We start from the raw sequence: 57,671 nt of genomic DNA on the forward strand, positions 1-57,671 counted from the left end.
ATCGCACCCTCACCGGCCGCCTGGTCGTGCTCGACGACGACGAGACACCCGGTGATGCCCATCCGTTCGTGGCCGCCTACGCCGAGGCGCTGAGCCTGCCCGTCGGCGTGCACTCCGGCGACCTGCACCACTCGCCGGTCCTCGAGGCTTGGGGTGTGGACCTGTACGACACGGTCGCCGACGACTTGCGTCCCGTGGTGCTGCAGCTGGCCCTCGCGGCGGCGTGCGCCCGCCCGAAGCGGGACGCGTGGTGGCGACTGACTGACTGGCTCGGGCGCGTCGAGCTGGCCGACTGGTACACCTCGACCGGCTTCCCCGAAGTAGCTGCGCTCATCAGTGGGCGGCAGCCGATCACCGACCAGGACAGTTACCTCGACTGGTGGCCGTGTGGCGTCGGCTCGCACGAGTTCTGGCAGGACTTCGACGCCGCCGCGGCGCAGGCCGTCGCCGGCGCCGGGCTCGGCCCGTCCGAGCACAATGACGCGGTCTCGTGGCTCACCGAGTCGGCCCTGACGGACAACATCGCGATCGCCGGGCGCCGTGAGAGCCTGCGCAACCGGCTCGACAAGCTGGCCGGTAGCACCACCGACCACGAGCAGATTCCCACCATCCCTGACCGCAGCGACCTGTGGAGCCTGCGCGGTATGTATCCCGAGCCGGCCTGGGCCATCGCCCGTCCCCACGCCCGGCGCACCGCGCAGAGCATCTGCGCCATCGTTGGCTGGGATCCCGAGAGCCCGGCACCGCCCGACGGACACCCGCTGCGCGAGATCGGCTACCGGGCCTGCCTGCACGCCAGCGAGGCCGCTCTCGTCCCTTACGTGCACGACGCCCACCTGCGCGAGATCGACGCCTTCCGTCGCGTCGCCTTCGGCAAGCCATGGCACCTCATCACGACATGAGGAGGCTGCGACGGTGGGTGTCTCGGTCAGCCACAGGGAGAGCAGCACGCCGCAGTGCAATCCATCGGTTTCGCGGTGCCGCTGATCGAGATCCGGGCTTAGCCACGTCAGGGGGTGTGAGTCCAGTCCCGTCCATGGTTGGTGTCTCTGTCGGCTATCCGCCACGCGCTGGCGAGCAGTGCCTTCTCGTAGTGCGATGACCATGTGGGGCGGGCACTAAGGGAGTACCGTCGCGAGTCCGGTGCCCTGCTGGGCACGATCGCCGTCGGCCTGGCTATCAACGTCGTGACGGCGCGCACGGACAGCTGGCGTGGGCCGTGGCGGTTTGTCCTTGACTACGCCTACCTCTGGCTCCCACTCTGCGTCGTCCTGTGGCTCAGCTGGCGCTTCTTCGTCCATCGCCGCACAGCGGTCACGTGGCGCGGCACGGAAAGCCCATACCCCGGCCTCGCCCCGTTCACGGCGGAGCGCGCGGGCGTCTTCTTTGGGCGCGACCGCGAGGCAAGGGACGTACTGAACCGACTGGAGCGCTCGGGGCCGGCGCCGGCGACCCGGATAGTTACGGTCGTCGGCCCGTCGGGAGTGGGTAAATCCTCGCTGATCCGCGCGGGTGTCCTCGCTCGACTACCACGGCGTTGGACCGTAGTGGGTCCGCTACGTCCGGCCACCGACCCGTTCATGAGCCTCGCCGCGGCTCTAGAGGATGGCCCAAAGGCTGTACTGGAGACGGCGCGACTGCTGCGGGAAGAAGCAGCCTCTCCGGAAGCCCCACTCGGGGTTGTGCCAAGCTTCCTCGCCGCCGCCCGCGGCCCTGTACTGCTCGTTGTCGACCAGGCCGAAGACCTGTACACGATGACCGGCGAGCATGACCGGGCCCAGTGGTGGAGCCTGCTGACCCGAACGCTGACGGTGCTGCCGGAACTGCGCCTGCTGGTGGCGATCCGGCCCGAGTTCCGCCGCCGGCTCACCGATCAGCAGGCTGGCTTCATCACCCGACCGGTGGCCATCGGTCTGCTGGATCCGGCCCGCATCCGACAGGCCATCGCGGGGCCTGCCCGGGCTGCCGGACTCACGTTCGAGGACGACCTCATCGACCGCATGACCGCCGATGCCACGGTCGGTGACGCGCTTCCCCTGCTCAGCCACCTGCTGCAACGTCTGCACCTACAGTCCGACCGCCAACACATCACGGTGGCCCAATACGAACAGGCGGGGGAGGTGGGTGGTGCCATCGCAGCTCACGCCGAGCAGATCTACGAATCCCTCACCGAGCGGTACCCCCAGCGCGCCGTCGACTCTGCTCTGCTGCGCGGCATCGCTATGGAAGGTAAGGAAACCGTACGAAAGACGATCGAACGATCTGACCTCGATACCACCGCAGCGAGCATCCTTGAGGAGTTCAGGGCAGCCCGTCTGATCATCGACGTCGAGGACGGCACCTGCCTCGAATTGACCCACGACGCCCTGTTCCGCCAGTGGCGACGACTCGCCTCTCTGATCAGCGCCAACGAGGAGCGACTGCACCGCATCACCAGGCTTGAGCACCGCGCGGCAGCATGGCAAGCGGACCCACACACAGACGACCTCTTGCGCGGCCGAACGCTCGCCGATGCCCTCGCGCTCGCAGCCGAGGCACCCCTCTCCAGCGCAGCCCGACGCCTGCTCGACGCCTCCCAAGAGTTCGATCACCACGACCGTGTCCGACAGTCCGAGCGGATTGCCGAGTTGGCACAACAGGTGCGCCGGCAGGACCCCGAACTGGCCGTGGCACTGGCCCACACCGCGCTACACGAGTTACCACCCACCCCGGCAGCGACGACGACGCGCTGGGCCCTAACCGCCACGTCACGAACACGGCACCTCACCATCGGGCACACCACCGGCATCACCTCCGCAGTCTGGCTGCCCGACAGGGAGGCCCTGCGCACCGCCGACAAGACGGGGCGCGTCTGCACCTGGGACGACGCCGGTCGCCTTGCCGAGGTCACCTTTGCCGCTGACGGGGATGGGTACGGGCACACACTGCTGAGTGCCAGCGGCACCCTCGCCCTCACCCAGCACGATCGAGGTGCCACGCTCTGGCGCGTCGCGGATGGCTACACCCTGGGCAGCCGAAGGGGGAGTTTTGCAGCATCGCTCGACTCATTCTCGTGGCGCGACGATGTCTGTTTCGCGGGCCAGTTCGACTACCGGACCGTTGACGTCTGCCGTTTGGACGACGACGTCCCACAGTTGGTCACCAGCATCCCGGCCGCACACGTTCGCGCCACAGCATGGTCCCCGCAGGGTGACCGGCTGGCCATCGCCTCAGACGACCTGCTGCTCGTGGTCAGCATCGGCGAGCAGGCGTCGGAAGTCCTGCGACAGCAGGTAGCGTGGTCAGACCCGGTTTTGTGCTGGGCACCCGACGGAATCCGACTCGCCGTCTCAGCCGCTCCGGCATTCACAATGCGCCGCACTGAGATCGTCGCATCGACGCGCCGCACGCTGTGGATTTACAACACCGACACGGGCCAGGCCGCCGAAAGCGCACCGCCGGGCATGACCGAAACCATGGCATGGTCACCTGTCGAGGATGTCATCGCCTACGCCTTGCGTCGAACGCGAGACCATGATCGTGTGGCTCTGTTCGACGTCGGAAGCGGCAGGACCGTTGAGCGGCGGGCGCGCCCTCACCAGATCAGCACGATTGCCTGGTCCTCCGATGGTAAACGAGTCGGCTTGGGAACCTCATTTCACAATGTCGAGATGTGGGACGTCATCGGCCGAAGCTTCCGCCGCCTGCCCACCGGAAGCCTACGAGAGATTTCTTGGTCGCCGGACCTCAGGCGCGTCACTGTAAAGCGGCTCGGAACGACGCCAGAGATCATCGAAGTGGACGAGGTGACGCCGCCGCTGCGGCTCGGGGACGACGATTGCCTGTCGATCGCGTTTTCACCACTAGGTGACCTGGTTGCCACCGCGATGCAAGAGCAGGTCACCGTGTGGGACGCGCGGTCCGGTGTCTCGCGGATGCAGTGGGGCGCGCAACCGCGACAAACTCCGAGACACGTAGCGACATCGACGCCACTTCCATGGGTTTATGGACTCGCCTGGTCCGGCGACGGCTCACGGCTGGCTGTCCATACTCATTGCTTCTTCGGCAGAACACCACCCGCTCTCTCGGTCTGGGACGTGGCGAAAGCGCAGCGCCTAGCAGTTCTCGACGGAGGCGAAGACAGCACAGGAACGATTGCCTGGTCCCCGGATTCAAGCCTCATAGCTGCAGTCGCCGGCAAGCACAACGTGAGCTTGTGGCGAGGAGACGACTACACCCTCGTCCACCAATGGCGAACCGAAGGGCCCGACGAGGTAGCAGCCCTGGCCTGGTCGGATGACTCCACCAGACTCGCCGCCGCCGTCGGCAACCACGTCGAAATCTGGAACGTAGCGCAGAAGCAAGTCGGCTCACGCTGTCTCGGCCATACGGGCAACGTCGAAACCCTTACCTGGGCAACCGACGGGCACCGTCTCGCGACCATCAGCGATGACTACATGCTCTACATCTGGCGCGCTCAAGAGGGACGGCCTCTCGGCGTACTTGACATACCTCGTGGGGTAGTGCGAAGCCTGTCGTGGCAAGACGCCCTCATCATCGCCTACGACGACGGCACGATCATGAGCTGGGACGTATGCAATAACCCTGCGCAGGTTCCGGCTGAAGGCAGTGACCCCCGTGCGCTTAACAGTGAAGAACGCGAACGATATGGCTTGCCACGGAAGCCAGTCGACTGAGAGTTCACCAGCGTGCAAAACGGCTCTCGTGGTGGCCCGCCGATCTCAGACACAGAGGCCGTGGCGGACTGAGTCCAACTCGTCGGCTGTACACTTACACATGGTTATGGCGCCCAGTATTGAGCTAGTCCTGGCCGTACCGTAACCTATGAGCATGTGCACCCCAGAATGGTGCACATATGATGCGTACAAGAGTTCGAATCCCCCCTCGGACACGAACCGAATCCCAACGGTGCGTGGCAAGATCGACATTTGCCCGCACCGTTTGTGATTCCGGGTCGTAGGTCAGGTGCAACCCGAGGCTGCGGTAGACCTCCAGCTTGTGTTCCGGCTCGGCGTCCCGCAGGGCGTCCACGAGGTCTCCGAGCTCCTCGACAATGGCGATGATCTGATCCTCGTTGAGGCGAGCGGGTATGCGGGGTTCTTCTTCGGCTGGCGCTTGGTGGCGTTGCTCGGCGCGTTGCCGTTCTGCCTGGGTTTCTCGCCGCGCTCGCCAAGGCCAGCCAAGATCCCGATCACTGCCACTGGATCCCGATCGCACTATTTGCGGCCGCCAACCAGGACCACAACGCCGGCGCCTGGGTTGCCTCTGCCGACATGGCCACCATCGCTGGTCTCGCCCATCTCGCCTACGCGCCACGACCCGAAGCCCTCGAGGAGCACAGCTACCTCATCGAGGCGGCAAGACCCGCTGTTCGCGGGCGTACAGCTTCACGAGGTCGTGCGGGTGCCGTCCGCTGCGTCACGCCGAGCAACGTGCTACTTGGTGCCACCCACAGGCACTTGTTGGGCGGCCGCCGCAGGCGCTGCCAGATCGCTCAGGGTGACTGCTCGGTCTCCGGCTGACGGTCGGTGTCGCCGCGAGGACGCTCGTCGCCCGCGACGAGGTAGCGACTTGCGCCGTCGCTTAGGAGCACGCCGAGCATCCACGACAGACCCGCGACGAACGCGAGATCAAAGGTCGCAACTCGTGTGAAGTGGCCGAGGGCCCAGCTGATCGCAGCAATTATTCCTGCTGGCCATGTCAGCCAGAACGATCGCACCGGAGTAGTCGTGAAGCCCACGGAACCTCCTGAGTTGTAGGTGTCGTTCATGACGACCATCCGCGCCCATCAGCTCCCCCGGTAGGTCGAGTAGCCGAACGGCCCGAGCAGCAGTGGTACGTGATGGTGCGCCCCTTTGTTGACGACCTGGAAGGTGACCACGATCTCGGGGTAGAAGGTATGGACGCCGCGATCGACGAAGTACCGCCCAGTGTCGAACCGGAGTCGGTGTACGCCCGCTTGGGGTGCGTACAGCTCGCGGACGCGCCCGTCGGCGTCGGTACAAGCCCGGGCGAGGTGCTGCCACGCGTCGCCATGACAGCGCTCGACGACGACCGCGAGTTCCGGCGCGGGGAGGCCGGTGGTGATGTCCAATACGTGAGTCGAGAGACTCATCAGCCCTCCGATCGCAGGAGTTTGCCCAGCCGGAGGCGGTTGATCGCGGCCAGGTCTGTGAGCGCTACCCGGCGCTCGGTCGCCGGGTCGTTCGCTAACCGGGAGCGGCAGATGGCGAGCAGCTCCGCCGCTGATCGTCCGTTCGCGTAAACCAGGTACAGGTGCCCGAAGCGCTCTTCGTAGGCCGCGTTGGCCTGGCCGAGACTCGTCAGCAGCTCCTCGTCCGCGGTGCCGACTCCTGCCTGCTCTCGCCGCGACCACTGTCCACCGCTGCCGCTCGTTGGCTTGCCGATCTGTGGGTGACCGGCCAACGCCTCGGCAAAGCCGGCCTCGTCGAGCATGGCGGTGCCGGCGTCGGAGGCCGCACAGAGCTCGTCCTCATTGGCGTAGGGCCGCCCGACGATGACCTCGGTCACCCATGCCTCTGCCGAGCAGCACCGGCGTAGGGCCGACCGGAGGCGCTCGTCTTCGGGCGCGGTGTTTAACCGATCCAGACTCCAGGTCGTCATCGGCTCACGCCACCGTCGGTGCCGGCTCGACTGCGATGACGCGTCCGCTCGTCGCTGTCGGTGCGCTGGGCTGCCTTGTTCGCCGCAAAAATGGTCAGGTTGCCGACGGGGCGAGGGCGTAGGGTGCGAGCGTCGATGGCTTTGGCCCTGACCGGTGCTCCGTCTATCCACACCTGCCCCAGGTCGTCCGCCGTGGCCAGCGCAAATACCTTCGCAAGTGCATCCTCTGGTCCGTTCGAGTGGCGTATGCCAATCTCCAGGACCGTGCCCGGACGGGGTCGTATCCAGATCGCGTCGAACCGCCTGCCGGCGCTCAGGTCGCCGATTTGGTCCCGCAGGCCCAGGGCCTGTGCCCCCGCCGCCGTGGCCATGTGCAACAGATGGGCAGCAGTGAGTGGCACGCCGTCCGCGCCGCGCAAACGTTGCAGGAGGTACGTCTGCAGCCCTTCTTTGAGAAGCGAGAAGCCGGTGCCCGCACCCACGTCGCAGCCGAGTGCCACAAGGACGCCGTGGGCGAGGTGGCGGTTGAGCGGGAACATGCCGCTGCCCAGCGCCGCGTTGCTCGTCGGGCAGTGCGCCACGCTGGCCTGGGCCTCGGCCAGCCGGGTCAGCTCGGTGTCAGTCGAATGCACGTTGTGTGCGAAGACGCTCTGTCGGCCGACCAGTCCGTGCCGGTCGTAGCAGTCCAGGTAGTTGGTGGTGCCGGACAGTCGCCGGACCGTGGCGACCTCGTCGAGGTTCTCGTTCAGGTGCGACGTGAACCAGCTGCCCACCACATCCCGGTGCAACTCCCCGCATGACGCGAGCAGTTCGTCGCTGCACGACAACGCGAACCGGGGGGTCACCGCGTACCGACTGCGTCCGACGCCGTGCCAGCGCCGTGCCAGCTCGCGGCCTTCGTCGTAACTGCGCTCTGCGGACGTGTGCAGCTCCGGCCGCAGCATCCGGTCACCGACGACCAGGCCGCTGGTGATCCGTAGGCCGTGCCCCGCGGCCGCCTGGAACAGTGCGTCCACCGCCGGCGCGAAGTGCGAGCCGAAAACCAGAGCGGTGGTCGTGCCTGCCGAGGTGAGGGCCGAGACGAACTCGCCGGCTAGCACGCGCGCGTAGTCGATCTCGGCGATCCGTGCCTCCTCGGGCAGCGCGCAGCGTTCCAACCATTCCAGCAACGGCATCCCGAGCGCACCGATGACGCGGACCTGCGGGAAGTGCACATGGGCGTCCACCAGGCCGGGTAGCAGGACTCCATCGGAGAGCTCGACCAGCTGTGCCTCCGGGTGTCGGGAGCGCAGCGTGGCAAAGGCATCCCGCTCGACGATCCGCCCGTCCTCGACGAGCAGCCCCGCATCGCCGTCACAGCGGAGCGCGCCGCCGCGGAACGGGTCGTCGGGAGTGTCGACGACCTGAGCGCGGTAGAGGGTCATGGCCGGGCCGCCGAGGGAGCGCGGTCGTCGGCCATCGCCTGGTGATGTTCCATCCTGCCCAGGAGATCGGCGGCGACGCTGACGGCGATCGTCGCGGGCTCCTTGCCGTGGATGTCGGCGAGCCCGATGGGCGTGGTGATGCGGGCGATGGCCGTGGCGTCGTGGCCCTGTGCGGCGAGTTCGGTGCGGAACCGGGCCCACTTGCCCGCCGAACCGATGAGGCCGATGGTGCCGAATTCACCGCCGCGCAGCATCGCGTCGCAGAGGGAGAGGTCCTCCGCATGGTCGTGCGTCATGATCAACGCGTAGGTGCCTGTGGGCAGCTCGCCGAGCACGGTCTCCGGCAGCACTGCCACCCGGTGGACGTGCACCCGGGCCACCGCATCGGAGAAGACCGCCAACCGGTCCTCGGTGAGCTGCTCCGGGCGGGTGTCGATGAGATGTAGGTCGATATCATGCCGAGCCAGGACACGAGCCAGCTCCAGGCCCACGTGCCCTACGCCGAAGACAGCCACCACCGGCGCCACGGGTAGCGATTCGAGCAACACCGTGACGGTCCCTCCGCAGCACTGCACCCCGTGCTCGTAGGGCGCTTTGTCGGACAGCGCGAGCGTGAACAGCTCGGGCGTCGGGCCGCCTGCGGCCAGCAGCGTACGGGCCCGGTCGATCGCGACCGCTTCCAGCTTGCCGCCGCCGATCGAGCCCCACGTCTGCGTTTCGCTCACCACGAGCTTCGCGCCGGCCGCGCGAGGGGCATGGCCGCGGACCGTCACGAGCGTGACGAGTACACCGGGCTCACGGACGCTGCGCAGGTGCGCCACCGCTGCCAGCCAGGTTCCCTCAGACATGACTCACCGTCCGCAGGGCCCGCTCCGGCGTCGGGTGCCCGGCGTTCGCCGCCCCACCCGGAGCGAGGTCCGCGTCCGCCGTGGGGCCGTGCCCGCCGCACGCCCGGGCCCGCTCGATCGCCCAGAAGACCGCCTCGGGGGTGGCCGGCGAGGCGAGGTCGATGCTGATGCCGGCGGGCCCGAACGCGGCCGCCGCCTGGCGCAGGGCCTCGCGCACGGAGAAGGCGAGCATCAGCGGCGGCTCGCCCACCGCCTTGGCGCCGTAGACCGCCCCCTCCTCGGCCGCGTCGGCCAACATCGTCACATTGAAGACCTCCGGCATCTCCGAGAAGCTGGGCAGCTTGTACGAGCTGGCCCCTCGCGTGGCCAGCTGGCCGCGCGCGGCTCCCGTGCCGGTGTTCCAACGGAGGTCCTCCAGGGTCAGCCAGCCCGCGCCCTGTACGAACCCGCCCTCGATCTGTCCGATGTCGATGAGCGGTGACAGGCTGTCCCCGACGTCGTGCACGATGTCCACCCGTCGCGTTCGGTACGTGCCCGTGAACCCGTCGACTTCGACCTCGGCGGCGGCCACCCCGTACGCGAAGTACTTGAACGGCGAGCCCTGCATCGCCGCTGAGTCCCAGTACAGCCCCTCGGTGCGGTAGAAACCCGCCGCGAACAGTTGCACCCGCTGGAAGTACGCGGTCCGCACCAGATCGTTCCACTCGACGCCGGTAGGGGCCCCGGTACCCCGCGCCACACCGTCGACGATGCTGATGTCGGCGGCGTTCAGCCCCAGCATGGTGGCGGCCACCCGGGTCAGCCGCTCGCGAAGCTGTTCGCAGGCCTGCCTGACCGCGCCACCGTTGAGGTCGGCACCGCAGCTCGCTGCGGTCGCCGAGGTGTTGGGCACCTTGTCGGTACGTGTGGGCGCCAGCCGCACCCGGCCCAGTGGAATGCCCAGCTCGGTTGCTGCTACCTGCAGCATCTTGGTGTGCAGGCCCTGACCCATCTCGGTGCCGCCATGGTTGATCAGCACCGACCCGTCCCGGTACACGTGCACGAGTGCGCCGGCCTGGTTGAACGCGGTGAGGTTGAACGAGATGCCGAACTTGACCGGCGTGACGGCCAGGCCACGTTTGGCATGCGGATGTGCGGCGTTGAAGGCCGCGACCTCCCGCTGCCGGGCGGCAATGTCACCGGTGTCGACGACCTGACGCCAGAGCCTGTCCAGCCGTTCCGGGTGCCGGACCAACTGGCCGTACGGCGTGGTCTGCCCGCGGCGGTAGAAGTTGCGTCGGCGCAGTTCCATCGGGTCGATGCCGAGCAGTGGGGCGCAGCGGCCGAGGATGTCCTCGATGACCAGCATCCCCTGCGGGCCCCCGAAGCCCCGGAAGGCAGTGCTGGATGTCTTGTGGGTGCGCACGATGCGGCCGTTGAGTCGTACATGTGGCAACCAGTACGCGTTGTCAACGTGGCACAGCGCGCGGGCCAGCACCGGCTCGGACAGGTCGAGGCTCCAGCCGCCGTCCGAGGTCAGGGTCGCTTCGAGCGCGAGCAGCCGGCCCGCCGCATCGAACCCGACCCGCCACTCGACGAGAAACCCGTGCCTCTTGCCCGACATGGTCAGGTCCTGGGCGCGGGTCAGGCGCACCCGTACCGGGCGGCCGGTGCACGTCGCGCCCAGCGCGGCGATGGCAGCGAGGCCGTGTGGCTGCATCTCCTTGCCGCCGAAGCCGCCGCCCATGCGCAGGCACTGGACGGTCACCTCGTTGCTGGCCCGGCCCAGCACGTGGGCGACTATCTCCTGGGTCTCCGAGGGGTGCTGGGTACTGCTCTGCACGAAGACCTGCCCGGCTTCGTCGACGTGGGCCAGCGAGCTGTGCGTCTCCAGGTAGAAGTGCTCCTGCCCGGCGATTTCGAGTTCCCCACCGAAGACGTGCACGGCGTCGGCCAGACCGGTCTCGACGTCGCCCCGCACCAGTTGCGGCATGGCGCCCTGGAAACTGTCGGCGGCGATCGCCTCCCGCACGGTCACGTAGGAGGGCAACGGCTCCGTCTCGACCTCCACGGCGGCCGCGCCCACACGTGCCGCCTCGTACGTCTCGGCGAGCACCCAACAGACGGCGTGGCCGAAGAACATGACTTCCTCGGGGAACAATGGCTCGTCCTGCTTGATCCCGGCGTCGTTCACTCCGGGCACATCGGCGGCCGTGAGCACCCGGACGACACCTGGCACGCGGAGCGCCGGGGCGACTCGCAGCGCGGTGACCCGGGCGTGCGCCTGGGGCACCTGTACCGGGTGGGCGTGCAGCACATCCTTGGTACGAGGGATCAGGTCGTCGGTGAACTGTGCCGCACCGGTGACGTGCAGCCGCGCACTCTCGTGCGGGACCGCTGCACCCACCGCGGGACTCTCCGGCCTCTCAGACAGCGCGCTCATTCCGTGGCCTCCTCTCGGCCTGGTGCTCGGTGGCCGCGGCGATCCGTCCGCCGGGGACTGCGGCGATCTCGTACGGGGCCGGGTTCTCGGCGTAGAGCTTGAGTAGGCTCTGGCCGAGCATCGCGGCTCGATACTCGGCGCTGGACCGGTGGTCGTCCTGCGGTGTGCCCTCGCGGCGCAAAGACCGAGCGGCGGCAGCGACGGTGGCTGCGGACCAGGGGTTGCCCTCCAGCGCCGCCTCGGTCGCCCGGGCCCGGATCGGTGTGGCCGCCACCCCACCCAGGCCGATGCGTGCGCGGGTGACCGTTCCACCGACGACGTCGAGGGCGAAGCCGACGGCGACGCTGGTGACGTCGTCGAACCGCCGCTTCGCAATCTTGTGGAAGGCGACGAGGCCGGCGAGCGGGCGTGGGATCCGCACTGCCCGGATCAGCTCGTCGGAGCGACGAACGCTGCGCCGATACCCGGTGAAGTAGTCCGCCAGCGGCACCCTGCGTTCGCCGTCGACGCTGACCAGGATGACCTCGGCGGCAAGCGCGAGCAACACCGGCGCGGTGTCGCCCACCGGGGATCCGGTGCCCAGGTTGCCGCCAATGGTGGCTCTGTTGCGGATGAGCCTGGAGGCGAAGAGGGGGAACATGTGGGCGAGCAGCGGCACCCGGCCCGCGAGGCGGCGCTCGATCTCGCTGAGGGTCAGTCCGGCACCGACCTCGATGCTCTCCGGCGTGATCATCAGCTTCCGCAGCTCCGCGAGGCGGTCGATCGCGAGGACCGACTCGGCCCGGGCGCCCTGCAGGTTCACCTGCACACCCCAATCGGTGGAGCCGGCCACCACGGTGGCAGTGGGCTGCTCGCGAAGCCGTCGCAGGGCGTCGGGCAGCGAGGCCGGCCGGACGAACTCCCGGCCCCCGTGCCGCAGCCGAACGGGCCGGGGCGGCGCCGTGGGCGCCTGCTGGCGTTGCACAAGCTGGTCGTCGGGCACCGGTGGACCGAGTGCGAACGCGGCGTCGCGAATCGGCCGGTATCCGGTGCAGCGGCACAGGTTGCCGCTGAGGGCGTCCAGGTCGAAGCCGTTGGGCCCCTTGTCGTGTCCGGTCACGTCGCCGTCCGGGGACGCCCGTCTTCCGGCCCGGTAGTACTCGGCAGCCATGCTGCAGACGAAGCCGGGTGTGCAGTAGCCACACTGCGATCCACCGCGGACGGCCATCTCGTGCTGGACCGGGTGCAGGCGGTCGGGGCTGCCCAGCCCCTCGGCAGTGCGGATCTCCTGGGCATCCAGGGCGGCGACCGGCAACAGGCATGCGTTGACCGCCACCCATTCGGTGGGCGAATCAACGCCGGGTCGGGCGACGAGCACCGCGCAAGCGCCGCACTCACCCTCTCCGCAACCCTCCTTGCAGCCGGTGAGGCCTCGTCCACGCAGCCATTCCAGCGCCGTGGTGTGTGGCGTGACATCCCCGAGTGGAGTGATCCGGCCGTTGACCGTGATGTCGCCGCCGCTCCGCGTGGTGTCGTCAGGCAGCGGGGGCGTGTCGGTCGACACCGCTCGGCCCGCGGTCGGCTCCTGCCGACCGGGTAGGTCCGGTCGGAATGCATGGTGCGTCCCGGTCATCTTCTTCCCCTCATCAACAGCTTCCCGAGCGGCTGTCCCTCCGTACGTACGCGCCGCCCGCGAAGCCAGGTCTGCCGGACGATGCCGGCCAGCCGTCGACCCGAGTACGCCGTCAGCTGGTGACGGTGCAGTAGGCTCGCCGGATCGACCACGAAATCGGCGTCCGGGGCGAAAACACACAGATCCGCGTCGGCGCCGGCGGCGATGCGACCCTTGTACGGCAGCCCGACGCGCTCGGCTGGGCGCTGCGCCATCCAACGCGTCACGTCGGCCAGCGAGTGCCCGCGCGAGCGGGCCGCCGTCCATACCACCGGCAGTCCCAGCTGCAGGCCCGCGATGCCACCCCACGCTTTGCCGAAGTCGCCGTGTTCGAGCAGCTTGAGCTCGGGCGTACAGGGTGAGTGGTCCGAGACGACCATGTCGATGTCTCCGGCGGCGAGCGCCTGCCACAACCGGTCCTGGTTGCCGCCGTCGCGGATCGGCGGGCAGCACTTGAACTGGGTCGCTCCATCCGGGATATCGGTATCGGACAACGTCAGGTAGTGCGGGCAGGTCTCCACCGAGACATCGACACCGGCAGCCCTGGCTGCGGTGAGCCCTGACAGCGCGTGGGCGCTGGACAGGTGCAGGACGTGGGCCCGGCCACCGGTCGCGCGCGCGGCGTTGATCACCTGGTCGATCGCGCGATCCTCGGCCCGGTGCGGGCGGGAACGCAGGAAGGCCGCGTACTCCGGCCCGGTGGGGCGTGGCGCCAGTGCGACCACCTCGGCGTCCTCGGCGTGCACGATCAGCATCGCACCGAGGCGAGCCGTCTCTGCCATCGTCGCGACGAACTCCGCAGCGTCCAGCGGTGGAAACTCCGGCACCCCGGAGTCGAGCAGGAAGCACTTGAAGCCGAAGACTCCGCCGTCGTGCAGGGCCGCCAGATCGGTGATGTTGCCCGGCACTGCCCCGCCCCAGAAGCCCACGTCGACGTAGGTCTGGCCGCGGGCGCAGCCCTGCTTGGTGGCCAGCGCGGTGGGCGTGGTCGTCGGTGGAATGCTGTTGAGCGGCATGTCCACGATGGTGGTCACTCCGCCGGCTGCGGCTGCCCGGGTCGCGCTGGCATAGCCTTCCCACTCGGTACGACCGGGCTCGTTGACGTGCACATGGGTGTCGACCAGGCCGGGCAGAAGCACCTCGTCATCAGCGAGAGTGATCGACTCCTGGGCTTCCAGCTTCGCGTCGAGTGGTGCCACGACGGCGATGCGCCCGTCACGCACACCGATCACACCCGCGGTCTCGGTGCCCTCGATGACCACGCGTCGACTGCGAAGGACGAGATCCAGCATCATGATCGCGCCTCGTCGGGCCGTCCGGCGATCAGCGGACAACAGATGGCGAGGCGGTGACGCCCGGAGTCGGCCATGTCGCTCGTCAGTTCACAGGAAGGACGGCACGGCGAGCCAGGCGTCGCCCGGCTCGGGCGCGTCGTCGCGGGTCACGGCGGCCTCGATGAGCCCGTACGGCCGGTCGGTGGCGGTGAACACCTCGCCGCTGTTCTCCAGGCCGAATCGGGCGAGTTCAACGGGGAAGTGATGCTTGTTGGGTGCGGAGAAGCGGATCTCGGCCACCTCTTCGTGAGCCTTGAGCACGTGCGCTCCCATCAGATAGAGGGTCTCCTGTAGCGCCCGGCTGTAGGTGGTGGCGAAGGTCTCCAGCAGCGACGCACTGATGGCGCCGTACGTCGAGTTCCAGTCGACCTCGGTACCCGCGTACCGCCACCTCGCGACGAGCGAGGTGGCGAGGATGCGGTCGTCGGTCTCCTGCAACGTCGTGTATTCGTCCCGGAGGAAACCCTTGAACTCCGAACCGGTCGACTTGAGCAGGACCAGGTCACGTAGGCCGGAAACCACGCGGACCAGCTGCTCGGCGTTCCGCCCGGAGAGCGTGACCACGGTCGTCCGGACGGCTCCGCCGCGGCGGAGGAACGCGTGGTCGTGGCCGGCCCCGTCGACGTCGATTCGGTCCCAGGCGTACTGCTCGACGCGGACCTGGGCGCCGGACGCCTTGGGGGACGCCTCGATCAGCCGTTGGCCGACCGCGATCGCGTAGTCCTCGGGAGACGTGACGCCGTGCTTCTTGGCGTACACGAAGGCGGTGTTCTTCTGGGTGTCGGTCGGTAGCACATCCCGCTGGTCTCCCTCGACGTGCGCCGCGGCGAAGTCACCGCGTAACGCCGTGGAGACGTTCAGATCCCAGATCTCGTGTCGCGGGTTGTCCCGGTAGATGCGCACGACGCGGTTCTCGGCCTTGCCGTACTGGTCGAAGCTGAGCACGGTACCCATGACGTCCCTCCTACGTGTCGGTCGGTCGTCCTGTCGATGTCCGCATCGTGGTGGCCGTCCAGCCGGTGGCCGTCCCCGATCAGCTCCCCACCCGGGGCGCGGATCGGGTGCGAGCCGCCGGATCCCGTCTCGTGCTGATGCCGACGGCAACGAGGCAGGGCCAACGCGTAGGAGTCGAGGCGATCCCCAAGTGGATCTCCACCGCGCCCGAGAGGGACGGGGCTCGTGGACGTCGGGTTTCCTTCATCGTGGGATCACCGTCCACCGCTGACCTGTCGCCGCCCTATCGGCGATCTCTTGTCGTCCTGCTCGCCGTCGATATCTTGGTGATAGACGCGGCGTCCCCAATGCAGTGTCATGAGCCTGCGAGTCATGTCGGCGGCGCCGACCGAGCCTGATCCCCGAGGCGCTGCGGCGCGTCCCCTGACCATCTGTGTCTTCTGCGGCGCCCGGCCGGGCCGGCGGGCGGCCGACACCGAGGCGGCCCGGCACCTGGGTCTGCTGATCGGCCGACGCGGTCACCGGTTGCTCTACGGCGGTGGTGGTTCGGGGCTCATGGGCGAGGTGGCGTGGTCCGCGCAGCGGCACGGTGCGCCCGTGACCGGGGTCATTCCCACGTTCCTGGTCGAGAAGGAGCGAGGCATCGCGGCACCACCGCAGCAGACGGTGGTCACCTCGACGCTGGGCGAGCGCAAGGTGGCGTTCCTCACCCAGGCCGACGCGTTCGTCGCCCTGCCCGGCGGGTTCGGGACTCTCGACGAGGTGCTGGAGGTGATAAGCCTCAACCAGCTGAAAGTGTTGACCAAGCCGATCGTGCTGGTCAACACCGACGGGTTCTGGGATCGGTTCCTCGGAATGGCGCAGGAGCTGACCGACTGGGGCTTCACCGATCCCGACCTCGGCTCGCTCTGCTCGGTGACCGGCACCACGGAGGACGCGCTGCGGTGCGTGGAGAGGCACGCGAACCACACCGCGGGACTGGCCGCCGTCGACGCGGAGCGGCTCTGAGCCGAGTTCATCGGTTGCCGAGTCCCATAGGCGGGTCGTGACCCACTCTTCGTACCTCGACGGTCCGCGCATGCTGCACGACAGCGACACCGCCGACCGAGGTGCGACCGACCGCTCGGGTGGCCGCCCGGCGGCACCTCGGCCGCCGCCAGGTCACCTGCCGCGAGGGCCGTGTCACGGGCAGCCGCCGGGTCGGCCCAGGGTGTCTGTTCAACGGACGTCCGCCGCCGGCGCCCACTGTCGATCAATGCGTACCGGAGCGTTCAGAGGTCGACCGGCCGCCCGTTCGGGGCGTCCGTCGAGCGGGCGGGGTGGGCTTGTCAATCGCCTGACCCGACCGCCACCGCGGTCAGGATCAACCGGTCGGTCGCCAGGAAGCGTCCGGAGAACCGGGACCGCGGTCCGTCGACGAGCAGTTGCGCGCTGAACCGGCCCGCAGTGGGGTCGATGGTCAGCCGGGCGTCCGGCAGTCCGAGCCACCGTCCGGTCAGCGGAAACCACGCCTTGTACACCGCTTCCTTCGCGCTGAACAGCAGCCGGTCCCAATGCGTCCGAGGATGGGCACTGCGCAGGTCGCGCAGCATGTCGGCCTCGCCGGGCGCGACGATGTAGTCCTGGGTTCCGGCCGGCAGTGTCTGGTGCGGCTCGGCGTCGATGCCAACCGACATCAGGTCGGCCGAGCGCGCGACGGCGGCCGCTCGGTAGCCGGTGCAGTGCGTGATGCTGCCGACCACCCCGGTCGGCCAGACCGGCGCCCGTTCGGCACCGATCCGGATCGGTGCCGGAGCCACACCGAGCCGCCGCAGGGCTTCGCGCGCGCAGCGGCGGGCGGTGACGAACTCCCGGCGCCGGAGGTCGACGACGTTCGCCACCAGGTCCTCCTCGCCAGGGAACACCGGCTCGCCGGGTATGTCGGAGAACGCCTCAGCGGTGCGTACGGCGGCCGGGAGCAGAGTCGCGAGCATCGACCAGAGTCTACGGCCTGAGCGCGGTGGACACCCCCTATCGTCCACGTATCCCGGACCGGCGCCTCCAACCGGTAACGGCGGGACAGCGGGCCGATAGGCGACCGGCCGAGAGTCGGCCCATGACCATCACTCCTGACGAGCGCGAGGATCTGCTGGCCGCGGCACGGCGCAGTGTCACGGAACGGCTGCTGCGCGGAGCCGCGCCGACCGCGAGCCCGGTGCAGACACCGGACGCCGCACGGTCGCCCGAGGAGCCCGTCCCGCTGTCGCCGGAGCAGCATTCTCTGTGGCTCGTCGGAGAGATGCTCGGCGCACACGAGGGGCTCTACAGCGTGCATGAGGTCGTGCGACTGCACGGGGCCGTAGAGGTCAGCAGATTGCGGACCGCGCTGGATCGTCTGGTGGCCCGGCACGAGGCGTTACGTACCGTCGTCGTCGAGACCGAGGACGGACCGATGCAAATCGTCCGCGCCCCGGGGCCGGCCGCCTTCACCGTGGTGGACCGGACCGAGCACGGAGGCGACCCGATGGCCTCGGTCCGGGCCGAGCTGGCGCGGCGCTTCGACCTCGAGGCGGGACCGCTGTTCCGCGCTGCTCTCGTCGAGGCGGACGGCGATCACCTCCTGGTGCTGCACCTGCACCACCTGATCGCCGACGAATGGTCCTGCCAGATCCTGGCCACCGACCTCAGCCGGCTCTATCGCGGCGTCGCGGACGTCGCGGCGCCGGGTCGCTACACCGACTACGCGCGCCGGGCCCTCGAAGGCGCTGCCGACGGCCGGCAGACCCACCTGGACCATTGGCGCCGGGCCCTCTCGGATGTCGACCCGTACCTGGAACTTCCCATCGACCGGCCGCACCCGCCCGAACCGACATACCGCGGCGACGGGGTCGTGATGACCGTGCCCCCGAACACGGCGAACCGGCTACGGCAGGTCGCTGCCGAGGCCGGCGTGACGCCCTTCGTCGCGGTGCTGGCGGGGCTCGCGGCCACCCTTGGTGGCTACAGCGGGCAAACGCGTTTCGCGGTGGGGACGCCCATGTCGCGCCGTGGCACGGCCGGCACCGACGAGACTGTCGGGCTCTTCGTCAACACCGTCGCCGTTCCGGTCGATCTGGCTGACGGGCCGGAGCTGCGTGACCTCATGATCCGCCTGCGCCGGACCGTGGCCGGGGCGCTGGACCATGCCGACGTCAGCATCGAGGAGGTGGTCCGCGCGCTGAACGTGCGACGCGCGCCGGATCGCAACCCGCTGTTCCAGGTGTTGTTCCAATACCTGGACGACCACGAGGACTGGTGGGACCTTCCGGGTATCACCACCGAGCCGGTCGACCTCGACGAGGCCACCGAGAAGTTCGAACTCACGCTGGTGGCGCGCGACGACGACGGCGCGATCCGCCTGGAGCTCCGGTACGCCACGGATCTGTTCGAGGCCGATACCGCACGGCGGCTGCTGCGCAGTCTGGTTGCCGTCCTGGAGCAGATGGCCGCCGATCCCGCACGCCGGACCGGCGACCTTGATCTGCTGGGGGCCGACGACCTGCACCGGCAGCTCCGGTCCTGGAACGACACCGAGGTGCCGCTGCGCGAGACGACCCTGGCGTCCCTGTTCGCCGAGCAGGCGGCCCGGACCCCGGATGCCTGCGCCGTCGTCGACGACCAGGAGACGCTCACGTACGCGGAACTGGCGCACCGAGTGAGCCGGGTAGCCGCGGGGCTGCGGCGAGCCGGGGTAGGACCCGATGTGCCGGTCGGGGTCTGCCTGCAGCGCTCGTTCAGGCTGGTGACCGCGCTGCTTGCTGTCGAGTGGGCAGGTGGCGCGTACGTGCCGCTCGATCCCGATCATCCCGACGGCCGACACGCGATGATCGTCGCCGACACCGGGATGTCCGTCGTCCTGGTCGACCAGGAGACCGCCGGTCGTTGGACCGGCGACGAGGTCGTCGTGCTGGACGTGGACCGGCAGGCGGCGATCACCGACGACGGCACTTCCGGCCTGACGGCAGTGTCACCGGACGACCTCGCATACATCATCTTCACCTCCGGCTCGACCGGGCGGCCGAAGGGCGTCTGTGTACCGCACCGGGGTGTGGTCAACCGGCTGCAGTGGATGCAGAAGGCCTACCCGATCGGCACCGGCGACACTGTCGTCCAGAAGACGCCGTTCAGCTTTGACGTGTCGGTGTGGGAGTTCTTCTGGCCGCTGACCGTCGGCGCGCGTCTGGTGGTCGCCGAGCCTGGTGGACATCAGGACCCGGCGTACCTGGCGGACCTCATCCGCCGCAGCGCCGCGACCGTCGTGCACTTCGTGCCCTCGATGCTCGCGGAGTTCCTCGCCGATCCCACGGTCGACGACCTTCCCAGCCTGCGCCACGTCATCTGCAGCGGCGAAGCCCTTCCGGCCGGGCTGGCGGATCAGGCTCGCTCCCGGCTCACGGCCGAGTTGCACAACCTGTACGGCCCGACCGAGGCGTCGATCGACGTGTCCGCGTACACCTGTGTGTCTGCGCCGGGCGGGGCGACCGTCCCGATCGGCAGGCCGATCGACAACACGCGGCTGTACGTCCTGAACGACGCCCTGCGCCCGATGCCCGTCGGGGTGCCCGGCGAGCTGTTCATCGGTGGTGTCGGCCTCGCCCGCGGATACGTCGGCCGGCCCGTACTGACCGCTGGCTCCTTCGTGCCCGACCCGTTCCACGGCGGCCGGATGTACCGGACGGGCGACGTCGCGCGGTGGCGTACCGACGGATCCCTCGAATTCCTCGGACGGATCGACGATCAGGTCAAGGTACACGGCCACCGCATCGAGCTCGATGAGATCGTTTCGACCCTGCTGGCCCGCCCCGACATCGCGCAGGCCGCAGTGGTGCCACAGCAGACCTCGGCCGGCGCTCTGCGGCTGGTCGCCTATGTGGTGCCGACGCCCGGGCACGTGCTGTCGGCGAGCGATCTGACGGCCCATCTGCGCGGCACGCTGCCGGAGTACATGGTCCCGGCCACGTATGTGCCCCTGGACGCGCTGCCGCTGACCTCGAGCGGCAAGGTGAACCGGAAGGCGCTGCCGGACGTGTCACCGGCAGCCGCATCGCGAGCGGAGCCGACCAGGCCACGCGACGAGACCGAGCGGGTGCTGGCCGCGATCTGGGCCGAGCTGCTCGATCTCGACTTCTGTGGCGTGCGGGACAACTTCTTCGACATCGGTGGCGACTCGATCCTGGCGGTGCGGATCGCCAACCGGGCTCGCGCCGCCGGCCTGCCGGTGACCCCGCGTCTGCTGCTACGGCACCAGACGGTGGCCGAGGTGGTGGCGGCGCTCCGCGCCACGGACGGCCCGGCCGCTGACGGCCACGGCGCCGCCCCGGCCCGCGCTGCCGAACCGCTACCGGACGGCGTGGAGTCCGTGCACCGGCTCTCCGCCCTCCAAGAAGGGATGCTGTTCGAGACGATCGCCTTCCCGGCGGAGAACCGGTACGCGCAGTACCACGCCTTCGATGTGGACCAGCCGCTCGACGAGGAGGCGCTGGCCTCGGCGCTGCGCGAGGTCTGCGCCCGGCACCCCGCGCTGCGCAGCCGGTTCGCCTGGCGCGGGCGGCCACATCCGGTCCAGGAGGTGCACTGTCGCGCAGAGCCGGAACTGGTCGTCCTCGACTGGCGCGCCGACGCGTCTCCGCGGCGGTACGAGGACTTCCTCGCCGAGGACCGGGCCGAACCGATCGAGCTGACCGGTCCGATCAACCGATTCACCGCGCTGCGCACCGGTGACTCGTCCTACCGGCTGGTGTGGCGGACCCACCACATCCTGCTCGACGGATGGAGCACCGAGATAGTGGTCCGGGAACTGTTCCAGATCGTCGGAGGCCTCCGCAACGGCACGTCCGTCGACCTCCCCGACCCGGTGCCGGCGGCAGCACATCGGGCGTGGCTCGCCGGACGCGACCGCGACGCGGACGCCGTGCACTGGCAGAAGGTGCTCGGCGGATTCACCACGCCGACCGCGCTACCGGTCAACCGGTTGCCGACGGAGGAAGGCGGCCGGGCGGGTACGGCGCTCGAACTGCTGAACCTGGACCGGGGCCAGCTGGATCGGTTGACCGAGGTGTCGCGCCGCTGGCGGGTGTCGCTGGGCTCGCTGGTGACCGCGGCCTGGGGACTGCTGCTGCGTCGGTTCGGTGGCGGGGACGACGTGGTCGTCGGGGTCACCGTCAACGGGCGGTCCGGGGACTTCCCTCGGATCGAACAGGTCGTCGGCCTGCTGATGAACACCCTCCCGGTCCGGATGCGGATCGAAGAGGGGATCACCGCCGGCGCGGTGGCCCGCGCAGTCCAGGATCAGATGGCCGAGTTGCACGAGCACGTCCACTGCTCGCTGGTCGACGCCAAGCGGCAGAGCGCGGTGCGGGCGGACGAGCGCCTGTTCGACAGCATCGTGGTGTTCCAGCACGAGGAGCGCGAACCGGCGCTGCCGCCGGAAGTGTCCCCGGTGCCCGGTAGCACCGCGCTGGACAGTGGCTACCCGCTGGTGCTGGACGTGACGGCGGGGGACGGGCTGTGCCTGCAACTGGCGTACCAACGCACCTGCGGCGAGGCGGAGACCATCCGGCGGCTGCTCGCGCACCTGGCGATCATCCTCACCGCGATCGCCGATGACCGGTCCGGCTCGATCGACACGCTCGACGCGTTGCCCGACGTCGAGCGCGAACGTGTGCTCCGGACATGGAACGACACCGACGCGTGGTACCCGTCGGAGACGTGCCTGCACGAGTTGTTCGAGCAGGCGGCTCGCGAGAATCCCGCCGCTACGGCGATCGTCGATGTCGACGGATCCTCGGTCTCCTACGCCGACCTGGACGAGTCCGCGAACAGGCTGGCGCACCACCTGCGTGCCCGAGGCGTCGGCCCCGAGCAGATCGTCGGCGTGCTCCTGGACCATTCCGTCGAGATGTTCGTGGCCCTGCTCGGCGTGCTCAAGGCCGGCGGCGCCTATCTCCCCCTAGACCCCGGCCATCCAAGTGACCGGCTGAAGTACTACCTGCGGGACAGCGGTGCCCGGCTCGTGGTGACCCGGGCCGACCTCGCGGCGCTGGCCACCGACGGCGAGAACCTGCCCGCGGTGCTGCTCGACGCCGAGGCCGCGCAGATCGCAGAGCGACCGGCCACGTCGCCCCAGACGGGTGTCACGGCGCGCAACCTGGTCTACATCATGTACACCTCCGGCTCGACCGGACGGCCGAAGGGCGTGCTGATCGACCATCGAGGTCTGATCAACTATCTGTGGTGGGCGCGTTCCGGCTATGGGATCGACGGCGCGGACGGCGCTCCGATGGTCGGCTCCATCGCGTTCGACCTCTCCGTTCCCAATTTCTTCCTGCCGCTGACGGCCGGGCTGAGCGTGACACTGTTGCCGCCCGACGAGGGCCTCGGAAATCTCGCCGACCTGCTCACCGAGCCGGCCGACTTCAGTCTGCTCAAGATCACGCCGGGGCATCTCGACGTGCTGCGTCGGATGGTGCAGCCCGACAGCGTCCATTCGGTGCGCACCTTCGTGGTGGGCGCCGACGAGGTGCGTACGGAAACCGCCCTGGGCTGGCGTAAGGCGGCTCCACGGGCACGGATCATCAACGAGTACGGCCCGACCGAGACGGTGGTCGGCTGCTCGACCTATGTCCTGCCGGACGAAGTCGATCCGGAGCTGCCGCTCCCGATCGGCCGGCCCATCGCCAACATCCGGATGTACGTGCTCGACCGTCACCTCTCCCCGGTACCGATCGGTGTGACGGGGGAGTTGTTCATCGGCGGTGACGGTGTCGCCCGTGGTTACCATCGCAGGCCGTCGGTCACGGCGGAGCGGTTCCTGCCGGATCCGTACGCGTCGGAGCCGGGCGCCCGGTTCTACCGGACCGGGGATCTGGCCCGGTGGCGCGCCGACGGGAACCTCGACTTCCTGGGCCGTTGCGACGATCAGGTGAAGATCCGCGGATACCGGGTCGAACTGGGGGAGATCGAGGCCCGGCTGCTGGCTCATCCCGACATCGTCGAGGGTGCGGTCGCCGCCTTCGCCCACGAGTCAGGCGATCGTCGGCTGGTCGCGTACCTGGTGCCCCGCCCCGATGGGCAGCTGCCGAGCGCCGTTGACCTGCAGGAATGGCTGGCCCGCGACCTGCCCACCTACATGCGTCCCGCACAGTTCGTCTGTCTGCCGGAGCTGCCGCTCACGGCGGCCGGCAAGGTCGACCGCAGCCGGCTGCCGGCACCGGGCCCGGTCACCCGGGATGAGGAAGCCGGGTACGTCGCTGCCCGCACCGAGACCGAGCGACGCCTGGTCAGTGTCTGGGAACAGGCGCTCGGTGTGACCGGGGTCGGCGTGCACGACGACTTCTTCGGGCTCGGTGGCGACTCCATCGTCTCGGTGCGGTTGGTCGCTCTGGCACAGGAGTACGGTCTCGCCGTCAACCCGCGTGACGTGTTCCGCCATCCGACCGTCGCCGGTCTCGCGGCCGTGGTGACCCTCGCGGAGCCGGCAGCGGCGGAGCCCGCTCCGGAGCGATCGGCTGCGGAGCCACCGGTGGCCGGGCCCGACCCGCTCACCGGGCTGGACGACGAGGCTGCCGCCGTCCTGCGTACCCAGCTGAGGGAGTTGGACACGGCCGAGGTGTACCGGCTCACCCACCTGCAGACCGGCATGCTGCTGCACCGGCTCGCCGACCCGCAGCGGGACGAGTACTTCCGCCAGTTCATCTGGGACCTCGACGGCGATCTCGACGTGGGAACGTTCGTGACGGCGTGGCAGCGGGTCATCGACCGGCATGCGGCCCTGCGGACCCGGTTCATCTGGCAGGACCTGCCGCACCCGGTGCAGGTCGTCGTCCGCGCCCAGCCGATCGTGGTCGAACGCTGGGACTGCCGTTCCACTCCTGACGGCGAGCGCGTGGGCTGGCTGGAGCGGCTGGCCGCGGACGAACGGGAGCGCGGGATCGACCTCACCGCCGGACCGCCGATGCGGCTGGTTCTGATCCGAACCGGTTCGACGCGCCACCGCCTGCTGTGGAACGTCCACCACCTGGTGCTGGACGGCTGGAGCCGGTCGATCGTGAGCCGTGAGGTGCTGGAGACATACGCCGCTATGCGTACCGGCGGTGCCCTGCCGGCCGATCCGCCGGCACCGTTCCGTGACTACCTGTCCTGGCTCGACCGCCACCCGGCGAACCGGGACATGGGTTACTGGCGGCGAACGTTGGCCGGCCTGCGCGGTCCCACGCCGCTACCCGCCGTCGCAGCGGGTCGACGCCCGGGAACCGGCATCGGCGTCGAGGAGAGCACTCTCGCCGATTCGCTGTTCCAGGCTCTGCGCGACACCGCAGCTCGTTACCGGATCAGCCTGCCGAATCTGTTGCAGGGGGCGTGGGCGTTGCTCCTGAGCCGGCATTGCGGCACCGATGACGTCGTCTTCGGCACCACGCTGGCCGGCCGGTCCGCCGACGTGCCCGGCATCGACCGCATGGTCGGGATGCTGATGAACACCCTGCCCACCCGGATCGGCGTGTCCCCGGACATGTCGATCGGCGACTGGCTCACCGAGGTGCACCGAGGCCGCCTGACCCAACAGGAGCATGCCGGCGCATCCCTGGTGGAGATTGCCCGATGCGTCGATGTGCCCCGCGGAGAACGGCTGTTCACCAACCTGTTCGTCCTGGAGCGCGCCGCCGACGAGGAGGAGGGCGAGTGGGCCGGCCTGCGGGTCGACCAGAGCGACGGCGCTCCGGGCGAGACCGCGTTCCCGTTGGTGCTCACCGTGAGCGTCGCCGGTCACCTCGAGCTCGGACTGAAGTTCGAGCACGCAGTCTATGACCGGGACGCGGTCGCGGAACTCCTCGGGCACTACCGAATGCTGCTCGAGGCCGTCACCGTTGCGCCCGCCGACGACCCGGTCGCCGCGTGGCGCGAAGTCGTACCCGCGCCGGTCGTTCCGGAACCGGCTCCGGCCGCGTCGTCGGGCGCCGCCGGGCCGGCCGGGACGGGGCTCGCCGCCGCCGTCACGGAGGCCGAGCGGGTGCTCGCGGAGATCTGGAAGGGCGTGCTGCGCCTCGACCGGGTGGGGCCAGAGGACGACTATTTCGCCCTCGGTGGCGATTCGGTCCTCGCCTTCCAGGTTGTCACCCTGGGGCGGCGTGCCGGCCTGTCGATCACTGTGCAGGACGTGCTGCGCGACACCAGGCTGCGAGACCTGGCCGCCACCGTGGCGCCGGGCGCGGCGGTGGAGGTGGCGGCCCCGCGTGCCGAGCACCCGGACCCCTGGTCGGCGGTACCGCTCACTCCGGCGCAGCATCGTCTGCTCGACCAACGTGTGCCGCACGACCACTACAACCAGTCGGTGCAGGTGGACTGGCACGGCGCCGCCGATCCGGGCCGCCTGGGACGGGCTCTGCGGGCGCTGACCGCCCAGCACGACGCGCTGCGGTTGCGTCTCGACCGCGCCGCGCCCGACCGGCGCCAGCGGGTCGCGCCGGTGTCGGACACCAATCCGCTACGGGTGGTCGATCTCGGCACCCGGACAGCCGATGAGCGACGGGACGAGATCCGGGCCATCGCCGATCGGCTGCACACCGGTCTCGACCTGGCCGACGGCCCCCTGCTCAGGGCGGCACTGATCCGGGCCGACGGATTCGACGACCGCGTCGTGGTGGTGGTCCACCACTGGGCCGTGGACACGTATTCCTGGCGCATCCTGCTCGACGACCTCGCCACCGTGTACCGAACCGACGATCCCGCCGCGCTCACGCCGGTCCCGACCTCGTTCGGGCAGTGGGCCACGCGGCTCGCCGCGTACGCGAGCAGCGGGAAGCTGGACGAGGAACGCGAGTTGTGGCAGGCGGTGGCTCGCGAGCCGGTGGCGCCACCGCCCGCAGTTGATGTAGGCGGCATCAATCGTGAGTCGGCGACCCGCACGGTCGAGGCGGTGCTCGATGAAGCGGACACGAGCCGGCTGACCCGCAGGGCGGCGCACGGGGTGCCGATGCAGACGCTGGTGCTGGCCGCTCTCGGGGACGTGCTGGTGGAATGGGCCGGCGGCGGCCTCCCGGTCTCGGTCGACATCGAGGGCCACGGCCGCGAGCCGCTGTTCGATGATGTGGATCTCTCCCGCACCGTCGGCTGGTTCACCGCCAGGTACCCGGTGGTCGTCCGGCCGGTCGGCCGGGGTGGCGTCGACACGGCGGTGGACGCCCTGGCCGACACCCTGGCGGCGATTCCGCACCATGGGATCGGACATGGACTGTTGCGTCACCTGGCGGGCCAGGCCGATCTGGCATCCAGGTCGTGGGTCAGCCTGACCCACTTCGGTCATCTGCTCGACCAGGGCGACGGTGCGGGCCTGTTCCACGGCGTGGACGACGACTCGACGGCCCGGGCCCCCGCCGGTGAGCGCCGCTACCTCCTGGACGTCAGGTCGTGGGTGCGAGACGGCCGGCTGCACGTCGACTGGACCTTCCCGGCCGGAAACGTCGAGGAGCGGGTGGGCCGCCGGCGTCTTCAGGAGCACCTGCAGCGACTTCGAAAGCTGGCGGCACCGGCCGACCGGCCGGTTCCGGCGTCCTGGCAGCGCCTCGAGCCGGGCTCGGCACTGATGGCCGCCGCGCGTCGGCGGTGTCAGGCGCCGGCGGTGAGTGTCGCGGTGATCGCCGACGGGCAGGTCGCCCGGGCCTGGGGTGAGGGAACGACCGACGCCCGTGGGGGTGCGGCGGTCGATGCCGAAACGATCTTCCAGGCCTGTTCGGTGAGCAAACACGTCACCACGGTGGGCGTGCTGCGGCTGGCCATGGACGGCGTGCTGGACCTGGACGCGGACGTGCGTACCCACCTGACAGGCGGGTTGCGCGGCGCGTCGGGACCGGTCACCCTGCGGGGCCTGCTGGGCCACGTGGCAGGGCTGGTGCAGTACGGCCACCCGGGCCATGAGCAGGCGGACCCGCTGCCCACCCTCGCCGACATGATCCTGGGTCGGCCGCCGGCCGCGACACCGCCGATCGAGATGACGGGCGCGGCAGGGACGTTCGGCTATTCCGGAGCGAACTTCACCGTGGTGCAGAGCGTCCTCCAGGCGGTCACCGGCGAGCCGTTCGCCGAGACGATGCGACGGTTGGTGCTCGATCCGCTCGGCATGCGTGACAGCAGCTTCGACCAGGCGTTCCCGCACCTGCGGCCGGGCCGTGTGGCGCACGGCCACCGGGACGACGGCACGCACCTGCCCGGCGGCTGGCGAGTCTTCCCCCAGCAGGCCGCGAGTGGCCTGTGGACGACCGCCGCCGATCTGGCCAAGGTAGCGGTGGAGATCCGGGCAGCTGCCACCGGCGAACCGTCGCGGGTGCTCGACCGGGCGTCCGCGCAAGCCATGATCACGCCGGAGGTGCCGGGCGGTCGGTACGGCCTGGGCTGCGTCAGCAAGGTCGTCGACGGTCACCGGTGGTTCGGTCATCCCGGCGATCGGCACAGCTTCCAGTGCATGACCGCGACGGATCTCGACGACGGAGCGGGTCTGGTCGTCCTCTCGAACATCGGGGGGAGGCCATTCCTGGCCGATCTGTTCGCGGAACTGGAATTCCCCATGCCGCCGACGCTGTGACCAACGATCCGGTAACGCGCCGACCAAGGGAGAAAAATGATCATCGCATCGGGATCGGCCCGCGCCGCGTTCGATGGCCGGCCGGTGCAGGTCGGCCGTGGCTGGGCCTATGGCACCTTCGGTGAGCTGCTTCAGGGCGTGTTGCCGGAACCGGGTACGGATTTCCTGGTAACGCTGCCGATCAGGCGGGGATGTTCGGCGTACTTCGAGTTACACCCAGGCGCATCGAGGGTCGAAGTCGCACCACGGAGCAAGACGAAATCACGGGCAGTGGCCGAGGCCATGCTGCGCCGGTACGGCGTGTGGGGCGGTGGTCGGCTCACCCTCGACGGCGATCTCACCGAGGGCAAGGGCCAGGCGAGTTCCTCGGCCGATCTGGTGGCCACCGTGCGGGCGGTGAGCGAGGCGATCGGGGTGACGCTCACCCCGGCCGACATCGAGTCACTGCTGCGCCCGATCGAGCCCACCGACGGGGTGATGTATCCCGGTGTGGTGGCCTTCCTGCACCGGCAGGTCCGGCTGCAAGCGATGCTGGGTCATTTGCCGGCAACGACGATCGTGGGCGTGGACGAGGGTGGCCAGGTCGACACGGTCGACTTCAACCGCATTCCCAAACCGTTCGGCCGCGCCGAGCGGCGGGAGTACCGCAGCCTGCTCGATGAGATCACGGTGGCGATCGGCAAGGGGGATCTCGCGACGGTCGGCGCCGTGGCCACCCGGAGCGCGCTGCTCAACCAGCGGCTGCGTCCCAAGTCGATGCTCGGCGACCTGGTGGCCCTCTCGGCCGCGACGGGCGCCCTCGGGGTGGTCGCCGCGCACAGCGGAACGATCCTCGGCCTGTTGCTCGCCGACGACGACCCCGACTACCCGGACAAGCTCGCCCGGGTACGGTACGGCTGCCGCGCCCTGGCCGGCCGGGCCTGGGTCGACCGATCCATGCCGACGATGCCGCAGTCGACCGATCTTCCCACCGGGTCCCGCTCTGGGCCGGGAGCCCGTTGACGGTTCGCCGGTCGGTCCGCCGCCCGATGTCGTCCGGTCAGGTCGGTGATCGCTATGGGTCTACTCAGCCTCCCCGGTTTCTGGAAAGCGAATCTTCGGGTCGGCATACCGGCCGCTCAAAATACATAACGCCGCCGCGTAGTCAGGGCTCATATTCGGACCGAGAGTGATCGCTGGTCCTACACAGCGGATTGTTGAACGCTCGACGGCCCCGCTCCGAGCTGTTACGCTCACGATTCGGACAGTGATCAACGGCAATGCCCTTGCCCATCGCCAGGGGTGCGAGGGCGATTTCGCCGCGCGTCGCAAGGTGTAACAGACGGAGCCGAGACCACGGGGGACTGCGGCTGTGATGAACTTCGAGATCCTCGGCACGCTGGGGGTGAAAGGCCCGACAGGCACAGCCACCATCCGAGCGGCGCGGCAGCGCATCGTCCTGGTGATGCTGCTGCTCGAGGCGGGCCGGGTCGTCCCGGTCGACCGGCTGTCCACAGCCATCTGGGACGACGCCCCACCGCAGACCGCGCGAGGACAGATCCAGATCTGCGTCTCCGCGCTGCGGCGGGCGCTCGCCGACGTCGGCCTGCCGGACCGGCTGGAGACCTGCGCTCCGGGCTACCTGATCCACGCCGGGCCCGACGAGGTCGACCTGCTCGTCTTCGAGCGGCTCGTGGCAGAGGGCCGACAGAGCGCCGAGGAGCAGCGGCTCGATGAGGCGATCGGCCGCTACGAACGCGCGTTGAAGCTCTGGCGGGGCGACGCGCTGGCCGGGGTGGAGAGCCGGCTGGTGGCAGCTGCCGGCGCTCGCCTGGAAGAGATGCGGTTGCGGGCGGTCGAGGAGTTCATGGACCTGAGACTGCGCCAGAGCGGCCACCAGGAGATGATCGCCGAACTCGCCGACCTGGTGGCGTCCAACCCGCTGCGCGAACACCTGCGGGCGCAATTGATGCTCGCGCTGTTTCGCAGCGGTCGCCAGGGGGAGGCCCTGGCCTGCTACCGCGACGGTCGCCAGACACTCGTCGACGAGCTGGGCATCGAGCCGAGCGCCGAGCTGCGCGAGGTCGAACGTGCGGTCCTGGGCGGTGAAACCGACTATGAGCTGGATCCGAGGGCCGCGACCCAGCCTGCCGACGTCACGCCGGCCGACTACCGCCCGGCCCGGCTGCTCCCGCCCGACATCGGTGACTACACGGGCAACCGGCCGTTGCTCGACCGGCTCCAGGAGATAGTCACCGCGGAACCGGATGACGGGAACGCGGCGCCCCGGATCATCTCGGTCTCCGGCACCGGCGGTGTCGGCAAGTCCGCCCTGGCGATCCGGGTGGCACACGCGACGAAGGACTTCTTTCCCGACGGGCAGCTCTACGCCCGGCTCAACGGCAACAACACCCCGCTGGGCGCCGCCCAGGTCCTGGAGCGGTTCCTGCGTGCCCTCGGCGTACCGCACGTGATGATCCCCGGCGGCATCGAGGAGCGTGCCGAGACATTGCGAGCCCTGCTCTCCGGGCGGCGCGTGCTCATGGTTCTCGACGAGGTCGCGGACGAGGAGCAGGTCCGCATGCTGGTGCCCAACTCCGCCCCCAGCGTGGTCATCCTGACCAGCCGCCGCCGGCTCACCGCCTTGCCGGCGGCTCACCACGTGGAATGTCCCTTGCTCGAACCCAGCGACTCGGTCGAGTTGCTGGCACAGATCGCGGGGCCCGGTCGGATCTATGCCGAGCCGACCCAGGCGCTGCGACTGAGCAGTATGTGCGGCCACCTGCCGCTGGCGCTGCGCGCGGCAGGCGGGCGACTCCTCATCCGGCCCCACTGGACAGTGGCTCGGATGGCCGAGCGATTCGCCGACACGAGCCGGCGCCTCGACGAACTGTCGCATGGCGAACAGAGCCTCCGGGCCAACATCGCTCCCAGCTACGAGTGGCTCAGCGACCCGGCACGCCGACTGCTTCGGCTGCTCGGCGTGCTGGAGGCACGCGATTTCCCGGAATGGATCTGCGCACCCCTGCTCGGCTCGGACGACGACGCAGGTGCGGAGGCGCTCAGCGAGCTGGTGACGGCGCAGCTGCTGGAGGTCGAGACCCCGGTCGGCGGCCGAGCCCGGTTCCGGATGCACGGCCTGATCCGGATCTTCGCCGCAGAACGCCACGACGCGGAGGACCGAGCCGAGGATGGGGCCGAGGCGCTGCGCCGGGCTCTGGGCGCGTGGCTGTATGTCGCGGAAAAGGCCCACCGCAGCGAGTACGGAGGCGACCACACCGTCCTGCACAGTGACGCGGTTCGCTGGAAGGTCGATGAGACTCTCTGCGAAGAACTACTGGCCGACCCGCTCGAATGGTTCGCGGTCGAGAAGGATGCCCTGGTGGCGATGGTCGGTCAGGCCGCTGACCTCGGCGCCGACGACCTCTGCTGGGACCTCGCGGTGACGCTGGTGACCATTTTCGAGGTGCGGTCGGAATTCGTCGAGTGGCGGGCCACGCACGACAGCGCGCTCGCCGCGGTGCGGCGATCGGGCAACAAGTACGGCGAGGCCGCGGTCCTCTACTCCATGGGCGCCCTGGCTGCCGCGGAGTACCGCCTGGACGACGCGGCCCGGTTGTCCCGTGCCGCCGACGAGCTCTTCGTCGACCAACGGGTGCTGTACGGCCGGGCGCTCGTCCTGCGCAACCTGGCCTTCATCGATCGGGCGCAAGGCCGCCACGAGGAGGCCCGGCGCAAGTACGAGCAGGCGCGTGAGTGGTTCAGGTTCGCCGGTGACGTGATCGGGGAGGCCCACGTCTTGTCCGGGTTGGCCCAGCTGGCCGTCATCGCCCACGACCGGCGTGCTGCGCTCGGGCATCTCACCGAGGCGATCCGGCTCACCGAGGGACGGAGCCGCCGGATGGAGGCACAGTTGCGGTACCGCCTCGGCGAGGTGGCCCTGAAGGGTGACGACATCGGCACCGCGCTCGACTGCTTTCACGATGTCCTGGAGATCGTCGTCGAGTACGGCGACCGGATCGGCGAGGCCTACGCGCGCTACGGCCAGGGCCTGGCGCAGACCGCGGCCGGCGATGCGGATCGTGCCGTCGGCACGCTGCGCCAGGCGGGCAAGGTCGCCGCGGAGAGCGGCGACCGGATGGTGAGTGCCCGCATCCAGCTCGCCTGGGCAGAGGCCGAGTACGCGATCGGTTCGCGGGACATGGCCGCGCGCCTGGCCGGCGCCGCGCTGCAGAGCTTCCGTCAGTTGGGCGACCAGGTGTGGCAGGCCCGAGGTTTGCGCCTGCTCGGCGACACCATCGCGGACACCGCGACGGCGATGGCGGCCTGGCGGGAGGCGCTGACCATACTCGGTAAGGTCGATTCACAAGATGCCCGTGACCTCGCCGAGGAACTGGTACGCAGGCTCACCTCGGCCTCCTTGGCGTTCCAGGTCGGCGAGGCCTCCTGAGCGGTCCGGCGGGGCCGGGCAGATCTGCGGTCACCCCCAGTTGGTGTCAGTGCGGCCCGGGGCGGTGGCGTGGTGCGAGCGGGCCGGGGTGTTCGGGATCGAGTACATGGTCGTCACTCCTCGACGGGTGGGGCGGTGTGATCGCACGACTGTCTACCGTGGGCTCCCGGCGCCGTTCAGCCTCGGCTCGGAATGGGTGATCACCTTGGCGAGGCGGCTCACCGCCTCGTGCACGTCACCGGTGGTGACGCCGCAGTGGATGACCGCGCGGATCCGGCCGTGCCCGAAGGTGTTGACGGCGACGCCGGCACTGGCGGCCATCCGCACGACCTCTTCCGGGTCCCGTCCCGCGACCCGGAAAAGAATGCTGTTGGTCTGTGGTGGGTCCAGCGTGACACCCGGGATCGCGGCCAGCCCCTCGGCCATCAGCCGCGCGTGGGCGTGGTCCGTGCTCAGGCGCTCGGCCGCCTCGTCGATCGCCAGGATGCCGGCAGCGGCGATCACGCCCGCCTGTCGCATTCCGCCGCCGAGCATCTTGCGGATCCGGCGGACCCGCAGCAGCGTGGCCTCGTCGCCGGCCACCATTGAACCGATGGGTGCGGCGAGCCCCTTGGACAGGCAGAACTGCACCGTGTCGGCGTGCTGGGCCAGCTCGGCCGGCGGTACGCCGCGCGCCACCGCGGCATTGAAGATCCGGGCACCGTCCAGGTGCACCGCGACGCCGCGGGTCCGGGCCAGCGCGGCGACCTCGGCCGCGTACCCGTCCGGTAGCACCACCCCGCCGCAGCGATTCTGCGTGTTCTCCAGACAGATGACCGCCGCCGGGGCGAACTGTGGATCCTCGTCGTCCTCCGGGAACGCCGCGGCGATCGAGGCCAGTGGCAGAGTGCCGTCGGGAAGGTTGCGGATCGGCTCGTAGGAGATGCCACCGCATACCGTCGCGCCGGCCGCCTCGTACAGATAGATATCGGATTCCGACCCGACGATCGCCTTGGCCCCGCGCGGGGCGTGAGCCATCAGCGCAGCCAGATTGGCCATCGTCCCGCTCGGCATCAAACAGGCGGCTGCCTTGCCGAGGCGGTCGGCGGCCAGTCGCTCCAGTCGCAGCACGGTGGGGTCCTCGCCGTAGACGTCGTCACCGAGCGGGGCGGTGGCCATCGCCGAGCGCATCGCGGCAGAGGGCAGCGTGAAGGTGTCACTACGCAGTTCGATCATGGTTGACCTCGATTCGCAGATATCCGAGTGCGGCGTCCAGCGCCTCGCTGACCTCGTGGCCGGAGCTGCCCACCGCAATGACGTGCCCGAGCCGGTCATAGGCGTTACGCGGCGGACGAACGGCGGTCCCGGGTGCGGCCGTCACCGCCACGTCGACCACGCCCGGCGTCCGGCGGGCCGCAGTAGTGCCCTCGACGGCGGTGAGCCGGCCGGTGCGACCGGCGGTGAGGAACGCGATCCCGGCGGTGCGGTCCCGTGCCGGACTGAGCTGGACCGGGAGCCGGCACGCCGCGCGCAGGTGTTGCTCGACGATGTCCACCCCGGTGGCCAGCCGCACGAGCTCGGGGATCATGCCGCCGGCGGGGCGCGCGTTGATCTCGACGATGGACGGGCCTGCCGAGCCGAGCCGTACCTCGGTGTGCGTCGCGCCTTCCCGGATACCCGCCGCGGACAGGGCACGGGTGACCAAGGTCAGCACCTCGGCGTGCAGGGCCGGCGGAAGAGCCGCGGGGAAGACGTGCCGTGCCTCGACGAAGTGCGGCGGTGCGAGCGTGGACTTCGCCGTGACGCCGAGACAGGCGACCGTGGCGTCGTGGCTGAACATCTCCACCGACACCTCCGGCCCCGCCACGTACTCCTCGATCAGTGCCAGCCTGGCGGTCGCCTGGCCGCGCACGTTCGTGGTGACCGCCAGGATGCACTCGACCTGGTCCGCCGTCTCGGCGAGGTCGTGGCAGAGCCGGACGTTGTTCGAGCCGGAGTCGTCGATCGGCTTCACCACGCACGGCAGGCCGGTCACGGCGATCGCGGCCGGGATCTCGTCGGTGGCGGCGACCACGGCGTACCCGGGCTGGCGCACCTCGGCCGCGCTCAGCATCCGCCGTGTCGCCGCCTTGTCGCGGCACACGGCGATCGCCTCCGGCGGGTTGCCCGGCAGGTCGAACGAGGCGGTCAGCTCGCTGACCTGCGGCAGGTAGAAGTCGCTGGTGGTCGCGATGCCGGCGGGCGACGAGAGGTTCGCCTTGATCGTCCGGGCCAGCTCCGCAGTGTCGTCGGTGTCGCAGACCACGGTGCGGACGCGGACGTCGGGCAGCCCGCGGTAACGCTGGGGCGAGCTGGTGAACAACACCGGCTCCACGTCGAGGCGGGCGGCCGTCCGAATGGCCGTCATGCCGGTGCCCGTGGTGTTCGCCTCGATGAAGCCGAGCTGACGGCGGTGGTTCCGCCCGAGTTCGGCGAACGACCAGGCGGTCACCACGGTGCCGTACGGAACCTGCACCGGGTGGCTACGAGGCTGCGTCTCCGGCCGGTGCCGATAGACCGACTCCACGTACCGGTCGCCGCGGTCGGGGAAGATGCCCACCAGCGTCGTCCCTTCGGCGGCCTGCCGGGCCAGGTGGGTGAGGACCCGGTACACCGAGCCAGAAGTGTTGCCGGCGAAGATCTGCTGCTCCCGGGCCAGCGCCCGGGTCGCGGCGAACGCCTCGTCATCGGACAGCCAGTGCACCTCGTCGAGCACGGCGTAGTCGATGTTGTCCGGTTGCAGGCTGTTGCCCAGTCCGCTCTGCAGGCGCTCGGGACGGTCCGGTTGGGCGAACAGCATGCTGCCGACGGCGTCGACGCCGACGGAGGTCAGCTCCGGCCGGTCGGCGCGCAGCGCCGCCGTGGTCCCGCACAGCGAACCGCCGCTGCCCACCGCGCCGACGAGCACATCGAGGCCATCGATGTCCTCCAGGAGCTCGTCCGCCAGGGCGCGGTACGCCAGCGGGTTGTGCGGGTTGTGGTACTGCTGCGGCCAGAAGGCACCGGGCAGGTCGTCCATCAGGTGAGCGAGGCGTTCCAGCCGGGCACTCTGCCAGCCCGCTCCGGTCATCGCCTCGACGACGTGCACCGCGCAGCCCAGCGCCTCGAGCTTGGTCAGGGTGATCGGATCGATCCGGGGATCGGTGACGATGTGGACCGGATGACCGAGATGGTTGCCCACCAGCGCCAGCCCCAGCGCCATGGTGCCGGACGAGCTCTCCACGATCGGCGCGCCGTCGACCAGCGTGCCGGCCTCGCGTGCGCGCAGGACGACCTCCTTGGCCACCCGGTCCTTCATCGCCATCAGGTTCTGCATCTCGAGCTTGGCGTACGCCCGCACCCCGGGGGCTGCCGGAATCCGCAGCCGGACCAGCGGGGTATGTCCGATCGCCGCCGTCACCGAGTCAAACAACATGGTGTCCTCGCAGTTGGTCTTCCACGGCGTTCACCGCAGAGGTCGTCGCGGAGCGGCGGTGCCGTCCCCATGCCGCGTGCTCGTCGAGTTCGGCGCACTGGACGGCCAGGAGGCGACGTACCGCGTCCGGACCGGTTGATCCGTCGGACGTCCGTGACGCCAGGTCGGCGTCCACGTCGAACGCCTCGGTCAGCAGGTCCGTCGGCTCCGTCACCGGGTAGCCGGCGGCCAGCCTGCGCAACAGCGGCCCGTCGGGCTCGCCGGGGGAGCGGCCCGCGTCGACGGCCGCCGCGATGTACCGGCCGGCCACCACCTGCGCGTGCCGCCATGGCAGTCCCGCTCTCAGGGTGAGCAGATTGGCCAGCCGGAAGCCGCCGAGGTGGTCACCGGCGCACGCATCCCGCATCTGCTCGGGCCGGAAGCGGAGCTCGGCGAGCACGGTGCTGGTCAGCCGGAACACCGATCCAGCCTGGGCGAACAGCGCATTCAGGTGACTACCAGCCTCCTTGGAAACCTCGACCATGTTGGCGTACGGAGTCGCGCGCTGGACCATGGCCACATCGAGGTGCAGCGCCGTCAGGTGTGCGCTCCGGCCACGGATCCGTTCGAGCACCGGGAAGTTGCGCTTCTGCGGCATGGACGAGGATATGCCCACCATCGAGTCCGGAAGGTCCACCAGGCGGTAGGCGCCGCTGGCCCACGCCATCAGGTCGGTGGCGAAGCGGCTGAGGACCACCCCGTAGGCGGACAGATCCCCGCTTACACGCAGCGCCCACCCACGGGAGGCCACCGCCATCAGGGCGTGCCGGGTCGGCCGATCGAAACCCAGGAGCGTCGCCATGCGGGGCAGGTCCCAGTCCAGCTGTTGACCGGCCATCGCACCGGCGCCGAGCGGGCACTCGTCGACCGCGTCGTAGGTCGCACGCATCTGCCGGATGGTCCGCAGCGACTCCTCGACCAGGGCGGCAAGGTAGAAGCCGGGCGTGACGACCTGAGCGGCCTGCAGGTGTGTGTATCCGGGCATCGGCAGGTCGACGCCGGCCGCCGCGCGGTCGGCGGCGGCCCGAGCCAGACCGACCAGACTCTCAATGAGCGCGGCGAGTTGCGATCGGCCGTACAGCAGTTGGGCGCAGGCCTGGAGATCGTTGCGGCTGCGGTCGACGTGCCATGCGGCTGGCACAGGTTCCGGTCCGCCCTGGACGTACCGTTCGATGGCGAACGCGAGGTCGGACATGTTGCCCTCCGGATCGGCGGTGATCTGTTCCGGGGTCAGCTCGTTCAGCCGAGAGACCAGCGCGGCCGACTGGGTGTCGTCGATCAACCCCATTCGCCGGTACTCCAGCAACAGGACCTTTTCGATCAGCACGTACCAGGGCAGGAGCGTGCGGGCTTCCTTCTCGAACTGCGGGCGCAGGATCTCTTCGTGCAGGACGTCGGCCGGGGGAGCGTCGACACGCCCGGTGAACCTCACCGGTCCGCCCCCTCCAACAGGCGACGCACCGTGGTCAGGAGTACGTCCGCCCCGGCCAGCAGATGTTCCGGCTCGGTGTGCTCACGGGGGGAGTGGCTGATCCCGTCCCGACTGGGTACGAAGATCATTCCGACCGGGCCCGCCGCAGCGACGATCTGCGCGTCGTGACCGGCGCCGCTGTGCATCGTCAGCACGGGAAGTCCGTGCTCGGCCGCGGCGTCGGTGATCGCGGCGCTGAGCCGGTGGTCGGTGCGGACGGGAGCGGCGCGCATGCGGACGTCCACCCGCGCGTCGATGCCGGGTCCCAGCGCGGCCACCGCCGCCAGGACGGCGCGTTCGGCGTTCGCCAGCCGATCGAGTGAGCCGTCCCGGATCTCCACGGTCAAGGTGACGGCGCCCGGGATCACGTTGGTCACGTTCGGCCGGACATCGAAACGGCCCACCGTCGAGACGGCGCAGAGCCGGCGCACCCGGGCGATGTCCTCGATGGCGAGCGTCAGGCGGGCACCGGCTACGAGCGCGTCGTGCCGATCGTCCATCGGGGTGGTTCCGGCATGATTCTGCTCGCCGGTGACCGTGATCTCGAAGATGTGGCGCCCGGTGATCGCCTCGACCAATCCGAGCGGGACACCGGCCCGTTGCAGCACCGGGCCCTGTTCGATGTGCAGCTCGAGGAAGCCGCCGAGCCGGCCGGCCGGCCACACGGCCGAGGACAGGGCGTCGATATCGCCCCCGGCAGCCCGCAAGGCGTCGCGCAGGGGAAGCCCGGCGCTGTCCACCAGACGCTCGGCATGTTCGATGGGACCGACCATCGCCTTCGATCCGAAGAAGGGGTACCCGAACTCGGCGCCCTCCTCGTTGGCGAAGGCGACCGCCACCGGCTCGTACGCAAAGGAGCCGTCTCGTTCGTCCAGCCGTGCCAAGGTTTCCAGGGCGGCCACGACGCCGTATGCCCCGTCGAGCCGGCCGCCGTGCACCACGCTGTCGAGATGCGATCCGAACAGCAGGACCGGCCGGTCCCGGTCCGCCTCCCGGCGTCCGATGAAGAGGTTCCCGGCCGCGTCGACGGTGGCGCGCAACCGGAGCATCCGCGAGCGCTCGCAGAGGTATCGCCGGGCGGCGTGATCCGCCTCGCTGAAGCCGGTCCGAGACACTCCGCCCAGCTCGTCCGCGCCGAATCGGGCCAGCTCCGCCAGGTGGGACAGGAACCGCCGACGGTCGATCATGGAAGCCGTCTGGTTGAGTTTCAGCACCGTGCACCTCCAGCCGCCTGGACTCCCTCGACCGCGGTCAGCGCGGAGGTGGTGTCGGGGCCGGCCAGGTGCGCGGACCACGCCACGAGATCCGTCAGCCCGGACCTGCCGCCACAGGTGATGCGGTGACCGCGTCCACCCGACCGGCGCCCGAATCGGTCGGCGGCGGCGGGCGCGCTGCGGTCCTGACTGCTGTTCGCGCCGCCGAGTACGCAGACCGACAACGGCGTTGGTGCTGCTGCCGCCATAGTGAACATGTCTATCCGCCGCCCTCTCGACAAGCCGGTTCACACCAGCCGGTGGGTGGTGCAGCACCGATACTCACTGCCGGGCCTATCGGCGTGCTGTCGGCTCGTGCCGTCATGAGGACGCGATCGCAGGCCGACGGTCGACCGAGGCGGAAGCCCGGCGAAAGCCATGGTTCGTACAACAGTCGTGACGGTCGTGGTGTCGGTGGGACGGCTTCAGCAGCGACCGCCGGCCACCGCGTCGGACCGCATCGCCGAGGGGGAGTGACCACCGTATGCGCTATCTGGAGCCGCCGGAGGTCGATCTATTCCTGCAGGATCTGCGGGACGGGCCGTCGCGGCGGTTCCGCCGGGTCGTCGTCCGCTATGCGTCCGACGGGATAAGTGTCGACAGTCTGGCGGCGGCCCAACAGCGATTGATCGACGACGTACCCGAACTGGCCGATCGGGTCCGTCGTGACCAGGGTGGCTGGCGCTACGAGCCGTGCCCCGTAGCGCCGGAGGTCTATGTGGAGACCCATCAGATCGACATCGAGGACGAGGCCGCCCGCACGCGGCTGAACCTCGAGCGTGACCGCCCGCTGGATCCGGTGATGGGCCCGCTCATCCGGATCAGTGTGCTGCGTTACCGCTCCGGTGACGCGCACCTGCTGCTGGCGCTGCACGAACTGGCCGCCCGGATGCGCTCGTCCAGGGCGGTGATGCGGTCGTTACTGGCAGTCGCCACCCCGGTTTCCCCGCCGGCTGGGTGACCTCACCGCCACAGACCAACTGGCCGGCTGCCCACGGGCAGCCGGCCAGTTCGTCGTGCGGGACGAGGGCTACAGCGGGGCGACCAGCCGATCACCGGCGTGGTCGACCACGAACTGGTCGATCGCGGCGATGGACCGGAAGTTGCGGATGTCGAGGTCGTCCCCGGCCACCGTGATGCCGAACGTCTGCTCCACGAACATGATGACCTGCACGGCGAAGAGGGAGTTCACGTAACCGTTGGCGAAGATGTCCTCGTCGTCGGCGATGCCGTCGGCCTGCCGCCGGACGAACGCACGGATCGTGTCCAGGTGGTTCTGCATGTCAGTTCCTTTCCGGAACGGTTGTGGGGTCCGTGGTGCGGTAGTCGAAGAGGCCCTGCCCGGTCTTGCGGCCCAGGTGACCGGCGTCGACGAGCTTCCGCAGCAGCAGGCTCGGGCGGTACTTGGGTTCGTTGAAGTTCTCCAGGAGGACGTCGAGCGAATAGAGCACGGTGTCCAGGCCGATGAGGTCGGCGGTGGCCAGTGGTCCCATGCGGTGCCCGAAGCACTGGACGAAGAGCCGGTCGATCTCGGCCGCCGGTGCCACGCCCTCCTGCAACAGGCAGATGGCCTCGTTGACCATCAGCATCATGGCGCGATTCGTGACGAAGCCGGGCGAGTCCTCGACCACCGCAGTGTCCTTGCCGAGCCGGGAGATCAGGTCACGGGTGAAGGCGATGGTCTCGGGCGAGGTGTGGAAACCGCGGATGACCTCGACCAGCGGCTTGAGCGGCACCGGATTCATGAAGTGGGTGCCGACGACCCGGTCGGCCCGCTCGGTCAGCCCGGCGATGCGGGTGATCGGGATCGCGGACGTGTTGACCCCGAAGACCGCGGCGGGCTTGCACATCTCGTCCAGCTCTCGGTACACCCGCTGCTTGAGCGAAAAGTTCTCGGTGATGTTCTCGACCACGAAGTCGGCGTCGGCCACGTCAGCGAGCTCGGTGCTGAACGTGATCGCCGCCAGCGTTGCGCCCGGTGTGCTCTCCGGCGTACCACCGACCATGCCGAAGAGCCGCACGTTACGCGCTATCTCTTCGGCCGCTCGGTCGAGAGCGGGTTTGCCGATGTCCACCAGGGTCACGTGGTGGCCGCCGGCGGCGAAGGCGTGCGAGACGCCGATCCCCATGGTTCCCGCCCCGATGACGGCGATGTTCTCTCGCACGGGTAATCCCCTGTCAGTTGTCATGACTTATCGGCCGTCAGGCGCGGCGAGCAACTCGGCGACCCGGGCGGGCCAGCCGGCCGGGTCGAGTCCGTGCTGGCACACGACGGCATAGGCCAGCCGCTCCAGGCCGAATCCGGCACACGCGGAGTGCGCGACCTCCCCGTCGGACATGTGGATGCCGAAGGCCGATCCGAAGGTGCGCTCGTGGAGGTTGAACGACCCGACCGCGATGTCCCGGCTGCCGCCGACGTCGAGCCGCAGCTCGTACTTGAGCTCGAGCAGACGCTGCGAGGTGGCGCGGGCGGCCACGTCGAGATCGCCGAAGAACGGATCGCTCGCCACCTCGCACCGGCCGCTGAGGCCGAGATCCTCGGTGAGACCCAGAATGCGGTCGAGGAGGCGCTGCCGGCCGGCTGTCACATGGTCGCGGTCGCCCAGGAAGACGATCTCCCGGATGGTGAAGTCCCAGAGCCGCTCCAGACCGCTGTGGTACTTCTCCTCGTGGCGGAACGACTTGCCGCGGGCGGTCACCACGCCGGCGTCCTCCGGCAGCGTTCCGTCGGCGTGCTGGTGGAAGGTGTGATAGCACATGGTCGGAGGGAGGCAGTAGTCCACGCCGGCGCACCGGTCGAGCACATCGGGCACCATCGCTCCGCCGGTGCTGGTGTCCGTCACGAAGTCGCGGTAGACGTCTCGATCGCTGTGCAGGCGGCTGACGAACATCAGGTACTGCGGGAAGGACGTCAGGTAGCCGCAGCGGTGCATCACGGATGCCGGGATCAGCGTCGGGTAACGCTGTTCGCGCGCGCGGAACTCGTCCACGACGATGTCGCGAATCGTGTCGTCGAGGGCGTCCATCAGGTGCAGCATCTGTGGGCCCAGCGCCACCTGGCCCTGGCCGGAAGGCGACGCCTCCCCGTCGGCCATGAGCCGGTCGAAGGTCCCGTCCGGGACGGGACGCTCGGCCGGGGAGGACCAGATGACCTTCGGTGGACGGGTCAGCTGGCTCAGGACATCGTCGTTCAGTACAGCGTTGACCTTGCGCCGGACCTGGTCGACGTCTCCCTGGTCGGCCACTGTCAGGTCGACGGCGGTGACCTCATCGCCGTTCCGGACGAAGCGGAAGTTGAGGATGTCAGCGGTGGCGAAGAAGATCCGGCGGCCGAACTCCTCGGCGGAAACAGACGACAGCGGCTGTTCCATGGCGATGGTGAGGGTGGTCAAGAGATGCCTCCTCGGGCATGACAGGTCGCGAGCCGGCTGTTCATGCGGGCAGGCCGATCAGCGAAGCGATGATGTTGCGCTGGATCTCCGAGGTGCCGCCGTAGACCGTGCCGGCCAGCGCGTCGCGTACTTCACGTTCGATCGGCTGGTCCTCGACATAGCCTCGGGCGCCATGGATCTGCAGGGCTGCCAGAGCGGAATCGACGAGACCTTCGCTGGCGTACAGCTTGAGCATCGCCGCCTCCAGCATCGCCATCCGGCCCTCCCGCTTGAGCCAGCCGACCTTGTACAGCAGCAGGCGGGCCAGCTCCAGACGGACTCGCATGTCAGCGATGGGATGTGAGACGCCCTGGAAAGCGGCGATCGGTCGGCCGAACTGCCGGCGCGCACTGGCATGCGCCACGGACCGCTCCATGACCCGCTGGAGGGCGCCGACCTGGGCGGCGAACATGAAGCCGCGCTCGTACTCCATCGCCGACGTGAAGAGCCGGTATCCGCCACCGGCAGCGCCGAGCAGGTAGTCCTCCGGGATCACGCAATCCTCGAACCTGACCTCGCCCATCGGGGTCCCGCGCAGACCGGCCTTACCGATCTCGCGGACGACCCGGACGCCCGGCGTCGACGCCGGGACGATGAAGGCCGACAGCCGCCCCTGCGGCGCCGCATCGGGTTCGGTAACGGCGAAGACCACGAACAGATCGGCCACCGGTGCGTTGCTGATGAAACACTTGGTTCCGGTGAGGAGGTACTGACCGTTCTCCTCGACGGCCCTGGTGGTCACCGACAGGGCGTCAGAGCCCACGTCCGGCTCGGTGAGCGCGTGTGCGCCGATCGTCGAGCCGTCGATCAGGCCCGGCAGGAACTGCTTGCGCTGCTGCGGGGTGCCGTGCTCAGCGATGTACACGGCGCAGGCCCAGACGTGGTTGTTGATCGCGAAGACCAGACCATTGTCGGCGCATCCGTAGGCGAGCGCCTCGAAGGCGACGACGCAGCTGAGTGGATCCAGTCCGGCGCCTCCGTACTCGGCCGGGAAGGGCCAGCCCAACACCCCGAACCGGGCACACTCGTCCCACCCCGCACGGTCGAACCGTGCCTCGCGGTCGTTCGCACCGGCCTGCTCGCCCAGGCGTGCCTGCGCGAATTCGATGATCTCGGTGCGCAGCCGGCGTTGGTCCTCGTTCAGCGCGAAGTCCATGATTTTCCCCTCTCGGCGTCCGCCGGCCCGGATCCGGCCGCGGTGGGTTCCCAGGCGCCGTTCGCCCAGGCGTGTGCCAGCACCCGGGCCATCGCGGCCACCTCGCCATGGTCGTTGCCGCGGCTGGTCAGGGTGGCGACGACCGGTGGTGTCCCCGGGCCGCGGGGACGCGCGGGGTGCTGGTTGGCGAGCGAGGTGAGCATCTGCCCGGCACCGACCTCGACCGCCAGCACGCGCGGCATCCCCCACATGCGCGCCAGGTTGCCGGCGAACTGGACCGGCTGGCAGAGGTGCCGGGCCCAGTAGCCGGGCGAGCAGGCTTCCTCGTCGGTCAGCCAGTCACCGGTGACGTTGGAGAGCACCGGGATGCTCGGCGGCGTGAGGGGAATGTTCTCCAGCAGACGCTCCAGCGGCCGGGCGACCGGATCCATCAGCGGGGAGTGGAAGGCGTGCCGGGCCGGCGCCGGAAGAGTGGCGACACCCGCAGAGGTCAGCCGTTCCGCCAGCCGGGCGACGGCCGAGGGCGTCCCTGACACCTGACACAGCCCGGCGCCGTTCACTGCGGCGAGCCACAGGTCGTCTCCGAGATGCTCGGCCAGGTCGCCCGGATCCAGCATCACGACCAGCATGGCGCCGGCCGGTACCTCCTCGATCAACGCCGCTCGGCGCGTGACCAGGGTCAGTGCGTCCCGGATGTCCAGCACTCCGGCCACGCAGGCCGCAACGTACTCCCCGATGCTGTATCCGACCAGCGCGGCGGGTCGGACGCCCCAATGCAGCAGGAGCCGCGCGAGGCAGTACTCCAGGGCGAAGACCAGCGGTTGCGCGAGGCTGGTCCGGCTGAGAGGACCGCCGGCATCCCGCTGGAGGAGCTCCCGCAGGGACCACCCGGTCGGGCCCGACTCGTCGGTGAGCAGCAGCTCGCGCAGATCCTGATCGAGAAGGGGGCGGAGCATCTCGCTGACCCGGTCGAGCTCGGCCCGATAAGCGGGTACGGCGTGATAAAGGTCGCGGCTGAGACCGGGACGCTGGTCGCCCACGCCGGGGAACATCAGCACCACCGAAGCAGGCGGGACGGGCCGGCCACGGGCGACGAGCCACGAATCCCCGCCGTCGAGCAGTTCGGTGCAATGTGCCGCATCGCGTCCGAGCGCCACGACACGATCCTCGTCCGGCACACCGGGTCGTCGCCGCAGGAGCCAGCCCTCGGCGGCCACGGTGCTGGGGCCCGTGGCTTCTGGCGATGGGATGTTCGTCGTGTCGGTCATTCGGGATTCCCCTTCGCGCGCCGGGTCGGTTATCCGTCCATGCTTCGGCGCAGCGACAGCGGGCGCATGTCCGACCACACCTCGTCGATGTGGCTGAGGCAGTCATCCTTGGTGCCGGTCGTGCCGTCGGGCTGCCAGCCGTCCGGAGGGGTCCGGTGCAGCGGCCAGATGGAGTACTGCTCCTCGTCGTTGATCACGACCTGGAACTGCTCCGTGGTGCTCATCTCGTTGTCCTTCCGGTCAGCTGCGCGCCATGCGCAGCACGTCCTCGTCACTCAGGGCGGCGACCTGGCGCTCGACCAGCTCCTCGATACGGGCGGCCACCGCCTCCACCGTCGGATGCTCGAAGAGCAGGTTCATCGGGATGTCGGTGCCGAAGGTGCGGATCATCTGGCTGGTGGTCCGGATGGCCAGCAGGGAGTGCCCGCCGAGAGCGAAGAAGTTGTCGGTGGCGCCTACCCGCGGGGCACCCAGCATGTCCTCCCAGATCCGGGCCACCACCTTTTCCGGTGGTGTCCGGGGGGCCACGTGCTCGTCCTGCTCGACCGCCGCAGGCGTCGGCAGTGCCTGCCGGTCGAGCTTGCCGCTGGGCAGTCGGGGTAGGTGGTCGAGCAGTTCGATGGCCGACGGCACGGCATATCCCGGAAGGGTCGCGGCGGCATGCTCGCGCAGCCGGGCGGCCGTCAGGCCAGGCTGGTCGACCACCAGGAACAACGCGATACGGGCGTCGCCGGACGGCCCGCGCCAGGTGGTCGCGGCGGCATCGGACACTCCGTCGCATCCCCGCATCACGGCCTCGATCTCGCCCAGCTCGATCCGTACCCCGCGGATCTTGACTTGCCGGTCCTGACGGTCGAGATAGTGGAGCCGGCCGGCACGGTCACGGCGGCCGCGGTCGCCGGTGCGGTACACCCGTTCGCCGGGCCGCCACGGATGAGGCAGGAAGGCTGCCGCCGTGCGCCCGGGCGCGTGGAGGTAACCGCGGGCCAGGCCGATTCCGCCGATGTAGAGGTCGCCCGCTTCGTCGTCCGGGACAGCCTGCATGCGGTCGTCGAGGACCAGGACCTCGTTGCGGTCGATCGGACGGCCGATGCTGACCGAGGCGACCGGCCCGGAGCGGTCCTCAGGCGTGCAGGTATGACAGGTCGAGTCGATCGAGACCTCGGTGGCGCCCCAGGTGTTGTCGAGGGTCACCGTGTCCCCGAAGCGGGCCAGGAACCGCTCGGCCAGCCGGGCGGGCAGCGCCTCGCCGCTGGACAGCACGCTGCGGAGTCGGTGCAACCGGTGGACATCGGCGTCGGTCAGCTCGTCGAGGACCAGCTCCAGCATCGACGGTACGAAGTTCAGGTGTACCGCCTCGTACCTGATCGCCGCGTCGATGATCGCGCGAGGGTCACGGTGCGCGCCCGGCGCCAGCATCGCGGTCCGGCCACCGGCGGCCAGTGGCCAGAACAGCTCCACCGCGGCGTCGTCGAAGGTCAACGTCGTCTTGTGCAGAACCGTCTCGGCGGGACTCAGCGGGTGGTGCCGCTGCATCCAGTCCATCCGGTTCGTCCAGCCCCGGTGCGTGCAGGCCACCCCCTTCGGGTGCCCCGTCGAGCCGGACGTGTAGTAGACGGCGCAGAGGCCGTCCGGGTGGACGTCCGGCAGTGCGGGTCCCGGGGTGGGCCCGGCGACGCTGAACGGCAGGACGACGGCGACCGACCGGAGCGCCTCGGCCGTGCTGGCGATCTCGCCGGGCCCGGCCAGACAGATCCGGGCCCGCGCGTCGGCGACCAGTTGCCGGGTCCTGGCCGGTGGGGTGCCGGGCTCGATCGGCAGGTAGGCCGCGCCGGCGCGGAGGATCCCGAGCAGCGCCGTCACCATGGCCGCCGACCGGTCCGGCACGATCGCCACCACGTCGTCCGTACGGGTTCCCCCGGCGACGAGGGCGCCGGCGATCCGATCCGCTCCCGAGACGAGGTCGCGGTAGGTGAGGGCGGTGTTCCCGTCGATCACGGCGATCGCATCCGGCGTCCGGTCACTCTGCGCCACGACGGCCGAGTGCAGGATGGCCCTTGGCTTGGTCATGCCGGCGACGTTGCCCGGTCGACCTATCGAGGCCCTGTTCGATCCCTGTCGGCGCCGGATGCCGCTCCGGTCCCGGGGGGATAGGGCGCCGATAGACCGTGGATAGCCGGCCTCGGGATGGTGCGGCCATGCGAGCGAACCCCCATGACACGGTCGACAGTCTGTTTCGAGCCCAGGTCGCGGCCACGCCGCAGGAACCGGCCATCACCGCGGACGGTGTGACGTTGTCGTACACGGACCTCGACGCACGGGCTTCGGCGGTCGCCGCGGCCCTGCGCCGGCGGGGGTTCGGGCCGGAGACCCCGATCGGTCTGTGCGCCGAGCGGAGTGTGGCGATGATGGCCGGCCTGCTGGGCATCATCCGGGCCGGCTGCGCGTACGTGCCGCTGGACCCGGACTATCCGGTCGACCGGCTGGCGTTCATGCTGACCGACACCGCGGCGCCGGTGGTCCTCACCCACGACGGTCTGATGAACGGTAACGGCGCCGGCGTACCGGTGCTCGACATCGACTCGCTTCCGCCGGGCGAGGCACCCCCGTCGCCCGCCGATCCGGACAACTTGGTCTACGTCATCTACACCTCGGGATCGACCGGCCGCCCGAAAGGGGTGCTGGTCCCCCACCGCGGGGTCGTCAACCGGCTGTTGTGGCACCAGCGCGTGCGACCCATCGGCCCCGGCACCACGATCCTGCAGAAGACACCGATCAGCTTCGACGTGTCCGCCTGGGAGTTGTTCTGGCCGCTGGTGAGCGGTGCCCGGTTGGTCCTTGCCCGGCCCGGCGGACACCGCGATCCGGCCTATCTGGCGCAGATCATCGCAGCCGAGAGAGTGGACATCGTCCATTTCGTACCGTCCATGCTCGCCCAGTTCGTCACCGAGCCCGCCGTGGCGAATCTCGACTGCGTCAGCGATGTCTTCTGCACCGGCGAGGCACTGCCGCCCGATCTGGCCGACCGGGCCGCCAAGCTGATGTCGGCGCAGGTGCACAACATGTACGGGCCGACCGAGACCTCGATCGAGGTGTCGGCGCACACCTGGCAGCCGGGCAGTGACGGGACGAGCGTTCCGATCGGTGACCCGATCGACAACGTGACCTGGTACGTGCTGGACGACAACTTCGAACCGGTGCCGGCCGGTACAGAGGGTGAGCTGTACATCGGCGGCGTCGCCGTCACCCGCGGGTATCACCGCCGGGCCGACCTGACCGCCGACCGGTTCCTGCCCGACCCGTTCGCGGGCGGCGGGCACCGGATGTACTGCACCGGTGACGTGGTCCGCGCGCTGCCGGGCGGGCAGTTGGACTATCTGGGTCGCGTCGATCACCAGGTGAAGATCAATGGAAACCGGATCGAGCTGGGGGAGATCTCCGCCGTACTGCGCGGTCACCCTGCGGTGGCCGATGCCGTCGTGGTGACGCACAGCGAGAACCAGCACACCCGCCTGGTGGCCTACGTCGTCGGTACGGGTGACCGTCCCCTGCCCGGTCGCGACGAGCTGGAGTCGTGGTTGTCCCGCGACCTCCCGGCCTACATGCTGCCGGCGATGTACCTGCCGCTGGCGCACATTCCGTTGACCACCAGCGGCAAGGTCGATCGGGCGGCCCTGCCCGTACCCATGCTGACCCGCGCCGACCTGCGATCGCCGTACTCACCCCCGGAGAACCCGACGCAGCGGACCCTGACCGCGGTCTGGAGCGAGGTGCTCGGCCTGGCCGAGCTCGGCATCGACGACGACTTCTTCGCACTGGGTGGCGACTCGATCTCCGCGCTGCAGATCATCGTCCGCACCCGGGATGCCGGGCTGCAGACGACTGCCGCGCAGATCCTCGGTCTGCGGACCGTCCGCCGGCTTGCCGACGAGGTCGTTCCGACCACGGGTGCCCCGGCGGTCGCCGGTCACGTCGAGGACCCGGCGCTGGCCGAGCTACGCAACCGCGCCGACATCGCCGACGCGTACCCGCTCACCTCGATGCAGGCCGGCATGCTCTTCCACAGCGAGCTGTCCGAGGACAGCGGGGACTATCACCAGCAGACGGTGATCGACGCCGTTGCGCCCGTCGACGACGAGGCGCTGACCGCGGCCCTCCAGGACCTGGTCGACACGCACCCGGTGCTGCGGAGCCGGGTCCAGCTCGAGGGGGTCGCCGACCCGACCCAGGTGGTGCTGCGGCGGTTCGCGCTTCCGGTCCGGAAGATCGACTGGCGAGACCGCCCGGACGCCGAACGCCCGGCTCTCTTCGCCGCGTTCCTCCGGGAGGACCGGTTAGCGTCGTTCGATCTCGTCTCGGCGCCACCTGTGCGCGCCACTCTCATCGACTTCGGAGCCCACACCCGGCTGGTCCTCAGCCACCATCACCTGATCCTGGACGCCTGGAGCCTCGCCACGCTGACCGAGCAACTCGGCGTCGCATACGCTGCTCGGCGTGCCGGGCGCCGCGCGGAGATCCACGGCGTGCCGTACCGGCGTCTCACCGACTGGCTCCGCGCTCAGGATCGCGGACCCACCGAGGACTTCTGGCGCGCGTACCTGGCCGGCCTGACCGAGCCGACGGCCTGGGAGGTGCACGGTTCGGGCCACGACACCGCCACGGACGGGACGATCGGCGAGGTCACCATGGACGTCGACGGCCCGCTGCTGGCCCGACTGCGTGCGGCCTCCCGGAACGCGGGGTTGACCGCCAGCACGCTGGCGCACGGGTTCTGGGCGCTGCTGCTGGTGGTCTACAGCGGACAGGACGAGGTGGTGTTCGGGTCGACGGTGGCGGGGCGACCGGCCGACCTGCCCGCGGTGGAGGACATGGTCGGCCTGTTCATCAACACCATTCCGGTACGTGCCTGCTACCACGGGAGCGACACCCTGGCCGGCTGGCTGAACGACCTGCAGACCGACCTGGTGCGGATGCGCGATCACGCGCACGCGGCGCTGCCGGACATCCAGGCGGTGAGCGACATGCCGAGGGGCACGCCGTTGTTCGACACCATCGTCATCGCCCAGAACCAGCCGGGCACCGGTCCGGCCGCGCACGCTGCGGGTCTGCGCCTGGCCGAGACGTACGAGCGCACCGGCTATCCGCTGATCCTGATGGTGGAGGAGCAGCCGGACCGGATCCGCTTCCTCCTTCGCCACCAGTTGCGCGCCGTGCAGCCCGAGACCGCGCGACGCATCGCCGACCACCTGCGTACGGTGGCCGAAGCGTTCGCCGAGGAACCCGGCCGGCTGCTCCGCGACACCTCCGTGCTGAGCCGGGCCGAACACGACCGTCTGCTGAGCATCAACGACACCGTGGTGCCCGGCCCCGACGATGCCACCATCCATGGCCTGTTCGAGGAACAGGTCCGCCGCACGCCGAACGCCGCTGCGCTGCTCTGGGGCGAGCAGACGATGACGTACCGGGAGCTGAACGCCAGGGCGAACCGGCTGGCCCGTCACCTGAAGGGCATCGGTGTCGGTCCGGAGAGCCTGGTCGGCGTGATCGTCGAGCGCAGCCCCGAGCTGCTGGTCACCCTGCTCGCGGTGCTGAAGGCGCAAGCCGCGTACGTGCCCCTGGCGCCGGACAACCCGGCCGCGCGGGTCCGCACCATCATGGCCGACGCCGGGCTGTCCCATGTGGTGTCCCAGGACCAGTACCAGACCTTGCTGACCGACCCACCTGGACAGGTATGCCTGCTCGACCGCGACGCCGAGCTGATAGCTGAGCAGGACGACACCGACCCGCCCGGGGCCCGGCACGCCGACCAGCTCGCCTACGTCATCTACACCTCGGGCTCGACGGGACGACCCAAGGGGGTGGCCTGCCACCATCGCGGCCTCGTCAACTACTTGCGGTTCTGCGCCGATCGGTACACGGGCGGGCGCGACGGCGGCACGGCTCTCTTCTCATCCGTCGGATTCGACATGATCGTGCCGAACCTCTACACCCCACTGCTGCTCGGCCGACCGGTCCGCCTGCTGCCGGAAGGGCTCGACCCGGCGCAACTGGCCGCGGAACTGGTGCGCGGTGGCCCGTACAGCTTCCTCAAGATGACCCCGGGTCACCTGGAGCTGCTCACCCAGCAACTCACCGCCGCGGAGGCGGCTGGACTGGCGGGGGTGCTCGCCGTCGGTGCGGACGCGTTTCCGTCTTCCGCGTTGCGCCGCTGGCGGAGCCTCGCTCCGGACAGTGACATCCTCAACGAGTACGGTCCGACCGAGGCGTCCGTGGCGAACTCGGTGTACACGCCGGTGGGTGATCCAGTCGATCGGGATCTGCTGCCGATCGGTAGTCCGATCCCGCACACGACGATGTACGTACTCGACCGAAATCTGGCCCCGGCGCCGGTCGGCGTGCCGGGGGAGATCTACATCGGCGGCGTCTGCCCGGCCCGGGGTTACCTGCACCAACCCGGCTTGACCGCGGAGCGTTTCCTGCCCGATCCCTACACCGGTCGCCCCGGCATGCGGATGTACCGCACCGGCGACCGGGGCTACCAGCTGCCCGACGGCAACGTGCAGTTCCAGCGCCGACTCGACGACCAGGTGAAGATCCGCGGGTACCGGGTCGAGACCGGCGAGATCGAACAGCATCTGGCCACCCATCCCGGCGTCGAGCGGGCGATCGTGTTGGCCCGGTCGGATCAGCAGAATCGCCGCCAGCTGGTCGCCTACGTCGTCGGTAGCGGTACCGGTACCGACGACGCAGGCGGCGTGCCCGGCGCGGGTGAACTGCGCGAGTTTCTCGGCCGGCTCCTGCCCGGCTACCTGATCCCTTCGCTGTTCGTGGCGATCGACGCGGTGCCGCTGGACGCCAACGGCAAGGTCGAGCGTCGGGCGTTGCCCGCCCCGGACCTCGTCGCGGAACCCGCCGACCGGGGATACGACGCCCCTCGCGACGAGGTGGAGGTGCGGGTCGCGGCCATCTGGGCCGCAGCACTGGGCCTCGATCGGGTCGGTGTCCACGACAACTACTTCGAACTCGGCGGCGACTCCATCCTGACGATCCAGATCATGGCCGCGGCCCGCGCGGAGGGCCTGGAGATCACGCCGAGGCTCATCTTCCGGTATCCGACGGTGGCCACCCTCGCGGCGCACACCGAGCCGGTGGCGACCGCCTCGGACGCGGCCGGGGCGGAGGCCGGCGACATCGGCGGCACCCTGCCACCGACGCCGATGCAAGCCTGGTTCCTGAATTGCGACCTGGCCGACGCACACCACTACAACCAGTCCGTCCTGCTGGAGACCGAGATCGAGGACCCGACGGTGATAGCCGAAGCGCTGCGCGCCGTCGTGAACAGGCACCCGGCGCTGCGGGCGCGCTTCACCCGGACCGATGCGGGCTGGCAGCAGCACATCGAGCCACCCGGGGATGCCGACCTGTTGATCCACGAGTCGATCGCCGACGACGAGGAACTCTCGGCCGTCGCGGACCGGGTGCAGGCAAGCCTCGATCTGACCCGCGGACCCTTGCTACGCGCAGCGCTCGTCACGCGCCGGGACCGGCCGGCCAACCTGATCGTCGTCGTCCATCACCTCGCGGTCGACACGGTGTCCTGGCGGTTCCTGGTCGAAGACCTGGCGGCGGCGTGTGACACCGACGGGCAGGACGCCGCCCTGCCGGCCACGGAGGTGCACCCCGGCGTGTGGGCCGCAGCGCTCAAGCGGCGCGCTGACGACCCGACGGTGCTGGCTCTGTGTGACCGGCTCACCGTGCCGACCGGGACCGCGCTGCCCGGCGACCCGGACGCGGGCTCCGACCTCGTCGGCGCCGCCAGCACCGTGCGCGCCGAGCTCGGCGTGAAGGACACCCGGCTGCTGCTGAGCGGCGCCCCCGCCGCCCGGCACGTGCAGGTCGAGGACGTGCTGCTGACCGCCCTCGCCCTGGCCCTGCGGGACTGGGCCGGTGGCTCGGTGCGGGTGGACGTCGAGCGGCACGGCCGCGACCATCCCCTGCCCGGCATCGACATCTCCCGTACGGTCGGCTGGTTCACCTCGGTGGTGCCGTTCGCACCGTCGATCGACGGCGATGACCTCGGCGCCGCACTCGACACCGTCAAGGAACATCTCCGCTCGATGCCCCACGGCGGCTTCGACCATGCCCTCCTGCGTCACCTCAGTACCAGCCCGCAGGCGGATCGGTTGCGCGCCGAGCAGGACGCCGAGGTGGTGTTCAACTATCACGGCCGGGTGACACCGCCGTCCGCCACCGGTCCGCTGCGCATGCTGGCACCGGTGTGCGGCGCCGACCGTGCACCCGGGCAGCGCCGTACCCATCCGATCGAGATCGAGGCCGAGATCCGCGAGGACCGGCTCCTGGTCGATTGGACCTACCCTCCGGAGCGGCTGGCGGAGTCGAGCGTGGTGACGGTGGCCGAGCGGTTCCTCGACCACGTCAACGAACTGGTGCGGTACTGCGTCGCACACCCCGGCGGGCACACTTCCTCCGACTTCCCGCTCGCCCGCCTGACCGACGACGAAGTCCGCCTCATCACCTCCGGGCCCGGAGTCGTCGAGGACGTCTATCCGCTCACCACCACCCAGGCCGGCATGCTGTTCCAGACTCTTCTGCGCCCGGACGAGGGCGTCTACATCGACCAGCAGAACCTCCGGCTGACCGGTGCGGTGGACCTGGCTCTGTTCGAGCGGGCCTGGCGCGAGGCCGCGGGCCGGCACGCAATCCTGCGGACCACCGTGGACTGGCAGAGCGGGCAGGAACCGGTTCAGGTCGTCTGGCGGGAACCGGAACTGTTCATCCGTACGGTGGACGATGCGGCCGGAGTCGCGGTCGCCGAGCGGAGTACGGGCATGACCCTCGACCGGGTGCTCTGGAAACTGGTGCTGAGCCGTTCGGAGGACGCCGTCACCGGCATCCTCACCTATCACCATCTGCTGCTCGACGGATGGAGTGTCGATCTGCTCCTGCGCGACGTGATGGCGGTCTACACGGCGTTGCTGGAGGGACGACCGGCCCGCCTGGAGCCCGCGACGGCCTTCCGGCAGTACGTCGGCTGGCTCGGGACGTTGGATGCCGTCGAATCGGGCCGGTACTGGGCCACCCAGCTGCACGACGTCACTGAGCCCACCCCGATGCCGGTTCCGGCACCGCAGGCGGAGCGCCGGGGGAGCGACTACGTGACGCTCAGCCTCACCGACGAGCAGACGCGGACCGTCCGGGCATACGCGCGCGGACACGGGCTCACCCTGGCCAGTGTGGCCACTGCCGCCTGGGCGACAGCGCTCGGTCACCTGACCGATCGCGACGACGTGCTCTTCGGCTGCACCGTCTCCGGGCGCACCGCCGCATTTCCGGGGGCCGACCGGGTCGTCGGGCCGATGCTCAACACGTTGCCCGTCCGGGTGCGCCTCGACGCCGGAATGGCGGTGCCCGCCTGGCTCGACGACGTCCAGGCGCAGATGGTGCGTATGCAGGAGCACGAGAACTCGCCCCTCAGCGAGGTCCAGGAGTGCACCGGGATCCCGCGCGGGGTGCCGCTGTTCCACAGCATCGTGGTGACCGAGACGCTGTCGCCGACGGTCTGCACCGGCCGGGCCACGCTCACCGTGGCCGGCGCAGTGGAGAGCACTGAGTATCCGCTGGTCGTCAACGTGGTTGACGCTGATCGGCTGCGGTTGGAGCTGCTCTACGACCGCCGCTGGTACGACGCCCCAGCCGCTGCGACCGTTGCGCACACCTTCCTCGAGGTGCTGCGCGCCCTGTGCGCCGGCGACGCCGAGACCCTCGGCGAGATCATGGTCGGGTCGATGCCCATGCCGATGTCCATCGCCAACGGGCAGGGGTGACCCATGGACACCGGTCTCCTGCCGTACCGCCGATCCACTGCGACGCCGCGGATCCGTCTCTACTGCCTGCCGTTCGCGGGCGGCAGCGCGGCGGCATATCTCGGCTGGGCCGATCGGCTGCCACCGGACGTCGAGCTGTGTCCGTTGCAGCTGCCCGGACGGGGCGCCCGGGCTGATGAGCCGCCGCGCACCCGGATCGCCGAGTTGAGCGCCGAGATCGCCCACGGCATAGCGGACGAACGGTACCGGCTGCCGTTCGTCCTGTTCGGGCACAGCATGGGCGGTCTGCTCGCGTACGAGACCGCCCAGATGTTGCGGGACAGGGGCGGTCCGGAGCCGCGGCGCCTGGTGGTCAGTAGCGCGCGCAGCCCGGACCGCTGGAACCGGCTCCGGACATCGTCCCACCTCGGCAGCGATGCCGCCTTGACCACGATGTTACGGGCGCAGGGCGGCACGCCGCCCGAGTTCTTCGATCACCCCGACCTGGTCGCCCGCGCCATTCCGATCCTGCGGGCGGACCTGGAGGCGTGCGAGCGCTACCGGTACGCCGAACGGCCCCCGCTCACCGTGCCGATCGATGTGCTGGGCGGGCGTGACGACCCCGAGGTCGACGAGGCTGACCTGCTCGGCTGGCGGAGGCACAGCACCGCGCCATCGTCGCTGCACGTGTTCGACGGGGGCCACTTCTACCAGGAGAGTTCGACGGACGCGATGTTCACCGTACTCACGGCCGTATTGTCCGGCATCTGCCTGCCTCGCCACTCCTCCTCGTGACCCGGCACCTCGCTGCCCCGCTGATCGGTCCTCGACCGGTCAGCGGGTCGTAGCGGGTTGCGGCGTCACCGGGCGGCGGTCGTTGCGCGCCGCGAGGTACAGCGGGGCGGCGACGGCCAGGATGATCGCACCGATCACCATCGCCGCGCTCAGGCTGATGGCGTCGGCCAGCGCGGTCAGCGTGACGAGTCCGAGTGCGGCGGCCGGCTGCGAGACCATCGAGTTCAGCGACAACACGGTGGCGCGCTCGTCGGTGCCGACCTGGCGGTGCAGCAGCGCGTTGTGCAGCGGGTTCGACGCGCCGTGCACGAGATAGCAGGCGAGGAACGCGGTGATGATGCCGGCGAGCCCGCCGAACAGTGCCATCGCGGCGACGGCGAGCCCCTGCAGGACCCGCATCAGGGCGGCGGCGAGCGGCGTGCCGACGCGTTCCGCAACCGGGATGATCAGAGCCGCGCCGGCTGCCGAGGCGATCCAGGCGAACGCTGTCAACGGCCCCATCAGCGAGGCGATCTGTTCCGTGTCTCCGGTTACCGCGGTCAGCCGGACCGCGGTAAGCGTCTCGAAGCTGACCATCCCGAATCCCCACAGGATCTCCACGGCGAGCAGGCAGATCAGCACACGGGAGCGGGTCATGAGCCGCGTTGCACTGGCGACCGTCCGTCCGAATCGGACCGACGGGCGGTCTCGTCCGGACCGTTCCGGCCGGTTCCGCGGCTCCTCGCGCAGCAGGACCGTCACGAACCCGAGCTCGATCACCCGCACCACGATCGCGATGACGACCGGCGTGACGATGCCGGGAACGCCGGGAATCGGCTGAACCGCAACGAGGAGGCCGCTCAGCAACGAGCCCGCGCCGATGGCGATGCTCATCACGGTGCCACCCAGACCGAGTCCGCGCTCGATGGAGGTGTCCGGGTCCCGGGCCAGGGTGCTGTCCACGAACCAGGCATCGAGCGGTCCGCTGTCGAGGGCCCGATAGACGCCCTGGATCAGGAAGTAGACGGCGAAGGCGGCAACCGACGACGCGAAGGCGAACAGCAGCAGGGAGCAGATGTTGACCGCGGAGGCGAAGAGCAGTACCGGTCGCCGACCGAACGTGTCGGCCGCGCCACCCGTCGGCACTTCGAGGCAGAGGATCGTCAGTCCCTGGATCGCCATGACCACGCCGAGTTGGCCGAGGCTGAGTCCACGCTGAAGCGGCAGGAGCACCAGCACCGGAATGATCAGGCCGCTGGGGAACCACCGAAGGGCGAGCAGGATCAGATAGTCGCGGCGGATCCTCGAGGCGTTGGTCGGCGGTGGCACAGCATTCCCTCCTTCGATCGGTGCACCCATCGAGCGCACGGGTTGGCCCTCGCCGGAACACGAAGGGGGAGCCGAAGCGTCGGTCAACCGCCTGACGCGGTCGGCGGCAGCGGCGCGATGATCAGAGTGATGTCGATCGGTACGGCACCCTCGGGCCGGCTCGCGGTGTCGCCGAGCGGACGGCGCTGCACCCAGAGCGAGATGAGGGCCTCCCAGGCGCGGTGCAGCTCGGCCAGCTCGTCGACGGTCAAATAGGCGAGGTTCTGTGAGACCCCGGTGTGCTCACTCCAGCGGGAATCCATCTCCGGGCGGCGTTGCTGCCACTCGGCCAACTGAGCGGCGCTGCGCTCCAGCACGAACCGCTCCAACATGCTCAGTCCCTCGTGGCCCTCGGCTGTCTCGCCGGGCTCCCAGTCCTGGGAAACGGCGGTCACCCGCCACGGGCGCTCCCGGTTGTCGCTGCGGCCGGCCTGCTCGACGAAGCCGTACTTCCCGAGCTGGCGCAGGTGATGGGAGGCGAGCGCCTGGCTGATCCTCAGCGCGCGCGCGGCCGTCGCAGCCGTCATGGTGCCCTCACGGCCGACGAGTGCGTGGAGCTTGAGTCGAAGCGGGTGGGCCAGAGCGCGCATGGCTACCGGGTCGCCGATGACGCGCCGCCGCCCACTTTCCAAGGACATGCTTGGAGTCTCCTCGCTTTCTGCCGAATGTCAAGCAGATGCTTGGGAATCTCCCGCCCGGCGGGCTGCGGGCGGGCGGCGAACCTGGCCGGCCTTCTCCCGCGCCTGGCAACGCAGCAGATCATGGATCACCTGGTCGGTGCCGTCATCACGCCACAGGGCGAAGTAGTAGTAGGTGGCGGACTTCGGCGGCAGGTCGTGCGGCAGGTACGCCCACTGACACCCGGTCCGGTTCTGGTAGAAGATCGCGTTCACGATCTCCCTCAGCTCGTAGCGACCCTGATGCCCCGACACCGACGGGTGGCGGTCCTTCCACGCCTGCAGGAACGGTCCGACCACCGCCCACTGCTCATCGGTCAGGTCACTCGGATACGCCGCACGCTCACCCATGATCAGCCCAACGCGGCCGGACCCCACCGGTTACGACCACGGCTCACATTCCGCGCCAGGCCAAGGTGAACGATGAATCTCTCGCCGCTTCACGCTGAGGAGCCTCTCGTGCCGACCGGATCCCGGGCGGTCAGCCCGGGACCCTACAGGTAGCCTGATTTCAGGCGAGTGGAATAGCGCCGATAAGGCGCAACCCGTGTTGGGTATCGGTTCGTGTCGATCCTAGGACACGTTATTTCCCCACGAAGCGTGATTTCTCTTCGCGTTTCGAGCAATCCCCGTCCCGTTGGACGGGGATTTTTGCTGTGGTGGCGAGGAAGCTCCCCGCCGGGGTGAGCGGGTAGATCG

At 69.7% G+C, this 57,671-nt stretch carries 32 protein-coding genes and 1 pseudogene (1 of these 33 cut by a window edge); 9 read left to right on the forward strand and 24 right to left on the reverse strand.

Annotated features, from left to right (window positions below; all coding sequences use genetic code 11):
• Together ACIBTX_RS09500 and ACIBTX_RS09505 are read left to right on the forward strand one after the other, a co-directional pair.
• Positions 1–902, forward strand: the 3' portion of a protein-coding gene (locus tag ACIBTX_RS09500; protein ID WP_355030186.1) for a hypothetical protein. The gene continues 100 nt to the left of window position 1, outside the view; the window shows 902 of its 1,002 coding nt (coding positions 101–1,002); its start codon lies beyond the left edge, outside the window; it ends in the stop codon at positions 900–902.
• A 285-nt stretch (positions 903–1,187) separates the two neighbouring features.
• Positions 1,188–4,676, forward strand: a complete 3,489-nt coding sequence (locus ACIBTX_RS09505) for an AAA family ATPase (RefSeq protein WP_396832392.1) — start codon at positions 1,188–1,190, stop codon at positions 4,674–4,676.
• Between the two features lie 818 nt (positions 4,677–5,494).
• Here ACIBTX_RS09505 and ACIBTX_RS09510 read toward each other — a convergent pair.
• From ACIBTX_RS09510 to pucL, 9 genes are all read right to left on the reverse strand, one after another.
• Entirely contained in the window at positions 5,495–5,770 is a 276-nt protein-coding gene (locus tag ACIBTX_RS09510) for a hypothetical protein (protein WP_281593055.1), read from the reverse strand.
• 18 nt (positions 5,771–5,788) lie between these two features.
• Positions 5,789–6,115: a hydroxyisourate hydrolase gene (gene uraH / locus ACIBTX_RS09515; RefSeq protein WP_281593054.1), complete on the reverse strand. Its 327-nt coding sequence runs from the start codon at positions 6,113–6,115 to the stop codon at positions 5,789–5,791.
• Positions 6,115–6,624 carry a 2-oxo-4-hydroxy-4-carboxy-5-ureidoimidazoline decarboxylase gene (gene uraD, locus ACIBTX_RS09520; protein WP_281593052.1) on the reverse strand — a complete coding sequence of 170 codons (510 nt, stop codon included), beginning with the start codon at positions 6,622–6,624 and terminating at the stop codon, positions 6,115–6,117. Before uraD ends, uraH begins: the two co-directional genes overlap by 1 nt.
• Complete coding sequence (locus ACIBTX_RS09525) at positions 6,621–8,048, reverse strand: guanine deaminase (protein ID WP_357128414.1); 1,428 nt, start codon at positions 8,046–8,048, stop codon at positions 6,621–6,623. The genes uraD and ACIBTX_RS09525 overlap by 4 nt, the downstream gene beginning before the upstream one ends.
• Positions 8,045–8,869: a xanthine dehydrogenase accessory protein XdhC gene (gene xdhC / locus ACIBTX_RS09530; protein ID WP_357128417.1), complete on the reverse strand. Its 825-nt coding sequence runs from the start codon at positions 8,867–8,869 to the stop codon at positions 8,045–8,047. The genes ACIBTX_RS09525 and xdhC overlap by 4 nt, the downstream gene beginning before the upstream one ends.
• A gap of 19 nt (positions 8,870–8,888) precedes the next feature.
• Positions 8,889–11,282, reverse strand: a complete 2,394-nt coding sequence (gene xdhB, locus ACIBTX_RS09535; protein WP_357392381.1) for a xanthine dehydrogenase molybdopterin binding subunit — start codon at positions 11,280–11,282, stop codon at positions 8,889–8,891.
• 19 nt (positions 11,283–11,301) lie between these two features.
• Positions 11,302–12,930, reverse strand: coding sequence for an FAD binding domain-containing protein (locus ACIBTX_RS09540; protein WP_357128424.1), 1,629 nt, complete (start codon positions 12,928–12,930; stop codon positions 11,302–11,304).
• Positions 12,927–14,264, reverse strand: a complete 1,338-nt coding sequence (gene allB / locus ACIBTX_RS09545; RefSeq protein ID WP_091606516.1) for an allantoinase AllB — start codon at positions 14,262–14,264, stop codon at positions 12,927–12,929. Before allB ends, ACIBTX_RS09540 begins: the two co-directional genes overlap by 4 nt.
• Before the next feature lie 87 nt (positions 14,265–14,351).
• On the reverse strand, positions 14,352–15,257 hold the full coding sequence (pucL, locus tag ACIBTX_RS09550) for a factor-independent urate hydroxylase (protein ID WP_396832321.1): 906 nt from the start codon (positions 15,255–15,257) through the stop codon (positions 14,352–14,354).
• A gap of 357 nt (positions 15,258–15,614) precedes the next feature.
• Between pucL and ACIBTX_RS09555 the strand changes: the two genes are divergently transcribed.
• A complete protein-coding gene (locus ACIBTX_RS09555; RefSeq protein ID WP_091606509.1) occupies positions 15,615–16,265 on the forward strand; it encodes a TIGR00730 family Rossman fold protein in 651 nt (216 codons plus the stop codon).
• A 320-nt stretch (positions 16,266–16,585) separates the two neighbouring features.
• On the opposite strand, the gene ACIBTX_RS09560 is transcribed toward ACIBTX_RS09555, so the two are convergent.
• Positions 16,586–17,230 (reverse strand): 4'-phosphopantetheinyl transferase superfamily protein, encoded by a 645-nt coding sequence (locus ACIBTX_RS09560; RefSeq protein ID WP_357128433.1) that lies wholly within the window; start codon positions 17,228–17,230, stop codon positions 16,586–16,588.
• A 122-nt stretch (positions 17,231–17,352) separates the two neighbouring features.
• On the opposite strand from ACIBTX_RS09560, the gene ACIBTX_RS09565 reads away from it, so the two are divergent.
• The 3 genes from ACIBTX_RS09565 (at position 17,353) to ACIBTX_RS09575 (ending at position 32,278) form a co-directional block, all read left to right on the forward strand.
• Positions 17,353–27,849 carry an amino acid adenylation domain-containing protein gene (locus ACIBTX_RS09565; protein ID WP_396832322.1) on the forward strand — a complete coding sequence of 3,499 codons (10,497 nt, stop codon included), beginning with the start codon at positions 17,353–17,355 and terminating at the stop codon, positions 27,847–27,849.
• 270 nt (positions 27,850–28,119) lie between these two features.
• Complete coding sequence (locus ACIBTX_RS09570; RefSeq protein WP_357128439.1) at positions 28,120–28,851, forward strand: kinase; 732 nt, start codon at positions 28,120–28,122, stop codon at positions 28,849–28,851.
• A 352-nt stretch (positions 28,852–29,203) separates the two neighbouring features.
• A complete protein-coding gene (locus ACIBTX_RS09575) occupies positions 29,204–32,278 on the forward strand; it encodes a BTAD domain-containing putative transcriptional regulator (protein WP_357128442.1) in 3,075 nt (1,024 codons plus the stop codon).
• A gap of 153 nt (positions 32,279–32,431) precedes the next feature.
• Here the strand turns inward: ACIBTX_RS09575 and ACIBTX_RS09580 are convergent, their stop codons facing one another.
• Genes ACIBTX_RS09580 through ACIBTX_RS09595 form a run of 4 tightly spaced genes read right to left on the reverse strand, consistent with a single transcriptional unit; the run spans position 32,432 to position 38,408 of the window.
• Positions 32,432–33,493 (reverse strand): GntG family PLP-dependent aldolase, encoded by a 1,062-nt coding sequence (locus ACIBTX_RS09580; RefSeq protein WP_281593044.1) that lies wholly within the window; start codon positions 33,491–33,493, stop codon positions 32,432–32,434.
• Complete coding sequence (locus tag ACIBTX_RS09585) at positions 33,477–35,711, reverse strand: pyridoxal-phosphate dependent enzyme (RefSeq protein ID WP_396832323.1); 2,235 nt, start codon at positions 35,709–35,711, stop codon at positions 33,477–33,479. Before ACIBTX_RS09585 ends, ACIBTX_RS09580 begins: the two co-directional genes overlap by 17 nt.
• Complete coding sequence (locus tag ACIBTX_RS09590; RefSeq protein WP_357128448.1) at positions 35,701–37,182, reverse strand: lyase family protein; 1,482 nt, start codon at positions 37,180–37,182, stop codon at positions 35,701–35,703. The genes ACIBTX_RS09585 and ACIBTX_RS09590 overlap by 11 nt, the downstream gene beginning before the upstream one ends.
• Positions 37,179–38,408: a Zn-dependent hydrolase gene (locus ACIBTX_RS09595; protein ID WP_281594089.1), complete on the reverse strand. Its 1,230-nt coding sequence runs from the start codon at positions 38,406–38,408 to the stop codon at positions 37,179–37,181. Before ACIBTX_RS09595 ends, ACIBTX_RS09590 begins: the two co-directional genes overlap by 4 nt.
• 550 nt (positions 38,409–38,958) lie before the next feature.
• Here ACIBTX_RS09595 and ACIBTX_RS09600 point away from each other — a divergent pair.
• The gene (locus ACIBTX_RS09600) at positions 38,959–39,435 is read left to right on the forward strand and encodes a hypothetical protein (RefSeq protein ID WP_141714744.1); all 477 of its coding nucleotides are present in this window, start codon (positions 38,959–38,961) and stop codon (positions 39,433–39,435) included.
• Between the two features lie 69 nt (positions 39,436–39,504).
• On the opposite strand, the gene ACIBTX_RS09605 is transcribed toward ACIBTX_RS09600, so the two are convergent.
• Genes ACIBTX_RS09605 through ACIBTX_RS09635 form a run of 7 tightly spaced genes read right to left on the reverse strand, consistent with a single transcriptional unit; the run spans position 39,505 to position 46,399 of the window.
• On the reverse strand, positions 39,505–39,756 hold the full coding sequence (locus ACIBTX_RS09605) for a phosphopantetheine-binding protein (protein WP_091606476.1): 252 nt from the start codon (positions 39,754–39,756) through the stop codon (positions 39,505–39,507).
• A 1-nt stretch (position 39,757) separates the two neighbouring features.
• The gene (locus ACIBTX_RS09610) at positions 39,758–40,639 is read right to left on the reverse strand and encodes a 3-hydroxyacyl-CoA dehydrogenase family protein (protein ID WP_091606472.1); all 882 of its coding nucleotides are present in this window, start codon (positions 40,637–40,639) and stop codon (positions 39,758–39,760) included.
• 27 nt (positions 40,640–40,666) lie between these two features.
• Positions 40,667–41,866, reverse strand: a complete 1,200-nt coding sequence (locus ACIBTX_RS09615) for a hypothetical protein (RefSeq protein ID WP_091606468.1) — start codon at positions 41,864–41,866, stop codon at positions 40,667–40,669.
• 40 nt (positions 41,867–41,906) lie between these two features.
• Positions 41,907–43,061 carry an acyl-CoA dehydrogenase family protein gene (locus tag ACIBTX_RS09620; RefSeq protein WP_091606465.1) on the reverse strand — a complete coding sequence of 385 codons (1,155 nt, stop codon included), beginning with the start codon at positions 43,059–43,061 and terminating at the stop codon, positions 41,907–41,909.
• Positions 43,046–44,329, reverse strand: coding sequence for an acyltransferase domain-containing protein (locus tag ACIBTX_RS09625; protein WP_357128464.1), 1,284 nt, complete (start codon positions 44,327–44,329; stop codon positions 43,046–43,048). Before ACIBTX_RS09625 ends, ACIBTX_RS09620 begins: the two co-directional genes overlap by 16 nt.
• Positions 44,330–44,358: 29 nt before the next feature.
• Positions 44,359–44,553 carry an MbtH family NRPS accessory protein gene (locus ACIBTX_RS09630; RefSeq protein ID WP_091606459.1) on the reverse strand — a complete coding sequence of 65 codons (195 nt, stop codon included), beginning with the start codon at positions 44,551–44,553 and terminating at the stop codon, positions 44,359–44,361.
• A gap of 16 nt (positions 44,554–44,569) precedes the next feature.
• Positions 44,570–46,399 (reverse strand): non-ribosomal peptide synthetase, encoded by a 1,830-nt coding sequence (locus tag ACIBTX_RS09635; protein ID WP_091606456.1) that lies wholly within the window; start codon positions 46,397–46,399, stop codon positions 44,570–44,572.
• Positions 46,400–46,527: 128 nt separating this feature from the next.
• Here ACIBTX_RS09635 and ACIBTX_RS09640 point away from each other — a divergent pair, with 128 nt between their 5' ends.
• A complete protein-coding gene (locus ACIBTX_RS09640) occupies positions 46,528–54,174 on the forward strand; it encodes an amino acid adenylation domain-containing protein (protein ID WP_357174167.1) in 7,647 nt (2,548 codons plus the stop codon).
• Between the two features lie 3 nt (positions 54,175–54,177).
• Positions 54,178–54,948, forward strand: coding sequence for a thioesterase II family protein (locus ACIBTX_RS09645; RefSeq protein WP_091606449.1), 771 nt, complete (start codon positions 54,178–54,180; stop codon positions 54,946–54,948).
• A 39-nt stretch (positions 54,949–54,987) separates the two neighbouring features.
• Here the strand turns inward: ACIBTX_RS09645 and ACIBTX_RS09650 are convergent, their stop codons facing one another.
• The 3 genes and pseudogenes from ACIBTX_RS09650 to ACIBTX_RS09660 form a co-directional block, all read right to left on the reverse strand.
• On the reverse strand, positions 54,988–56,256 hold the full coding sequence (locus ACIBTX_RS09650) for an MFS transporter (protein ID WP_176730629.1): 1,269 nt from the start codon (positions 56,254–56,256) through the stop codon (positions 54,988–54,990).
• An 83-nt stretch (positions 56,257–56,339) separates the two neighbouring features.
• Complete coding sequence (locus tag ACIBTX_RS09655; RefSeq protein ID WP_357128476.1) at positions 56,340–56,933, reverse strand: helix-turn-helix domain-containing protein; 594 nt, start codon at positions 56,931–56,933, stop codon at positions 56,340–56,342.
• A gap of 66 nt (positions 56,934–56,999) precedes the next feature.
• Positions 57,000–57,323 (reverse strand): annotated as a pseudogene (locus ACIBTX_RS09660) (transposase); the annotation flags it as partial.
• Positions 57,324–57,671 lie beyond the last annotated feature (348 nt).

This window comes from Micromonospora sp. NPDC049359 (genome assembly GCF_044466585.1).
Lineage (GTDB): Bacteria > Actinomycetota > Actinomycetes > Mycobacteriales > Micromonosporaceae > Micromonospora.

What these genes read in the sequence shown, in the direction of transcription:
- ACIBTX_RS09585 (WP_396832323.1), bottom strand. Translation starts at nt 35,711, where the DNA reads ATGTTGTTTGACTCGGTGACGGCGGCGATCGGACATACCCCGCTGGTC.
- ACIBTX_RS09575 (WP_357128442.1), top strand. Translation starts at nt 29,204, where the DNA reads ATGAACTTCGAGATCCTCGGCACGCTGGGGGTGAAAGGCCCGACAGGC.
- ACIBTX_RS09625 (WP_357128464.1), bottom strand. Translation starts at nt 44,329, where the DNA reads ATGACCGACACGACGAACATCCCATCGCCAGAAGCCACGGGCCCCAGC.
- uraH (WP_281593054.1), bottom strand. Translation starts at nt 6,115, where the DNA reads ATGAGTCTCTCGACTCACGTATTGGACATCACCACCGGCCTCCCCGCG.
- allB (WP_091606516.1), bottom strand. Translation starts at nt 14,264, where the DNA reads ATGATGCTGGATCTCGTCCTTCGCAGTCGACGCGTGGTCATCGAGGGC.
- ACIBTX_RS09645 (WP_091606449.1), top strand. Translation starts at nt 54,178, where the DNA reads ATGGACACCGGTCTCCTGCCGTACCGCCGATCCACTGCGACGCCGCGG.
- ACIBTX_RS09555 (WP_091606509.1), top strand. Translation starts at nt 15,615, where the DNA reads ATGAGCCTGCGAGTCATGTCGGCGGCGCCGACCGAGCCTGATCCCCGA.
- ACIBTX_RS09630 (WP_091606459.1), bottom strand. Translation starts at nt 44,553, where the DNA reads ATGAGCACCACGGAGCAGTTCCAGGTCGTGATCAACGACGAGGAGCAG.
- ACIBTX_RS09565 (WP_396832322.1), top strand. Translation starts at nt 17,353, where the DNA reads ATGACCATCACTCCTGACGAGCGCGAGGATCTGCTGGCCGCGGCACGG.
- ACIBTX_RS09580 (WP_281593044.1), bottom strand. Translation starts at nt 33,493, where the DNA reads ATGATCGAACTGCGTAGTGACACCTTCACGCTGCCCTCTGCCGCGATG.
- ACIBTX_RS09600 (WP_141714744.1), top strand. Translation starts at nt 38,959, where the DNA reads ATGCGCTATCTGGAGCCGCCGGAGGTCGATCTATTCCTGCAGGATCTG.
- ACIBTX_RS09655 (WP_357128476.1), bottom strand. Translation starts at nt 56,933, where the DNA reads ATGTCCTTGGAAAGTGGGCGGCGGCGCGTCATCGGCGACCCGGTAGCC.
- ACIBTX_RS09560 (WP_357128433.1), bottom strand. Translation starts at nt 17,230, where the DNA reads ATGCTCGCGACTCTGCTCCCGGCCGCCGTACGCACCGCTGAGGCGTTC.
- ACIBTX_RS09635 (WP_091606456.1), bottom strand. Translation starts at nt 46,399, where the DNA reads ATGACCAAGCCAAGGGCCATCCTGCACTCGGCCGTCGTGGCGCAGAGT.
- ACIBTX_RS09525 (WP_357128414.1), bottom strand. Translation starts at nt 8,048, where the DNA reads ATGACCCTCTACCGCGCTCAGGTCGTCGACACTCCCGACGACCCGTTC.
- ACIBTX_RS09595 (WP_281594089.1), bottom strand. Translation starts at nt 38,408, where the DNA reads ATGATCGACCGTCGGCGGTTCCTGTCCCACCTGGCGGAGCTGGCCCGA.
- uraD (WP_281593052.1), bottom strand. Translation starts at nt 6,624, where the DNA reads ATGACGACCTGGAGTCTGGATCGGTTAAACACCGCGCCCGAAGACGAG.
- pucL (WP_396832321.1), bottom strand. Translation starts at nt 15,257, where the DNA reads ATGGGTACCGTGCTCAGCTTCGACCAGTACGGCAAGGCCGAGAACCGC.
- ACIBTX_RS09620 (WP_091606465.1), bottom strand. Translation starts at nt 43,061, where the DNA reads ATGGACTTCGCGCTGAACGAGGACCAACGCCGGCTGCGCACCGAGATC.
- ACIBTX_RS09510 (WP_281593055.1), bottom strand. Translation starts at nt 5,770, where the DNA reads ATGAACGACACCTACAACTCAGGAGGTTCCGTGGGCTTCACGACTACT.
- ACIBTX_RS09605 (WP_091606476.1), bottom strand. Translation starts at nt 39,756, where the DNA reads ATGCAGAACCACCTGGACACGATCCGTGCGTTCGTCCGGCGGCAGGCC.
- ACIBTX_RS09640 (WP_357174167.1), top strand. Translation starts at nt 46,528, where the DNA reads ATGCGAGCGAACCCCCATGACACGGTCGACAGTCTGTTTCGAGCCCAG.
- ACIBTX_RS09540 (WP_357128424.1), bottom strand. Translation starts at nt 12,930, where the DNA reads ATGACCGGGACGCACCATGCATTCCGACCGGACCTACCCGGTCGGCAG.